57 protein-coding genes (1 of these 57 only partly in view) are annotated in these 57,009 nt (G+C 54.8%); 44 read left to right on the top strand and 13 right to left on the bottom strand.

Annotation, left to right across the window (positions count from 1 at the left end):
• Positions 1–180: 180 nt before the first annotated feature.
• Positions 181–591 carry a MarR family transcriptional regulator gene (locus tag BMZ14_RS03595; protein ID WP_074794763.1) on the bottom strand — a complete coding sequence of 137 codons (411 nt, stop codon included), beginning with the start codon at positions 589–591 and terminating at the stop codon, positions 181–183.
• 191 nt (positions 592–782) lie between these two features.
• Between BMZ14_RS03595 and BMZ14_RS03590 the strand changes: the two genes are divergently transcribed.
• Complete coding sequence (locus BMZ14_RS03590) at positions 783–1,811, top strand: fatty acid desaturase (protein ID WP_074794760.1); 1,029 nt, start codon at positions 783–785, stop codon at positions 1,809–1,811.
• An 84-nt stretch (positions 1,812–1,895) separates the two neighbouring features.
• Here the strand turns inward: BMZ14_RS03590 and BMZ14_RS03585 are convergent, their stop codons facing one another.
• Together BMZ14_RS03585 and BMZ14_RS03580 are read right to left on the bottom strand one after the other, a co-directional pair.
• Complete coding sequence (locus tag BMZ14_RS03585; protein WP_256208353.1) at positions 1,896–2,963, bottom strand: alpha/beta hydrolase; 1,068 nt, start codon at positions 2,961–2,963, stop codon at positions 1,896–1,898.
• 127 nt (positions 2,964–3,090) lie between these two features.
• Positions 3,091–5,184 carry a PAS domain-containing hybrid sensor histidine kinase/response regulator gene (locus BMZ14_RS03580; protein ID WP_074794757.1) on the bottom strand — a complete coding sequence of 698 codons (2,094 nt, stop codon included), beginning with the start codon at positions 5,182–5,184 and terminating at the stop codon, positions 3,091–3,093.
• A gap of 354 nt (positions 5,185–5,538) precedes the next feature.
• Between BMZ14_RS03580 and BMZ14_RS03575 the strand changes: the two genes are divergently transcribed.
• From BMZ14_RS03575 to BMZ14_RS03535, 8 genes are all read left to right on the top strand, one after another.
• Entirely contained in the window at positions 5,539–8,358 is a 2,820-nt protein-coding gene (locus tag BMZ14_RS03575; RefSeq protein WP_074794754.1) for a hybrid sensor histidine kinase/response regulator, read from the top strand.
• A 232-nt stretch (positions 8,359–8,590) separates the two neighbouring features.
• The gene (locus tag BMZ14_RS03570) at positions 8,591–9,481 is read left to right on the top strand and encodes an SDR family oxidoreductase (protein WP_074794751.1); all 891 of its coding nucleotides are present in this window, start codon (positions 8,591–8,593) and stop codon (positions 9,479–9,481) included.
• A 233-nt stretch (positions 9,482–9,714) separates the two neighbouring features.
• Positions 9,715–9,987 carry a KGG domain-containing protein gene (locus BMZ14_RS03565; RefSeq protein WP_074795533.1) on the top strand — a complete coding sequence of 91 codons (273 nt, stop codon included), beginning with the start codon at positions 9,715–9,717 and terminating at the stop codon, positions 9,985–9,987.
• 312 nt (positions 9,988–10,299) lie between these two features.
• Positions 10,300–11,508, top strand: coding sequence for a hypothetical protein (locus BMZ14_RS03560; RefSeq protein ID WP_074794748.1), 1,209 nt, complete (start codon positions 10,300–10,302; stop codon positions 11,506–11,508).
• Between the two features lie 32 nt (positions 11,509–11,540).
• Entirely contained in the window at positions 11,541–12,272 is a 732-nt protein-coding gene (locus BMZ14_RS03555; protein ID WP_074794746.1) for a ferritin-like domain-containing protein, read from the top strand.
• Positions 12,273–12,677: 405 nt separating this feature from the next.
• A complete protein-coding gene (locus BMZ14_RS03545; RefSeq protein WP_074794740.1) occupies positions 12,678–14,945 on the top strand; it encodes a sugar nucleotide-binding protein in 2,268 nt (755 codons plus the stop codon).
• Between the two features lie 220 nt (positions 14,946–15,165).
• Positions 15,166–15,693: a hypothetical protein gene (locus BMZ14_RS03540; protein WP_074794737.1), complete on the top strand. Its 528-nt coding sequence runs from the start codon at positions 15,166–15,168 to the stop codon at positions 15,691–15,693.
• 709 nt (positions 15,694–16,402) lie between these two features.
• Complete coding sequence (locus tag BMZ14_RS03535) at positions 16,403–18,379, top strand: ABC transporter ATP-binding protein (protein WP_083396603.1); 1,977 nt, start codon at positions 16,403–16,405, stop codon at positions 18,377–18,379.
• A gap of 177 nt (positions 18,380–18,556) precedes the next feature.
• On the opposite strand, the gene BMZ14_RS03530 is transcribed toward BMZ14_RS03535, so the two are convergent.
• Together BMZ14_RS03530 and BMZ14_RS03525 are read right to left on the bottom strand one after the other, a co-directional pair.
• Complete coding sequence (locus BMZ14_RS03530) at positions 18,557–19,060, bottom strand: hemerythrin domain-containing protein (protein WP_074794734.1); 504 nt, start codon at positions 19,058–19,060, stop codon at positions 18,557–18,559.
• 301 nt (positions 19,061–19,361) lie between these two features.
• Positions 19,362–20,318, bottom strand: coding sequence for an NAD(P)/FAD-dependent oxidoreductase (locus BMZ14_RS03525; protein WP_074794730.1), 957 nt, complete (start codon positions 20,316–20,318; stop codon positions 19,362–19,364).
• Positions 20,319–20,654: 336 nt separating this feature from the next.
• Between BMZ14_RS03525 and BMZ14_RS03520 the strand changes: the two genes are divergently transcribed.
• Together BMZ14_RS03520 and BMZ14_RS03515 are read left to right on the top strand one after the other, a co-directional pair.
• Complete coding sequence (locus BMZ14_RS03520) at positions 20,655–23,024, top strand: catalase (RefSeq protein WP_177186900.1); 2,370 nt, start codon at positions 20,655–20,657, stop codon at positions 23,022–23,024.
• Between the two features lie 272 nt (positions 23,025–23,296).
• On the top strand, positions 23,297–23,686 hold the full coding sequence (locus BMZ14_RS03515) for a hypothetical protein (protein ID WP_074794724.1): 390 nt from the start codon (positions 23,297–23,299) through the stop codon (positions 23,684–23,686).
• A gap of 174 nt (positions 23,687–23,860) precedes the next feature.
• Here BMZ14_RS03515 and BMZ14_RS03510 read toward each other — a convergent pair whose 3' ends face one another.
• On the bottom strand, positions 23,861–24,121 hold the full coding sequence (locus tag BMZ14_RS03510) for an NAD(P)-binding protein (RefSeq protein WP_074794721.1): 261 nt from the start codon (positions 24,119–24,121) through the stop codon (positions 23,861–23,863).
• A gap of 80 nt (positions 24,122–24,201) precedes the next feature.
• On the bottom strand, positions 24,202–24,741 hold the full coding sequence (locus BMZ14_RS03505; protein WP_074794720.1) for a DUF4142 domain-containing protein: 540 nt from the start codon (positions 24,739–24,741) through the stop codon (positions 24,202–24,204).
• Between the two features lie 346 nt (positions 24,742–25,087).
• Here BMZ14_RS03505 and BMZ14_RS03500 point away from each other — a divergent pair, with 346 nt between their 5' ends.
• Entirely contained in the window at positions 25,088–25,345 is a 258-nt protein-coding gene (locus tag BMZ14_RS03500; protein WP_143071873.1) for a hypothetical protein, read from the top strand.
• Positions 25,346–25,363: 18 nt separating this feature from the next.
• Here the strand turns inward: BMZ14_RS03500 and BMZ14_RS03495 are convergent, their stop codons facing one another.
• Positions 25,364–25,543: a hypothetical protein gene (locus BMZ14_RS03495; RefSeq protein ID WP_074794715.1), complete on the bottom strand. Its 180-nt coding sequence runs from the start codon at positions 25,541–25,543 to the stop codon at positions 25,364–25,366.
• Positions 25,544–25,635: 92 nt separating this feature from the next.
• Here BMZ14_RS03495 and BMZ14_RS03490 point away from each other — a divergent pair, with 92 nt between their 5' ends.
• From BMZ14_RS03490 to BMZ14_RS03470, 5 genes are all read left to right on the top strand, one after another.
• Positions 25,636–25,896 carry a hypothetical protein gene (locus BMZ14_RS03490; RefSeq protein ID WP_074794712.1) on the top strand — a complete coding sequence of 87 codons (261 nt, stop codon included), beginning with the start codon at positions 25,636–25,638 and terminating at the stop codon, positions 25,894–25,896.
• A 517-nt stretch (positions 25,897–26,413) separates the two neighbouring features.
• Positions 26,414–27,004, top strand: a complete 591-nt coding sequence (locus BMZ14_RS03485) for a DVUA0089 family protein (RefSeq protein WP_074794710.1) — start codon at positions 26,414–26,416, stop codon at positions 27,002–27,004.
• 431 nt (positions 27,005–27,435) lie between these two features.
• Positions 27,436–30,750, top strand: coding sequence for an autotransporter outer membrane beta-barrel domain-containing protein (locus BMZ14_RS03480; protein ID WP_074794708.1), 3,315 nt, complete (start codon positions 27,436–27,438; stop codon positions 30,748–30,750).
• Positions 30,751–31,164: 414 nt separating this feature from the next.
• Positions 31,165–31,647: an SRPBCC family protein gene (locus BMZ14_RS03475; protein WP_074794705.1), complete on the top strand. Its 483-nt coding sequence runs from the start codon at positions 31,165–31,167 to the stop codon at positions 31,645–31,647.
• A 95-nt stretch (positions 31,648–31,742) separates the two neighbouring features.
• On the top strand, positions 31,743–32,069 hold the full coding sequence (locus BMZ14_RS03470) for a BON domain-containing protein (protein ID WP_074794702.1): 327 nt from the start codon (positions 31,743–31,745) through the stop codon (positions 32,067–32,069).
• 81 nt (positions 32,070–32,150) lie between these two features.
• On the opposite strand, the gene BMZ14_RS15010 is transcribed toward BMZ14_RS03470, so the two are convergent.
• Positions 32,151–32,306: a hypothetical protein gene (locus tag BMZ14_RS15010; protein WP_177186897.1), complete on the bottom strand. Its 156-nt coding sequence runs from the start codon at positions 32,304–32,306 to the stop codon at positions 32,151–32,153.
• A gap of 165 nt (positions 32,307–32,471) precedes the next feature.
• Between BMZ14_RS15010 and BMZ14_RS03465 the strand changes: the two genes are divergently transcribed.
• From BMZ14_RS03465 to BMZ14_RS03450, 4 genes are all read left to right on the top strand, one after another.
• A complete protein-coding gene (locus tag BMZ14_RS03465; RefSeq protein WP_074794699.1) occupies positions 32,472–33,038 on the top strand; it encodes an NADPH-dependent FMN reductase in 567 nt (188 codons plus the stop codon).
• Between the two features lie 47 nt (positions 33,039–33,085).
• A complete protein-coding gene (locus BMZ14_RS03460) occupies positions 33,086–33,508 on the top strand; it encodes a hypothetical protein (RefSeq protein WP_074794696.1) in 423 nt (140 codons plus the stop codon).
• A 45-nt stretch (positions 33,509–33,553) separates the two neighbouring features.
• Positions 33,554–34,168 carry a hypothetical protein gene (locus BMZ14_RS03455; RefSeq protein ID WP_074794692.1) on the top strand — a complete coding sequence of 205 codons (615 nt, stop codon included), beginning with the start codon at positions 33,554–33,556 and terminating at the stop codon, positions 34,166–34,168.
• Between the two features lie 242 nt (positions 34,169–34,410).
• Positions 34,411–36,177, top strand: a complete 1,767-nt coding sequence (locus tag BMZ14_RS03450; protein WP_074794690.1) for a thiamine pyrophosphate-requiring protein — start codon at positions 34,411–34,413, stop codon at positions 36,175–36,177.
• A gap of 72 nt (positions 36,178–36,249) precedes the next feature.
• Here BMZ14_RS03450 and BMZ14_RS03445 read toward each other — a convergent pair whose 3' ends face one another.
• The 4 genes from BMZ14_RS03445 to BMZ14_RS03430 form a co-directional block, all read right to left on the bottom strand.
• Entirely contained in the window at positions 36,250–37,824 is a 1,575-nt protein-coding gene (locus BMZ14_RS03445; protein WP_074794688.1) for an FAD-binding protein, read from the bottom strand.
• A 43-nt stretch (positions 37,825–37,867) separates the two neighbouring features.
• Positions 37,868–38,278 carry a Bor/Iss family lipoprotein gene (locus BMZ14_RS15005; protein ID WP_074794685.1) on the bottom strand — a complete coding sequence of 137 codons (411 nt, stop codon included), beginning with the start codon at positions 38,276–38,278 and terminating at the stop codon, positions 37,868–37,870.
• Positions 38,279–38,296: 18 nt separating this feature from the next.
• Positions 38,297–38,839, bottom strand: a complete 543-nt coding sequence (locus BMZ14_RS03435; RefSeq protein WP_143071871.1) for a hypothetical protein — start codon at positions 38,837–38,839, stop codon at positions 38,297–38,299.
• A 101-nt stretch (positions 38,840–38,940) separates the two neighbouring features.
• Positions 38,941–39,141, bottom strand: a complete 201-nt coding sequence (locus BMZ14_RS03430; protein WP_074794679.1) for a hypothetical protein — start codon at positions 39,139–39,141, stop codon at positions 38,941–38,943.
• Positions 39,142–39,398: 257 nt separating this feature from the next.
• Between BMZ14_RS03430 and BMZ14_RS03425 the strand changes: the two genes are divergently transcribed.
• The 23 genes from BMZ14_RS03425 to BMZ14_RS03320 all read left to right on the top strand — a co-directional run.
• Complete coding sequence (locus BMZ14_RS03425) at positions 39,399–39,785, top strand: hypothetical protein (protein ID WP_074794678.1); 387 nt, start codon at positions 39,399–39,401, stop codon at positions 39,783–39,785.
• A gap of 78 nt (positions 39,786–39,863) precedes the next feature.
• Complete coding sequence (locus BMZ14_RS03420) at positions 39,864–40,316, top strand: hypothetical protein (RefSeq protein ID WP_218144964.1); 453 nt, start codon at positions 39,864–39,866, stop codon at positions 40,314–40,316.
• A gap of 29 nt (positions 40,317–40,345) precedes the next feature.
• Entirely contained in the window at positions 40,346–40,867 is a 522-nt protein-coding gene (locus BMZ14_RS03415) for a terminase small subunit-like protein (protein ID WP_074795531.1), read from the top strand.
• A 24-nt stretch (positions 40,868–40,891) separates the two neighbouring features.
• Entirely contained in the window at positions 40,892–42,145 is a 1,254-nt protein-coding gene (locus BMZ14_RS03410; RefSeq protein WP_074794675.1) for a PBSX family phage terminase large subunit, read from the top strand.
• Positions 42,142–44,112, top strand: coding sequence for a portal protein (locus tag BMZ14_RS03405; protein ID WP_074794672.1), 1,971 nt, complete (start codon positions 42,142–42,144; stop codon positions 44,110–44,112). Before BMZ14_RS03410 ends, BMZ14_RS03405 begins: the two co-directional genes overlap by 4 nt.
• 76 nt (positions 44,113–44,188) lie before the next feature.
• Positions 44,189–44,764, top strand: a complete 576-nt coding sequence (locus tag BMZ14_RS03400) for a hypothetical protein (protein ID WP_074794670.1) — start codon at positions 44,189–44,191, stop codon at positions 44,762–44,764.
• A 5-nt stretch (positions 44,765–44,769) separates the two neighbouring features.
• On the top strand, positions 44,770–46,386 hold the full coding sequence (locus tag BMZ14_RS03395) for a right-handed parallel beta-helix repeat-containing protein (RefSeq protein WP_074794667.1): 1,617 nt from the start codon (positions 44,770–44,772) through the stop codon (positions 46,384–46,386).
• 182 nt (positions 46,387–46,568) lie between these two features.
• Positions 46,569–47,528 carry a hypothetical protein gene (locus BMZ14_RS03390; protein ID WP_074794664.1) on the top strand — a complete coding sequence of 320 codons (960 nt, stop codon included), beginning with the start codon at positions 46,569–46,571 and terminating at the stop codon, positions 47,526–47,528.
• A gap of 11 nt (positions 47,529–47,539) precedes the next feature.
• On the top strand, positions 47,540–48,811 hold the full coding sequence (locus BMZ14_RS03385; RefSeq protein ID WP_074794661.1) for a phage capsid family protein: 1,272 nt from the start codon (positions 47,540–47,542) through the stop codon (positions 48,809–48,811).
• A 92-nt stretch (positions 48,812–48,903) separates the two neighbouring features.
• The gene (locus tag BMZ14_RS03380; protein WP_074794658.1) at positions 48,904–49,350 is read left to right on the top strand and encodes a hypothetical protein; all 447 of its coding nucleotides are present in this window, start codon (positions 48,904–48,906) and stop codon (positions 49,348–49,350) included.
• A 63-nt stretch (positions 49,351–49,413) separates the two neighbouring features.
• The gene (locus BMZ14_RS03375; RefSeq protein WP_074794655.1) at positions 49,414–49,779 is read left to right on the top strand and encodes a hypothetical protein; all 366 of its coding nucleotides are present in this window, start codon (positions 49,414–49,416) and stop codon (positions 49,777–49,779) included.
• Positions 49,780–49,790: 11 nt separating this feature from the next.
• Positions 49,791–50,123, top strand: coding sequence for a DUF6682 family protein (locus tag BMZ14_RS03370; protein ID WP_074794652.1), 333 nt, complete (start codon positions 49,791–49,793; stop codon positions 50,121–50,123).
• Positions 50,120–50,743, top strand: coding sequence for a phage adaptor protein (locus BMZ14_RS03365; protein WP_074794649.1), 624 nt, complete (start codon positions 50,120–50,122; stop codon positions 50,741–50,743). The genes BMZ14_RS03370 and BMZ14_RS03365 overlap by 4 nt, the downstream gene beginning before the upstream one ends.
• Positions 50,744–50,757: 14 nt before the next feature.
• Entirely contained in the window at positions 50,758–51,666 is a 909-nt protein-coding gene (locus tag BMZ14_RS03360) for a hypothetical protein (RefSeq protein ID WP_074794647.1), read from the top strand.
• Positions 51,666–51,995 carry a hypothetical protein gene (locus tag BMZ14_RS03355; RefSeq protein WP_074794644.1) on the top strand — a complete coding sequence of 110 codons (330 nt, stop codon included), beginning with the start codon at positions 51,666–51,668 and terminating at the stop codon, positions 51,993–51,995. The genes BMZ14_RS03360 and BMZ14_RS03355 overlap by 1 nt, the downstream gene beginning before the upstream one ends.
• Positions 51,986–52,585: a hypothetical protein gene (locus tag BMZ14_RS14725; RefSeq protein WP_143071870.1), complete on the top strand. Its 600-nt coding sequence runs from the start codon at positions 51,986–51,988 to the stop codon at positions 52,583–52,585. The genes BMZ14_RS03355 and BMZ14_RS14725 overlap by 10 nt, the downstream gene beginning before the upstream one ends.
• Positions 52,586–52,800: 215 nt before the next feature.
• On the top strand, positions 52,801–52,971 hold the full coding sequence (locus BMZ14_RS15000) for a hypothetical protein (RefSeq protein ID WP_177186896.1): 171 nt from the start codon (positions 52,801–52,803) through the stop codon (positions 52,969–52,971).
• Positions 52,972–52,973: 2 nt separating this feature from the next.
• Entirely contained in the window at positions 52,974–53,273 is a 300-nt protein-coding gene (locus tag BMZ14_RS03345) for a hypothetical protein (RefSeq protein ID WP_083396600.1), read from the top strand.
• A complete protein-coding gene (locus BMZ14_RS03340; RefSeq protein ID WP_074794629.1) occupies positions 53,270–53,530 on the top strand; it encodes a hypothetical protein in 261 nt (86 codons plus the stop codon). The genes BMZ14_RS03345 and BMZ14_RS03340 overlap by 4 nt, the downstream gene beginning before the upstream one ends.
• 52 nt (positions 53,531–53,582) lie before the next feature.
• Entirely contained in the window at positions 53,583–54,122 is a 540-nt protein-coding gene (locus BMZ14_RS03335; RefSeq protein ID WP_074794626.1) for a glycoside hydrolase family protein, read from the top strand.
• 12 nt (positions 54,123–54,134) lie between these two features.
• Positions 54,135–56,171, top strand: coding sequence for a hypothetical protein (locus BMZ14_RS03330; protein WP_074794623.1), 2,037 nt, complete (start codon positions 54,135–54,137; stop codon positions 56,169–56,171).
• Positions 56,172–56,244: 73 nt separating this feature from the next.
• Positions 56,245–56,628: a hypothetical protein gene (locus BMZ14_RS03325; protein WP_074794621.1), complete on the top strand. Its 384-nt coding sequence runs from the start codon at positions 56,245–56,247 to the stop codon at positions 56,626–56,628.
• A 45-nt stretch (positions 56,629–56,673) separates the two neighbouring features.
• Positions 56,674–57,009, top strand: partial view of a hypothetical protein gene (locus tag BMZ14_RS03320; RefSeq protein ID WP_074794619.1) — the 5' portion only. It continues 102 nt past the right edge of the window; 336 of the gene's 438 nt are visible here — the first part of the coding sequence; it begins with the start codon at positions 56,674–56,676; its stop codon lies off the right edge, out of view.

Below are 57,009 nucleotides of genomic sequence, written 5' to 3'. Positions count from 1 at the left end.
TGATTAGCTCGGCCTGATTCCAACCGCCGGTGAGGACCTTGCGCCCGGCGCGGGGGAGAAGAATGTGGCGAAACCATTATCGTCAAACACGGATCAAGGGCTCTGTACGCTATGGCACATAGCCTTTTCATCGCGGCCTTCGATAGCTGTCAAACGGACGCGGCCCCTGGCTGGTCCGCGCTATGGAACAGCCGGGCCCGCTTGCAGGGGCAGGGCCTCGAACACTGAAATGGAGTAATCCAGGAAAAGCTCGATTTTCTGCTTGAGATCCGCGGACATGGTAATTCGCCTGAAACGAAGGTCTTGCGGGTCGATATGCTCGATGAGCAAGCCATGATCGATCGCGATCTGGACGTATTTGACCGCCGTCCGCTGGCTGATGTTCGGCATGAGCTGGTACAACTCGGACTTTTGAACAGCATCGCAACTGGCGCCGTTCAGTCTTAGCCACATGTGCGTAAAGAGGTCGTAGTAATTCAAGTCATGAAAAAGCTGGTTTCCCAGGATATCCACCCAATATTGATCGGTGTTGTTGAGTAGCTGGATGAACTGGCGTCGCCTTGCATCCGCCTGCTTCTGTGGTTTATTCATTGTTTCCGATACCTTCGTCTTTGCATTTTCCGGCTATTCCGGGCAGGGAGAAATTATAGTTCTTTTTGCATGTAAATTTACATGTATAATTACAAGTTCACGAGGAAGCATGAAATATGATTTTTTCACCGCCTGGAATAGCCCGGATACGCCAGTAGAGGTGCGTCATCAGCCATAGAGGTTGCAAAGCCATGTTAGACAGAATCGAGAAAACCTGTTTTCGCCATAAAGGCGGCTTGCGTCCAAACGTCATGGCCCTGCTTTACTGCCAGCTGGCCTATTTTGGCGGAGCCGCGCTCATCCTGTCGATGAATCCGGTTCTCATGGCGGCGGGTACACTGGCAATGGCTCACGGTATGGTGATTGCTTCCTATATGATTCATGAGTGCGGCCACAATACGGTATTTAAATCCCCCCGTCACAATGCCATGCTGGGAGGCGCCTTGAACTGGCTTGCCGGCGGATGCTATGGCAGTTATGAAGATTTGCGGTCTGTGCATATGAAACATCACGTGGATAATGCCGACGTGGGCGGGCTCGACTACAGAGGGTATCTGACGCGTCACCCGGTTCAGCTCAAGATCGTGGAGGCGCTGGAGTGGCTGTATGTCCCGGTCGTCGAGTTCTTCATGCATGGCGCCCTCATTCTTGCTCCATTTCTCGTCAGGGAGAAAAAAGACCAGCGGTCTCGAATCGTTGGAACAATCGCGGTTCGATTCGGCCTGCTTCTGGCCTTATTGCTCTATTCGCCCCTTGCCTTTGCGTGCTATCTGGCGGCATATGCGATCCTTGTGACGGTTTTGCGTTTTATGGATGCGCTTCAGCACAACTACGACAACATCATTACGTCCGCTGGCCGCGCCGGCTTGGCGGAGCGCAGGGAAGACCAGGATTATGAGCAATCTCATACGTTCAGCAATCTGATTTCAACCCGCTATCCATGGTTGAATCTCCTTACTCTCAATTTCGGTTATCACAACGCACACCACAGCAGGCCGACAGCCCCTTGGCACGAGCTGCCAAAGTTGCATGAAGCGTTATATGGAAATGCGGCGAATGTTGTCATCCCGTTCGGCAAGCAACTGGCCAGCTTCCACAAGGGCAGGGTTGCCCGCGTGCTTGGCGATCCGAGCGAGACACAAGGCAACCGGTTCGGGCAGCGCCTGCGCGATGGCTCGGCAGTAGGCGCGACCGGCGTGTCTTTTCTTACTCCGTTGTAATAAAACTCCATCTTGCCGGCAGCGGCAGCATTTATTTGACAAGGGATGGCCATACCGAGTACGGCGATACCGGCACAGCTCTCCCTAGTTCCGCCTGCGCAAATACCGCTCAAGAAAACCGGATATGCGGTTCTCGTATTCCTTGCCAGCATAAGCGTGCATGTTGAAGTGGCCGCCGCCGGGAACGACCCATATTTCTTTCGGCTGCCGGGCCGCCTCGAACAACCGTTCGGTTTCCGCCACTTTCGTATGCTGGTCATCTGTGCCTGAAATCAGGAGCAATGGCGCATTGAGATCGCCTATCCGGTTGATGGGGCTCAATTCATCAGGAGATGTACCGAAGCGAAATGATAATTGCCACAGCAGGAGTGGTGAGAAGACCGGTCCAAACTCGCCAAGATGAAGCCTCAAGCGGTTTTCTACCGCTTCCTCAAAGGTCGCGTGGAGCGACTCGAGCACCACGGCATCAAGCCTTGGCGCATGTTTCGAGAGCACGATTGCAGCCGCACCCAGCGAAACCCCGATGGTTGCGATGCGTTCGCCGGGAAAAGCGTTCCGTAAATAAGCTATCGACGCTTCAACATCTTCCGCTTCGCCCAAGCCAAAGGTAATGCGATCCCCCGGCGTTTCCCCATGGGCCCTCAGATCGATGAGGAGTACGCCGTATCCCTGCTCGTTCAAGAATTTTGCCCGGCTCAGCATCTCGATGCGATTGCTTCGGAGCGAATGGACAAGCAATATGATTCCATCGCCACGCCTGCCGCGTACCAACCAGCCGTGCACGCTGGAATCGGTATTCCTGGAATTGGCACTGACGGGTATTTGCACCCCTTCAACCGGAAAATCGGCAGAGACAGCGCCGGATAGCGAGTCTACCGCGGTGGGCACCGCGCCCGATAACAGCTCGCCAACGCCAACTGCAATAATCAGCAGGGCGGCAATGCCGCAAAGCAATGAAAACACGCCGAACCTGATCCACTGACGCATATCCATGAGTAACTGGCGAGATTGAAACGGGTATTTTGCCATGCAGCTCGCCATATCGCGGCAATAAGTGGCTGTTCGCGAAAACTTGATCATTTCCGGATGAGCGGCTATCAGTATCAGGGGGAAAACCGGAGTGCCATTGCTGGGGGCGAGATATGTGGGCAAGATATGTGGGCAAGTACTTCCCACCTGCTGGTTCAGCAGTGTTCGCCGGGGCAGGACGTCAGGGCCGGCACCGGTGCGTCCCCCGTGCCAACAAGGGTACACCAGCCAGCCCGGCAGTGTTCATTATCTAACCTGTTTTCCTCTTCCATCCCGCCAGATTTCCGATGGAAGCAACCAGTTCATGCGATTCGACGGGCTTCGAAAGATATATCTGGTAGCCGGCAATCATCGCTTTCGTCCGGTCTTCCGAGTGCGCAAACGCGCTCAGCGCAATAGCGGGTGTTTTTCCGCCGTGGGTCGCGGGAAGGCTTCTCACTTCGCGGATAAGCTGGTACCCATCCATTTCCGGCATGCCGATATCGCTTATGATCAGATCCGGCCTGTGGCTCTTCAGGATGCCCAGTCCTTCCACGGCATTGGATGCGGTGATGACTTTAGCCTCGCATTGCGTGAGCACTTCATTGATAAGCTCGCGAGCATCCAGTTCGTCATCGACGACCAGTATCGTCAACCCGGCAAGGGCGATGTTCCCGTCACCGAATATGGGCGGCGCCGGGGCGGGGCTTTGCCGGCCTCGGGTATCGTCTACGGGCGCAAGCGGGAGACATACGATAAACGAAGCGCCTTTGCCTTCGCCGGCGCTTTCTGCTCGTACGGTTCCCCCATGGAGCCCTACAAGCTGCTTCACGATGGCGAGACCCAGGCCGAGACCGCCGTAGTTCCGGGTGAGCGAGGAGTCGGCCTGCCGGAAGCGGTCGAAAACGTAAACCAGGAACTCCGGTTTGATGCCCAATCCGGTGTCTCTTACCGTCACTTCGAGATGCGAAGCTATGCGCCCGACGCTGACTTCCACAGTGCCGCCCCTGGGCGTGAATTTGACCGCATTCGAAAGAAGGTTCCAGATGATCTGCTGAAGCCGGTTGCTGTCCCCGGAAACGAGCCCGGCTCCAGTATCAATGGTTTTTTGAAGGTGGATTCCCTTGGCTTCCGCCGCCGGTGTCACCGATTCAATCGCGACTTCAGCGATGGCCGCAACATCCAGCCGTTGCACGTCGAGCCTTACTTTCCCGGAAATGATACTGCTCATTTCGAGAAGATCCTCGATCAGCTTGTTCTGGGCGCGAGCATTTCTCTCGATGGTTTCCAGGCCTCGATGGATGTCCTCTCTGCTCATTGTTCCGTGCAGGATGAGCTGAGACCATCCAAGGATGGCATTGAGCGGCGTCCTGAGTTCGTGAGATAGCGTTGCAAGGAATTCATCCTTGATATGACTTGCCCGTTCGGCCTCGCTTCTTGCGATGCGTTCATTCTCCAGAAGTTGCTTTTTCTCCTCGTCCGCACGCTTTATGGTATCGATATCCGTGTTTGAACCGACCCACATTAATATAGCGCCTTTGGCGTCGCGTCTGGCCTGGGCTCGTATCAAGTGCCATCGGTAGCCGCCGTCTGCCTGCCGGAACCGGCATTCCACCTGGAAAGGCTCCCCGGTGGCAAGAGAATCGCGCCAATGTCCGACGCTCTCCTCCGCGTCGTCAGGATGGATGAGCTTTATCCATTCCCAACCTGCCATTTGTTCGAGGGCGAGCCCGGTGTAATCTTTCCATTGCTGATTGAAATAATCCAGCTCACCGTCGGCGCGTGCGATAAATATCTTCTGAGGCATGGCATCCGCCATGAAGAACAAGCGCTCGTTGCTTTCCCGTAAAGCCTCTTCAGCATGTTTGCGTGCCGTGATGTCTCTGAAGCTCCAGACACGGCCTACACTTCGCCCGTCGACGTACTGGATTTTGGAAAACCGCTCGAATACCCTTCCATCTGCAAGTTCCAGCGAGTCGAAGCTCTCGCGCGGCCATGTCTCATATATCTCCTTGATCCTGCACATGAATGCCTGTGGATCAGCCAAATATTTGCAGTAGAATTTCAGCAATTGCCGGTGTTGCCGCATATCGATAATCTCGGGGAGATGAATCTGCCACATTTGCAGATAGCGTTCATTGAAGCGAAACACATGGCCTTCCTCGTCGGTAACCAGAATACCGTCGGCAGTGGATTCTATGGTTGCCCGCAGGATCGATAGCGAGTGATCAAGCTGCCTCGTCTTTTCCTCTAATGCTTTCTTGATTTGCTTGAGCTCTCGCTCGACAAGTTCGCCCGCCCGGAGAACAGCGTTGGAGGTTTGCAGGGAAATAGAGTGAGACGGCTTTTCCTCGTTATCTTCCATTTATTACTATCCTTTTATAAGTTGACGGGACAGGCGTGAAGCAGCAGTAAAAACGTAAAAAAAGTACTCCTCGGCGGCCGCGGATATATCCATACCTTGGACAATCGTTTGGGGAGGAGGTTTTTATCGGTAGATCTCCATCGATATCTGTGATTCTCGCTTATTCGCGGGAAATTTGAACATAATGCCGAGCTTCAGATACGGGAGCAAGGAAAGGCGAGATTATGCTAGTCTAGAAATGAGAAACGCTTCAAACGCTGTAGCGAGTACTTCTTTCAGGTAAATTTTGAAGGCTTGCGTGAAAACGAGCGGCGGCGCAATGGAATTGATTAGAAAACGTGGGAGAAAATATCCATGAATCTGGTTGAAATGCCGGGTTGGTTGCGCGGCAGCGAAATGGGCGAACTAATTTTTGACCACGACTGGACGGAGTCAGGTCTTGGCCCCATCTCAACCTGGCCGCCAAACCTGAAATTTGCCGTCAACACGATATTGTTGATGCCCTCGGCTGCCTTGTTGCTTTGGGGGCCCAGGCACATACAGATCTATAACGACAACTACCGCGATCTGATTGGCCTCAAGCACCCCGGCGGCCTGGGACAGCCGGTTTCAGCTTGCTGGCCAGAGGTGTGGAATTTTCTTGCGCCTATTTGCGAAGGAGTGATGCAGCGGCGTGAATCCTTTATTTTCAATGACGAGCCGCTGCTTGTCAACCGGACAGGAACGCCCGAAGAGGCGTTCTTCAGGCTTACCTATAGCCCTATCCCCGACGAGATTGACAGCTTTTCCTGCGGCGCTTCGAATACAGCGGGAGCCGAGGCCAGTGCGCCAGGCATATTCGTGACAGTAAGCGAGACGACGGAAATAGTCAACGAACGGGCCGGGGAGGCGGACCGGGCCCGGCTCAGGGAGGCACTGCAAGCAAAACGAATACAGTTGCTGGAAGAAGTCTTCCGCAATTCGCCATCGTTCCTGTACGTGCTTCGCGGTCCTGGACTCGTCTTTGAGCTTGCAAACGAAGCGTACTACCAGTTGGTCGGCCACCGGAAACTGCTGGGCCGGCCACTATTTGAAGCGCTTCCCGAAGCGGTGGAGGATTATTGCCGGCGTCAGTTGGCGAAGGTGATGGCCACAGGCAAGCCATTTATAGGATGGGAATTGCCGATAACAGTTATTTCCGATCCTGGTCAGCCACCGGAAAAGCGTTTTATCGACGCTGTTTATCTCCCTCTGCTGGAGGAGGATGGAAGTTACGAGTATGTACTGGGGCATGGCGTCGATGTTACCGATCATGTAAGAAAGCGTGAAAAGACCGAGCAAGCGCTGTTTGAAACAGAGAGGCGTTTCCGCGATGCCCTCGAAATCGACACCGTCGGCGTCATTTTCCTCGATAAGGACGGGCAAATTACTGAAGCCAATGACGCCTTTCTCGAGATGAGCGGCTTCAGTCGGGAGGATGAGCGGGCGGGCTTGTTGCGATGCGATGAACTTACACCTCCGGAGTGGATGGCGACAACCTTGCGGGCAGGCGAGGAGCTCAAGGCAACAGGACGCGCTACCCCCTATGAGAAGGAATTATTTCGCAAGGATGGCTCGCGCTGGTGGGCGTTGATCGCCGCAATGCAGCTCAACAAGAAGGAAGGCGTTGTATATATTATCGACATAACCGAACGTAAGCGCGTCGAGCAGAATCTGCGGGAAAGCGAGGCCAGGTTCCGTGCCATGGCCGAAGCTTCTCCCGCCCTGACCTGGCAGGTAAATGCGCGGGGCGACCTGGTTTATGTTAACCAGAGAGTCATGGATATGGTCGGGATGACTCTGGAAGAACTGTTGCCTTCAAGATGGCGGTCCGTTCTTCATCCGGATGACGAACCAGGATGCCTTGCGGCGATCGAGCAGGCGCTACTGAATCGCACCCGCTTCCAATATCGGGTTCGTGCCCGGGGCAGGGGAGGAGAATGGCACTGGCTGGAGTCGTACGCGTTGCCGTGGTTCACCGGCCCTGACGAGTATGCGGGGCATGTCGGCGTTTCAATAGATATTACCGAAGCGGTCAAAGCGGAAACAGCCCTGCGGGACGCCGACCTCCGCAAGGATGAGTTTCTGGCTACGCTGGCGCACGAATTGCGCAACCCGCTTGCGCCGATTGCGAACGCACTGGCGGTTATCGCACGTCCGGAGGGTGCCGCAGCTGTTCCGCACCTGCTGCCGGTCATCAACCGGCAAGTCAACTATATGATTCGTCTGGTTGATGATCTGCTGGAGATATCGCGTATCACCAGCGGCAAGGTTGAGTTGCGGCAGGCTCCTGTCGATCTGGCCGTTGTGCTGCACAACGCGGTCGAGGCGGGCAGGCCGCAGATCGATGGGAAGGAACACAAATTGAGCGTCTCCATTTACGATGCGCCTTTGATTGTTTACGCCGATGCCGTACGCCTGGAGCAGGTGTTTACGAATCTGCTCAACAATGCCGCACGATACACCGGACAACGGGGCCAGATCGGGCTTACGGCGCATCGGGAAGCTGATAATGCCGTAGTGTCGATACGGGACAATGGAATAGGAATCCTGGCGGGGATGCTGCCCCGTCTGTTCGATATGTTCGCGCAGGAACGGCGCAATGGCGTCGGGACACAGGAGGGGCTGGGCATTGGACTCAGCCTGGTCTACCGTCTCGTCAAGATGCACGGCGGTACAGTCGAAGCCAGAAGCGAAGGTAAAGATCGAGGCAGCGAATTTATTGTGCGCCTGCCCTTGGCGGCAAGCGTTATACAGGGAGAAATGATGGAACCAGAAAAAACAGCGGCGGCGCCAACCGGGCTACGCATATTGGTAGTTGATGATAACCATGATGCTGCTGAAGTTCTTTCCATGTTGCTCGAGTCCATGGGACTTGACGTCCACTCTGTCGACAGTGGTCCCGCGGCACTCGCGGCGATTCCCGAATACCGGCCCAATATAATTCTCATGGATATCGGCATGCCGGGGATGGATGGGAACGAAGTGGCGCGGCGCATTCGCGAGCAACCGCAATTCAACGATGTCAAGCTGATCGCGCTGACGGGTTGGGGTCAGGAGAAAGACCGCCGGCTCTCGCACGAGAGCGGGTTCGATTATCACCTTACAAAGCCGGTGAATTTCAAGGTCCTGAAGGGTTTGATTGACGCTTTTTAATCTGCTTCCGCGCTATTGGAAGCAACAGAAAAGTCTCGATAACCTGTCTTGATGTGATATCGGCTTTCGGAGTCGACCAGGGACTGGTCAGGCCGCGTCCCGGTCCTCTCCCGTAATCTTGCACACTCCTGGTATGTGCGTTTCTGCACAGTCGCAACGGACAATTGCTCCTAGTCTTTGATGAGGGCCTTCCGGCCGTCGTTTTCCGTCGTTTTCTCATCAAGGAGAGATTATGCCCGTTTCTCTTAAACCCCTGAATCAACAGGTCATTGTCATTACAGGCGCTTCAAGCGGCATTGGTCTTGCTACGGCAAAGCTGGCTGCCGAACGTGGCGCCAAACTGGTCCTTATCGCCCGTAGCGCGGAAACGCTCAGGAAGCTGGTGGCGCAAATAGCCGATGGGGGCGGCGAGGCTATTTTTGTTGTCGCGGATGTCGCTGATCGTAAAAAAATGCTCGGTGCGGCGCAAGAGGCCATCAACCGGTTTGGCCGTATCGATACATGGATCAATAACGCAGGCGTGTCCATCTACGGCCGGCTGGATGAAGTCAGCGACGCAGACAGCCGGCGCCTTTTCGAAACCAACTTCTGGGGCGTGGTCAATGGTTCGCTTGCGGCCCTGCCGCATTTGAGCGCGCGCGGGGGCGCACTCATCAATGTGGGCAGCGAAGTATCCGAAGCCATCTCGCCCTTGCTGGGCATATATTCTGCGTCCAAACACGCAGTCAAGGGATTTACCGATGCGCTGCGCGTGGAAATCGAAGAGTTCGACAAGGCTCCCGTATCAATTACGCTGATTCAGCCCACCGCGGTCAATACTCCATTTCCGCAACACGCAAGGAACTATATGAACAGGGAGCCGAAGTTGCCGCCGCCAGTGATCGAGCCTGAACAGGTTGCCGAAGCGATACTGAAAGCAGCTACGGAGGGTGGCCGCGATGTGAAAGTCGGCGCGATGGCGGTGATCAACACTACGATATCCAAGCTGATGCCCAGCCTCGGCGACAAGATGTCGGCAAAACGCGGGAGCAGCCAGCAGGAAGACATACCGCCGCTTCACCCCCAAGGTACGTTGTATGAACCGGGAGAGTCCGGGTCAAGCCATGGTCTGGTATCGCCATGAAACCACTTCTGAAATTAATATTCCCGGCACCGTTTTCATTCAAACGTAATAATACAAATGAGTGAGATTTTTTTAAGTCTATGTGGGGCGCCGTACATAAAAAAGTCAATATGCTTATTAATATGCAATCACATCTCGGCTTTGATAGCGGAGATAAGGTTCCGGAGATGACGCTCCCAGCCCAAGCGGAATGTCAGCGGAATTTCTTAATATTTTTATATCAGGAGATCAACATGCCTTCATCAAAAAATAGTGGCGGCGAGAGCAAACGGGGCTTTGCCTCGATGGACCAGGATAAACAGCGGGAGATCGCGAGCAAAGGCGGAAAAGCGGCACATGAAAAAGGAACGGCACACGAATTCGATTCCGAAGAGGCTCGTGAAGCCGGTCGAAAAGGCGGTGAAGCATCCCACGGCGGGGGAAAGGGACGCTCATCTTCAAGTCGCGGCGGTTCATCGCCCGGGCAGCATGGCAAGGCCAGCGGCCAAAGCCATAAAAACGATTAAGTAGAGCAGGAGGAAAAAAGGTGGGTCCATCTCACCTTTTTTTGAATTTTCAGGCCCCTGTTCTCATGCGCGGGCAAGATCATCCGCTCGAAAGCGAGAAGATGGAATCAAGGGATCTTTGTCGGGGTCGAGCTGGCCATATCGCCGCGGGGGAGACGCTTCCATTCCTTGCCGTGTAATTGCTGCGCCCGCTATCGGGCGACTTTGTATTGCACAAGACCAACGTCCTCTTTCTTTTGATTTACTCATCGTATATCAGCCCGACGGCTCGCATCGCTGCTCATGGGCGAATTTAAGCAGAGGAGAACAGAAATGGCACTCAATCTATACGAAGATAAAGGTTGTCCGCTGGACAGGCAGCGGTTTACCTGGAAGGAACTGGTTCAACCCCCGATCAGCAAGCTTGACGATGACGCTTTCACGCGCGTGCGGGTTATCCTCATGAATGGGATAGAGATGGAGGCGAACCGCTTCTCGCACGCATGCGCGCGCATGAATCGTGATTTGCAACTGCCACTTGCACAGGTGCGCATCGTGGAACAGCACCAGGCAACAATGGTGAACGGGTTGCTGGGCGCGGACCATTCGACGCTCGAAACAACCGTCGCCTATGAGCAGGTTGCCATCGAAATTACTGCTGTCGTCGCTCAGAATGAACCTGATCCGTATCTGGCTCAAGTGTACCGGTTCGGAATGCTGGAGGATTTTCACCATCTCTACCGTTACAGCGCGATGCTGGACCGGCTGGAAGGCAAGGATGCCAATAATATTCTGCAATGCTATACCGATATTGTTCCAGGCCGTCCTACAGTAGTGGAGCACCGGGCACCCCAGGACAACCTGCGGGAACACTATCACCGCGCAGGCGCGGCGCCACTTACCAAGCTCAACGCTCTGACTATCATGTCGAGCGAACAGCAAACGCAGAATTTCTATCTGAATGTGGGGCCTCTCTATGCCGACCCGGTAGCACGCCAGTTATATGCCGAGATCGCCTCCATCGAAGAGCAGCACGTGACGCAATACGAGTCCATTATCGACCCCAACGAAAGCTGGCTCGAGAAATGGATGCTGCATGAAGCAAACGAGGTTTATAACTATTATGGCTGCATGCAGCAGGAGCCCAATCCTCGGATCAAAGCGATCTGGGAGCGCTGCCTCGACTATGAACTGGGGCATTTGCAGGTTGCGATGGATTTGTTCAAGCAATACGAGCGCCGCGATCCAGCCGAGATTTTGCCGGCGGAATTGCCTGAACCGATCAAATATGAAAGTCAGCGCGAGTTCGTGCGCCGCATCCTCAACCAGGAAGTAGATCTGCGCGCGCTCGGCACCCAGTTCGTGGATAAATCCCGGGAAGGGGACGCTTCCAGGCGATATCGGGCCGACGTCAACTCATCAGGTTCGCCAACCGATACCGTTGCGGCGGGCTATCAATGGTTGCCTGGCACTGAACTCGTCCGAGGCAAGGAGCTTCCCTTTAATGAGGAGCTTGCGCGCGATACAGAGCTCATTCGCTAGTGTTCCAGGATACAGACATCAGGAGGTCACTCATGGGAAAAAGCACAATTTCAGGAAAAAATCGTACCGGCATCGATATGTCGCCGATCGATGCCAAGGAAATGATGGCGCTTGTCAGAGTATCGCCTCCTTCCTCTGCAGGGAATGAGCAGGCTATCGCGGAACGGCGGAGCCAGTATTTTGCAGAGGCCGGCGTGATAGGATCGGTTCCGCCGCCCGGGACCTTGAAAGGCATTGCAAGTACCGCGATGGAAAAATTGACAGGCAAGAATCCGGAGGCGTTTATAGACAAGCTGGGGTGCCGGCTTGCCTTCGAGCGCGCCGGCGTGCGGCTGTACGATGCCCTGATCGCGAAGTGTTCGGCAGCTCCTGCAAACTCCATTGTCCCGCTCGACAGGTTGCAGGACTTTCGAAACGAAGAGCTGGAGCACTTCAAGCTCGTGGAGAACGCGATGCGCTCCATCGGCGCGGACCCCACGGCGCAGACCCCCTCGGCTGATGTGGATGGCATGGCTTCGATAGGTCTGGTCCAAGTACTGACCGACCCGCGGACGTCGGTGGCCCACTGCCTTGAAGCCATTCTTATTGCCGAACTCGCCGACAACGATGCGTGGCAACTCCTTATTGCGCTCACGGAAAAGATGGGCATGAGCGATATGGCACGGGATTTCCAGAATGCGCTGCGGGAGGAAGACGAGCACCTTGCTTACATCCGCCAGTGGTTCAGGCAAATGGTGATGGAAGACGCTGCTGTCGCATCCTGACCTGGCGGCACACGAGCGGCTTGAACGGCACGTAGCGTTCAAGCCGCTGATTATATATCGCGTACTAGTCTGTATTGCCTTCGCCTTCCGACTTCCTCATTTGAGCGAAGAAAGGTAGCGGTTCAATAATCGGCAGCCTCCATTTCGCGCCTGCTTTCCCGTTATCGTTATTTATCCAATGTCTCCGTGCCCACGGCCTTGAATGTCGCATGATCTGGTTCGCTCCCGCATATCCGTTCACCCTGTCATTGTAATTGAAGCCATCTATGTTAAGAACCGAACAGAACTGAACCTCAGGCAAGAGGATTCTTGCAACGCGGAGTTGCATTGGAAATAGGCGAACGCTAATTAGATCTCATGATCCGTCAGATTTATAGGTAAAAAGGGATATTGCGGGGACAACATATGAGCGGGGAAGAGGACCAGGGAGCCACGGAGGCGCTGGAGCTATGGGGTGGCCTCGAATGCACGGTGAACCGCGTGCTCGATACGTATTTCAGTCAGATGGACCGCAACGGCCATATCCACCGCTTATGCGACCTCGAGAGGTTCGCCTCTCTGGGGATCCGCTCGATACGTTATCCGGTTCTGTGGGAACACATGGCGCCGGATGGGCTTGACCGGATAGACTGGTCCTGGCCGGACGATCGCCTACCCGCGCTGCGCGAGCGCGGTATTACTCCGATTGTTGGGCTGGTGCACCACGGCAGCGGGCCACAATACACCAGCCTGGTGGATCCCGGGTTCGCCGAAAAGCTGGCCGTTTTTGCCGGGGCCGTAGCCCAGCGCTACCCTTGGGTGGAACACTACACCCCGGTCAACGAACCGCTGACTACAGCCCGCTTTAGCGGACTGTACGGTCTATGGTACCCGCACGGAAGTGATGAGCGGACATTCGTTCAGGCATTGCTGAACCAGTGCCGCGCTGTTGTTTTATCCATGCGCGCTATCCGCCAGGTCAATCCTGATGCGAAGCTGGTCCAGACGGATGACCTGGGCAAGGCCTATAGCACTCCCCAACTATCCGGGCTGGCGGAGTTTTATAACGCCCGCCGGTGGCTGGCCTGGGATTTACTATGTGGAAAGGTCGGGCAGGAGCATCCCCTCTGGAACTACCTGGTCGGCACGGGGATCGAACCTTCCCAAGTTCTATGGTTCAAGGATAACGTTTGCCACCCTGAAATCATCGGTATCAATTATTACATTACAAGCGAGCGATGGCTGGATGAGCGCGTGGAAAGATATCCAGGACAGCATATTACCGATTATCACGGCTATCGCTTTGTCGATATGGAGCCTGTCCGGGTGCTGGCTACGCCGAGCACCGGGGTTGAGCACCTGCTTACCGAAGCATGGGAACGGTATCGGTTGCCGTTGGCGATTACAGAAGTGCATATAGGTGCAAGCCGGGAAGACCAGATGCGTTGGCTGCTTGAGATGTGGCAAGCCGCACGGAACGCGCGGCAGAGAGGCATTGACATTCGCGCTGTCACGGTCTGGGCGCTGCTGGGCTCGTACGACTGGAACTGCCTGGTTACCGCATGCAAAGGGTATTATGAGCCGGGACCTTTCGATGTGCGCTCGGCCCTGCCGCGCCCAACGGCCGTGGCAGGTCTCATGCGGGAACTGGCGGCAGGCCGGCAGCCCTCCCACCCCGTCTTGAAAGGGCAGGGCTGGTGGCGCCGGGCTGACCGCCTCACCTGCAAGCCGGTTGCGACACCAACCGCTATCACCTCTCTTCATTCAAAGTACAAATCCTCGGTAAATGGAACCATGCGGCCGATTCTCGTTACGGGAGCAACCGGGACGCTGGGCAGGGCGTTCGCGATTATTTGCGGGAAACGGAATGTGGCGGGCATATTGCTGAGCCGGCAGGAGATGGATATAGCGGTACGCGCTTCCGTCGAGTGTGCCGTCGCCCGGTACCAGCCTTGGGCCATTATCAATGCAAGCGGCTATGTCAACGTGGACAACGCAGAAAGTGATATCGACCGCTGTTTCCGGGAAAACGCCGTCGGACCATCTGTTCTCGCGGCCCTATGCCGGGAGCGGGATATTCAGCTGCTTACGTTTTCCAGTGATCTCGTGTTCGATGGCCGGCAGGCGTCTCCCTATCGGGAGAGCGATACGGTGTGCCCGCTGAATCACTATGGCAGGAGCAAGGTGGAGGCGGAGCGCAGGGTGCTCGACCATCATCCGGACGCACTGGTAGTGCGCACCAGTGCTTTCTTCGGCCCTTGGGACATCTACAATTTTGTTACGCTCGCGTTGAAAACACTGGCGCAGGAAGAAAGGTTTTCCGCCTCCACAGACATCACGGTATCGCCTACCTACGTCCCGGACCTTGTGAACACTTGCCTTGATCTGCTTATCGACAAGGAGGCGGGGATCTGGCACCTGACGAACGGCGAGCCTGTAACCTGGGTGGAGCTTGCCCTCAAGGCGGCGAAGAAGGCCGGTATCGATACCAGCAGACTCGATGGCCGTTGCGGGAACGAGCTCGGCTACGTTGCTGTCCGTCCGCTATACAGCGCGCTCTCCAGCGAGCGAGGCATACTCCTGCCTTCCCTGGATGATGCGCTCGATCGTTATATCGAATCAAGGCGGCAAGAAGCGTCAGCGGAGGCTGAGCAGAATAAATCCGGCAGACGGGGAAGCGGGATGGTCGCTTGAGCCAGGATCCGGTGCCTGACGACGGTTCTTCTTCGGACAATCTCCATAACGGGATACATATCTCATAAAAAAAGAAGGCTGCGTTCCAGTAACGATTTGCGCATCACCTTAAATACCTGTTTTATTAAAGCAAGGCCAATGCCAATTTTCAGGTCCGATAGTTCACCGGCCGCGAAGCGGCCTCTTCCAACTTAAAGGCTAAAAGCCGAGGAGATTCAGGATGGACAAGGAACGAAGCGTTCTGAGCCGGGCTGTAAAGTCCGGAACAATAAGCGGCCTGGCAACAGCGGCTGTTGCTTCGCTGGCGGGCAAGCGCGAGAGCGGCTCCTATGCAGCGCCGTTGAATGCGACGAGTCACATTATCTGGGGCGATGAAGCGGCAAAACAGGACCTGGCTTCAGTGAAATACACACTTACCGGTTTTTTGCTAAACCACGGGTCCGCGATCTTCTGGGCGTCGTTCTATGAAAAACTGGCTGCCGGACGTGGCGATGGGCGACGCGAAGGGAGAGTTTCGAGCCTGGGCGCGGCCAATCCGCCCCAAGTGATGAGCCCCTTATGCCGAGGCGCCGCTGTAGCGGCAGCCGCTTATGTCATCGACTACCACGCTATTCCCAAACGCTTCACGCCCGGGTTCGAAAAGCGCCTTTCAGGAAAATCCATGGCGGTGATTTTTTTTACGCTCGCAGCGGGGCTTGCCGCAAGAGACCTGGCTGATATCGCAAAAGCTCGTCGCAGTCGCACATAATTTCGCTCTCTTCCGCCGCTTGTGCTGCTTGCGAGTGAAAAGTTAAAGGCATGTGCGGGGATCGATTCCGGTAGGGGGCGTAATGGCATCCTGAGGCGCCATGGCAACGTTCACACGACGGGGATATCGCCGGTTTCCGCCTGTAGCGGTGGTTGGACGGGGCACCACCTGGTGGACGATATGCTGCGGCTCCAGTGCGTCGTCAACAGGAGGCCGGGCTAGCTTTCTCCCACAGCCATACCCCTCCTGATCTCATGGATTGTCGTGCGGGTCTTGTTGCCCGAACCTCATATAGAACTTATTCCCAAGACTCCCAAGCCCGCGACAAGTATCACTATGTAGGCAACCCAGGAGAGAATGCTATTCATGGCGTCCTCCTCACACAAAAGTAAGATAACGTTCCCCTCATTCTTCCTCTTTGTGCTTGTTCCATCTGTGCGATAGGCCGCATACGGGCGGTGGCGCGCGACAATGCGCAACCCTTGGCGAGGCGGGGGGCCGGTTATGGGATCAGCCGGACAAGAGTTGGATCCGGGAAAAAAATTGCAATGCAGGAACAGGAATGGAAACGTGCTTGAATTCCATTAATTGCCTGATCATGCCTTGCGTTATCTTGTTCGCCGTTCACAACCCATGAAAAACGAAATCCCCTGCGCTCTTGTATCGATGCAGACACACTCCATCCGCTTTTTCCACTCGAGGTTTTACCATGTTTGCTTTCTTTGAGCAGTGCGTTCGGCCCACTGTCGTTCCCAAAAAATCGCCTCCCCCAGGTTTAACCGCGTTTTACTGGCACTTCATCAGCCAGACCAAGGGCCTGTACGGGGCGTTATTTGCCACCGGCCTGGCGGTAGCGCTTATTGATACCCTGATTCCCGTTTTCATCGGCCGTCTTGTCGAGGTTATGGAGGCGACGGCGCGTGTTGCCGCATTGCAGGATGCAGCGCCGATGCTGACCGGCATGGCCCTGCTGGTGCTTGTTGCCAGGCCTCTGGCTGTCCTGATTGACAGCCTTGTACGCCATAACGCTGTCGTGCCGGGGGTGACAAGCATGATTCGCTGGCAAAGCCATTGGCATGTCGTGCGTCAGAGCTGGTCACTCTTCCAGAACGATTTTGCCGGACGCATCGCAAATCGCGTGATGCATATGGGCGACGCCGTGCGCGAGTGCGTCGTTTCAAGCATTCATGCCATCTGGTACATTGCCGTATTCGGCGTTTCATCACTATGGCTGATGAGCGAGGCGGACTGGCGGCTGGCGGTACCAACAGGCTTATGGTTTATCGGATATATATTTTTCCTGCGGTACTTCGTTCCGCGCATGCGTGATCTTGCCAAAAGCAGCAGCGAGCAGCGCTCGGCGGTAATGGGCCGGGTGGTAGACAGCTACACCAACATCCTCACCGTCAAACTGTTCTCGCGCGCCAGCGATGAGGACGCATACGTGCGCGAAGCGATTGATACCCATACGACCGCTATCGCCGCCCATATGCGCATGATTACGAAATTCACGACCACGTTGTCGCTGCTGAATGCGCTTCTGCTGGCGGGCACAACCGCTATAGGCATCATGCTGTGGTCGCAGGGAACACTTGACGCAGGGGCCGTGGCGATGGCGGTGCCGCTTGCCTGGACAATCGCAAATGCAGCCGGATGGGTAAGCTGGGAACTGATCAGGGCTTTTGAAAACATGGGCGTGGTGCAGGAAGGCATGCAAACGGTGGCCGTGACAAATACGTCCGCCGATAAACCCGCCGCGCAAACTCTGGACCCCGGTGAAGTACGAGGCGAAATACGTTTTGAGAGATTGACTTTTACGTTTGGCCGGAATGATGGCCGCAAGATACTGGATAACCTCAATTGCGTCATCCGGCCAGGCGAACGCGTCGGGTTGATCGGGAGTTCGGGGGCCGGCAAGTCCACGTTGATCAACTTGTTGCTGCGCTTTCACGAGATCGAGGCAGGCAGTATCCGGATCGATGGGCAGGATATTCGTGAAGTGACTCAGGAAAGCCTGCGCCGTTCCATCGGCGTCGTTGCGCAGGATACATCCCTGCTGCATCGTTCCATTGCCGAGAATATTGCTTATGGCAGCCCAGGGGCGACCCGGGCACAGATTGAAGCGGCTGCACGCCGGGCACAGGCGCATGAGTTCATTCTGGGCCAGACGGACTGGCAAGGACGCACCGGATATGACGCGCAGGTGGGAGAACGGGGCGTGAAGCTCAGCGGCGGCCAGAGGCAGCGTATTGCAATCGCCCGCGTAGTGCTCAAGAATGCGCCGATCCTCATATTGGATGAGGCAACCTCCGCACTTGATAGCGAAGTGGAGCTTGCGATTCAGGACCAGTTGATCGGGTTGATGGAAGGCAAGACGGTGATCGCAATCGCGCACCGGCTATCCACCATCGCTTGCCTGGACCGGTTGCTCGTGCTGAAGGACGGACAGATCGTCGAGCAAGGCACACATGACGAGTTGCTGGAACTTGGCGGGCAGTATGCGTCGCTTTGGCGGCACCAGTCGGGCGGTTTTCTCTATAGCGCCGGAGAACGAGACAACCAGGTCGAATTGCCGCAGCAGGCGGACCCGTATCCATCAAGGCAAGCTGTCACTGCGAGGGCTATTCATACTCCTTTCGGCAAGAGCGGCCTTTCGATCTGGCCGCAACCAGAAGCTGAACTCTGAGAATACGATGATGGGGCCCAGGAGTGATCGAATCCCCGGCGTCCAGGCTGGATGCCGGTTCCTGGTCTCCAATCTCAGGACAAGCGGCGAATAACAGATAAAAAAGCAGTTAGCAGGAAGGCTCCTGCTAACTGCTTTTCATAACGAAACGCTGGCTCTTTGCCGTTTCTGTTTCGCTTATTCCTCTGTCAACGCCTCTTTGCGCTCGGCTATTTCGGAGCCGATTTCCTCCAGGTCCATTTTGGCTTTCTGCACTTTTGGAAATATTTCTTTCTCCTCTTCTTCTACATGATGATTAACATATTCGCCCAGGACATTTACGGTCGCATCGTACATCGGGTCTGACACATCCATCGACTGAATTTGCGAAATCAGATCCTTTGCGGCAGTATGCTCGACAAGGGCTTCATTCATCAGGTCGTCATCATCTATTTCCTCGCGCGCAGCGGGGTAGAATATTTCTTCTTCCAGCTGCGCGTGAATGGTCAATTCCTTGCAAATCTGTCCTGCCAGCTCTTCCTTTCCTGCCTCATCATTCTTTTTACTTAGTTTCTGGAATTCCTTGAACATTTTTTTTACCTTGGCATGGTCCGCCATCAATAATTTGATAGCGTCGTTTTTTGACCTGCGTACCGTGGTACCCGTGGTTTTTCGTGTTGTGCCGCTTTGCGTGGTTGGCATGATTATCTCCAATAGTGAGTTTATATATTTACGTCAGCAGTAAATCGCTTTCTTGAAACATATGACGGTCTGCATTGAATCTTGACCGGAGCGTGTATCGTACCTTGAAGGCAACCGACTTCCGTTCGTTAACGCACATTCATCTCCTTCATGATCCGGCCCTTCCTTAATACCCTATCCTTCCGCCATGCCTTTGCCGAGCTGCAATTCATGGTTTCAAGTCAGATGCAAGGCTCCTAACAGAGCTTCTCTTGCTCGTATCCACTACGCGTGACTCAGAGGTAAAGAACGGATGCCGCCGTCAAAAAGGGGTCCTGTTCAGCCAATTGTGAATATCGGTTGCGGCGATGGCGGCTTGCCCGGTTGCAACGCTTATCTGGCTAAGTTCATTAACCACATCTCCTGCGGCATATAGGCCCGGGACCGTGGTGCGCTGATGGCGGTTCACAAGCAGATTCCCGGTTTTATTGCATCTGGCTCCCATTCGAGTCGCCAGTTCCGACCTTGGGCTTTCCCCCAGCATCGGATAAATCACGTCAAAATAAAGTTCTTCTCCGCTTGAAAGGCGAACTGCCGGTTGCGATTGCTCAGCAATCCTGACCTCGGCATGCACATCCTCGATCAAGGTGATTTTCGCCCGGCGCAATGTCTTTTGCTCCGTTTTCGCGAGCGTTGCGTCGGCCATATGGATAAGCGTTACCGTATCCGTATAGGTCTTTAAAAATAGCGCGTGATTCACTCCTCGCTTTGCTGAAGAGGACATTACGGCAATGGCTTGTTCCCTGGCCTCATAGGCATCACAGATGGGGCATAAGCGGATGATGCCGCGCCTGACACCTGTCATCCAATCGGGGATATTACGAATCGTATCCGCGGTGCCCGTCGCCAGCAATATCGAGGCAGCACGGAAGGAGGGGAGGGTGTTGCCATCGGCTGCGCCAGCATCGTTTTGCGTGGTAGCCTCGAATAAATTTCCCGCTCGGGTCAGACCCGTAACCTCTCCGAATTCAAGCCTTACTTCATAATGGGCGGCCTGGTCGCGAAGGCGTTGAAGCAGTTCCGTGCCCACAATCCCTTCGGGGAAACCCGGGTAATTGTGACTGGCGTTAATGAGCGATGCGCGGCTACATCCGCTATCCACCACGACCACTCCTCGTCGAAAGCGGGCCAGGTAAATGGCGGCAGTCAGCCCGGCGGGACCGCCGCCGATAATCAGGCACTCGGCAGGCCGGGATGGGTCGTGTTGGGGTGATTTCATAGCTTGTTGTAGTTTGACGACTTGTATCAACAGGTGCAGTGACCAGAATTCGTCGCTCGATTGCAGCGCAAATGCACCGCGGTGATACCGGTGGCAAAAGCATATGAGCTATTTCCCTGAAACTCGGTACGGCAAGGCACATAGTTTGCAGAGTAATGTATGACGGCAACCGGTCCGCCAAAGAGTGTCAACAAAGGCGCCTGATCATCAGCAAAACCTATGTGCGATTCCGCACCGTCCAAGGTAAATAAAGGCGCTACGCTGATGTTGCGACCCGGCTGGTTAAATCAAATCTTAGCCGGATAAATCATGGCTCATTTTCGAAAAAGGAACCAAATGAAAGCAGCAGATGACGTTGATAACCGTTCGACAGTCGGAGGCCCTTCTCGTCAGGAGGGCACACCAGCAAACGAGTTTACTGCAAAGCTCGCCGGGACACAGGAGCTTGCCGCAGCCATGCCTTACAACCTTAACAAGGCGCTTGAGCACGGGGAGATTGCTAGCTGCCCCGAGAAAGGGCAGACGATAGAGCCATCTGATCCCGCCATAGCAGGTAGCACGTTAACTGAAACCATCGCTTCCGAAAAGGCTGGAGCGGGTGACCCTCGGCCGGGATTTAATCCCGGCAATGAATCGCTGGATCGTGTCCGCGTTGATTCAAGCGAACGGATATTGACGACGAACCAGGGCGTGCCCGTCAGCGACAATCAGAATTCCCTGAAAGCCGGATATCGCGGTCCGGCTCTGCTGGAAGATTTCATCCTGCGCGAAAAGCTAACTCATTTCGATCATGAACGCATCCCGGAGCGTGTCGTGCATGCGCGCGGATCGGCTGCGCACGGATACTTCGAGTGTTATGAGCCGTTATCGAAATATACCCGTGCTTCGTTGTTCGCAGAGGGAGGGAAACGTACTCCGGTTTTCGTACGCTTCTCCACTGTTTTTGGAGAACGTGGCTCTGCGGATACGGTACGCGACGCGCGCGGCTTCGCAGTCAAATTTTATACGGACGAGGGAAATTGGGATTTGGTAGGAAATAATATCCCCGTATTTTTTATTCAGGATGCGATGAAATTTCCCGATCTGGTGCATGCCGCCAAACCGGAGCCCCACTTCGCGATGCCGCAGGCTTCGACTGCGCACGACACGTTCTGGGATTTTATCTCGCTTATGCCGGAATCGATGCACATGCTGATGTGGGCGATGTCGGATCGCGGAATCCCCCGCAGCTATCGCATGATGCAAGGTTTTGGCGTTCATACTTTCCGGCTGGTTGCGGAAGATGGCAAATCGCAATTCGTCAAATTCCACTGGCGACCACTTGCCGGAACTCACTCACTGGACTGGGACGAGGCGGTCAAGCTTGCCGGCGCGGATCCCGACTTCCATCGCCGGGACCTGTGGGAAGCCATTGAGTGCGGCGTATACCCGGAATACGAGCTAGGCATGCAGATATTCAGTGAGGCACAGGCGGAAGCGTTCAGCTTCGATGTGCTGGACGCGACGAAGATCGTTCCGGAAGAACTCGTGGCTGTTCAGCCCGTGGGAAAAATGGTGCTGAACCGGAATCCGGACAATTTCTTCGCTGAAACGGAGCAGGTCGCCTTTTGCGCGGCCCATATCGTTCCCGGACTTGACTTCAGCAGCGATCCGCTGTTGGCTGGCCGCATCCATTCGTATGTGGATACGCAACTGTCACGATTGGGTGGACCTAATTTCCACGAGATTCCCATCAATTCGCCTGTTGCGCAGACTCACAATAACCAGCGTGACGGAATGCATCGCCAAGCGATAAATAGAGGCCGTGTCGCGTATGAGCCCAACTCGCTGGGAGGAGGCTGCCCATTCCAGGCCGGAGCCGCGGGTTTCACTTCGTTTCGGGAGCCGGTGGGAGGGGATAAGGTGCGCGGGAAAGCCGAGCGGTTCGCCGATCATTACACCCAGGCCACCTTGTTCTGGAACAGCCAGACCCCGGTGGAAAAGGCCCACATCGTTCGTGCTTTCCGGTTTGAGCTGACACGGGTGCAAACGCCCGCGATAAGAGAGCGCATGCTTGCCTTGCTTGTAAACGTCGCAAATGATCTTGCTGAAGGTGTTGCAGCGGGACTCGGCATGCCACTGCCGCCTGCTCAACCGCGAGCAACGCAAAATCCGGCCGTGCCGGAGATAGACGTTTCTCCTGCCCTCTCACTTTTTGCCCGGCCGGGCAATGGCGGCATTCGGGCCCGGCGCATTGCAATTCTTGTAGCCGACGGGGTAGAGGGGGTGGCCGCGAGGGCCGTGTCTGCCGGACTTGCGAGAGAGGAGGCTGTCTCGCGTTTCGTAGGGGTCCGTTTGGGACGCGTACAGGGTGCGGACGGCGGTAATATCGAAGTTGACGTAACGTTTGAAGCGATGCCGAGCGTTCTTTTTGACGCTGTCGTAATACCAGGAGGCGAGCAGGCCATGACGACCCTGGGCAACGTGGGGCCGGTAGTGGAGTTTATCAGGGAGCAATACCGCCATTGCAAGCCTATTCTGGTTCTGGGTGCCGGAAAGAGTCTGGCGGAAAGCGCGGGAGTAAAGCTAACGCTTTCGTCAGGCGAGCCTGATCCGGGGGTGCTTCATTTTCAGGGTGAAAATGTGGACGTTGTCCTGCCGCAGTTTGTCGAAGCAATTGCCGCCCATCGGCATTTCGAACGGGAATTGGATCCACCCCGAGTGTAGCAGTGTGAATGCAGCAGGCAGGTCTTCAGACAAAATCATTTATCTCGAGCATGGGGATACAAGTTTCGCTGGATATTGTTGAAGGCCGCCTGGTAAATCTCATCGATATTTTTGACGTCCCCCGAGATTCCGCTTCCTGATGGCTTTAAGCTTTTGTTCACTGTAATGACTGTTTCCATTTCGCTGTTTTGTGCGTCAACGTACGGAACGATTCAGTAGCCAGAGTAGCATTTCAGTTCAGCAATTTTGCTGGATAGATATGGGGAATTATCATGGAAAATATGTTCATACTGAAGAAAGCAGCTCGAACGATAGCACTCGCCAGCGTCATCGTTTTCAGTGCCGCTGGTGTGGCTCAAGCTGCCGGCGCTGGAGATCAGACTGGCCAATACGGCGATATGTCCGGGCATGGTGGCCCAATTGATAAAAAAGCAGGTTCCGGAGGGGGGCAATCTACAAGCGGACAGGGTGCGCCTGCGCCCGAACCACGTGGCTATGAGCAATCCGGCGGCTCTACTTCCGGCCAGGGCACATCCGGGCAAGGGCAAGGCGGCTCTTCGTACGGAGGAACTTCAAGTGGGCAGGGAACCGGCTCGTCGGGCCAGGGATCGGGGTCCCAAAGCGGGGGGTCATCCGGGCAATCTGGCGGCGGCGGCTACTAATCTTGTAAACGGGCCACGAGCCGCGACTGGTCATAAAATACTGGAGGTTCGCTTAAACCACCGGTCCCGGTGTTTTCCACGCAATGCTGGGAAGCACCGGTCTGCAACCATCGGTCATGGATCCAGCATAGACTGCATGCGGGAGACCGGTTTCCCATACAGATTCGTGGCTCTTCACCAGCTTGGGAAAAGCTGTGTAAATCCGAGCACCCTGTGCAACCCGGACTCTACATCCATTCCTTCCATATTCCATGACGCGGTTCTCCCGCCGAGGTAGGGGCTGGCTTTCTGCAACACTACCTCGAACCCTCGCCGGGCAAGCTCCAGTCCGGCCACCAAGCCGGCCAAGCTGCTCCCGATTATGATTGTTTTGGGTTGCGCATAATGAAAGCATGTACTGCGGCGGGGAATGTTGCGTGACGACTGGCGCAACATTCCGGCATGGCCAGGTTTAGCCGGGCGGAATAGCCCGGGGTGGAACGGAAAACTGTAGTTGTCTTTCCTACTATGCTCAACTACTTATATTGACCCACTGTTTCCTTGAGTTTCTGGGCATGCTCGAGATGTGAGACAAGCGATGGGCGAACTTTGACCAGCAGGGCTTTCAGTTCCTCATTCTTGACGTTGGGCACAAGCTTGGTGTCGGCCACGTTGATTACTTTTTCGTGGAGGGCTATTTCACCTTCAATATAGGCTTTGTCGAATTCCTTGCCGCTCAGATCCTTCAATTTGTCGAGGTTCTTCTTGCCATCCGCTTTCAGGCTCTGGCTGATCGGGTTATCCTTGGGTGTCACGTTCAGTTTTGTTACCAGATCCTTCGCCTGCTGATTGACATCCGTGTGATCCGCTATCATCCGGTGAGCGTAGCCATGCACATCCTCCTGTTTTGCTTTTTTCTTCGCGAGGTTGCCGGCCTCGATATCAACGTCGTTCGCGGTAACGACAATGTGGGCAATTTCAGCATCGCCGAGATCACCTTTCATATCCCCTGTCTGGGCGTTAACGGCAAACGCGGGGAGCATCAGAGCAATTGTCAACGTGATCAAATTTTTCATAGTTCTTCTCCTTGGTTGTCTTGATTGTGTGATTTGTACCGAACGGCATCTCGCCAATATTTTCGGCTCTGCAATAATGAAGTCCGTACGGGAAACGTTCCGTTCGCTACCCGACATAAGGATTCGTTTTTCGAAAATTGTCGCATTTGGGGAATAGGGAGATTCAACCAGTAAGCGTGCGCAAATCGGTAACCGTTGAAACCTTGGGTGCGAAGAATGTAGTTGTCTTCCTGCCTGTCTTTATAATGCGGCGAGTGCCGGGCAAGTGCGCTATCGCACGGAATCTGTCAGGAGATTTTATGAGAATGAATGTGCACTGTTGCCGAAACAAATCGAAGGAGCCAAAATGGAAAATCCCCCGAAGCCCGAAGATGAGGAAATAGGAAAAGATGAACTATCTGATCAGTTGCCGGACGAATCGGACGAAAGCATCCTTGTCAGCGAGGAAACCCATGGGAACCGCGTTGAGGAGAAAATAGAAAACCGCTCCAGCAAGAAACAGGAAACGCGTGAAGAAGCGAAGTCTGTTACCGGAACTGAACCGCACCACGATACCAGGAATGAGAACCCGGATTCCGGGCCCGCTCCACTTAAACGGTATTAGCCTGCAATCCGTTTAAGTTTAAGTTAAACACGGCTGACCACCTGAAACCAGCCAGCGGTTGAAATCAAAGAAGATATGGCCGCCAAACTTCTCCCGTCGGGAGTTGGCGGCCGTTTTCCCAGACGCATGAATATCCCTTTCATCTGCATTCGATTTAATCAGAATCCCGGTAGAGTTGTAAATAATATTGACAATCATTCTCATTATCATTAATGTTTGTTCTTTAGAATCCCGGAAGAGATTTGGTTTCAAGCCATGGGTGAAGCCGACATTCTCTTAATGAATTATTTATGCAAAATCTTAAATCACAATACGAGAAACCGTCGGTCAAGTTGCTGTTGGCGGTTTTATCATGGCTCACTACCAGGCGCCACCGGCTTCCCGATGCGGCTACCCAGTCAGCAATCGCGCATCACTTTCATCTGCTTGTTCTGCATCCGGCATCCGATAGCATTGACATCCAGGCGGGTATATATATGGCGCGCAGGACAGGTATGGATGCCGCCGGACTCCTTGCACGTTATGCCGGAGCCAAAGCAAGCCTTCACTGATGCAAGCCAAGAGGTATTCCGCCTCGATTTCGGCAGGCTATTAATAGCGAATCAAGAACGATGGGTTCCGGAAGGTGATGACGGAAGTTGTTGTTAGGTCATCACAACAGGTGATCGACGCACTGACCAGTTCCTCGAAATCCGCGTGATCCAAGGCATGCGGTATTGATAGTATTGCATCGCCGCCGAGTTCCAGCGTATCTCCCCGTCCCCCCAAATTTATCTATCGCTGCAGTTCTCACAGGCCACGTGGTGAGTGTGCCGACATTGAACTGGTAAACGGTGCGCTTAGTCTTTTCCCCGGTGTCAAGGGTATCAAGCGGCATCAAAGGTGTACTTCAGTACAATTGGCACGAATCTTCAAATCGGTATTATGCGCCTCTCGCAAGCTGTTTTTTTATGGAAAGACCCGCGCGCTGGTGGCGGCGCGAGGTTTTGGATGTGAAACAGGAGCGAAAAGGATAAATGCAAACGCTGACTATTCGAACGACATATCAGGATTTTGAAGAGGGATACGATGAAGGTCATTTCAGTATTTAAAAAGCTTTTTGCAGCACTCGTACCGGCTGTTATTTTGGCGGGATCCTATCCTGCTTGCGCAAGCATGTATTTTGAAACAGGGGACGCGGGGACTACAGCCGAAACGGCCAACTACATTCCGTGGGATACGGCTACGATATTCGGTGCGATTCACGAAAACGATGGTGCCGATGTTTACGGCTTTGAATGGGCAGGTGGCTTCTTCCTAGCGAATACCGACGGTTCCGATTTCGATACTATGTTATCCCTTTTTAATGAATCAGGCGGCTTACTTTCATTTAACGACGACATTGGCGGCGGTCCTCGTTACTCCCAGCTGGCGCTGGAGCTCGATCCCGGCAATTACTTTCTCGGGATATCGTATTACGCCAATAATTATGAAGGCGATATGAGATCTTACTGGGAAGAAGGCATCGAAGGAACTTATCAAATTCAAAAAACAGTAGCAGCGCCCATACCCCCGCAACCCGCGATTACCGCTGAAGTTCCTGAGCCCGCATCAATTGCGCTGGTGATGATCGGTTGTGCCGGAATCATGCTTGGTCGCCGCCGGAAAGCGGTCTCATAGTAGTCCCGCTTCCTGACCACAAGCATGCAGTTATGTCGGTGTGCCGAAGCGAATTGGCGCCAGGCAGAAGAAGCCCGAATCCTGCTTCCGTAATCACGGACCTGTAATATTTAACAGGTATCCGCGGCGCTTTCTTACAGTTAAAGTCCTTCTTCCAAGCCACTCTGTCTCTTGTGGAAGTTGTTCTTCTACCGCTTCAAGCACTAGAACGTCCCAGGCCTTGCGTACTTCAGCTTTAAGACGGGAATGGGTGGTTGGTATGATTCAACCGTCACGCAAACACGAACCTGACGGTAAGCCATAAGGAATTGTCTGTTTCGGCGGGTGCGCCTTGCTCCACTCATTTTCCTAAAAACGAATCTCCCGGGGAAACCGGACTTCCTATTGGTCCTGGATAAATGACGAAAAGAAAAAATTGCGTTTCTCTTCAAATGAGATTCGTCATTACATCATTATTGGCGGCTCCGGCCTTAATGCCGCCGCTTTACGCCCAGCAGAATCTCACGTGGGATGCCAATAACGCCGGATCGGGCACCGGCGGCAGCGGAACCTGGGACACAAGTTCTCCAAACTGGCTCAACGGCGCGAGCTTTCAGGCCTGGCAAAACCCTACGTTCGATAATGCGATCCTTGGCGGAACGGCCGGCAACATAACGCTGAGCATGCCAATCGCCGCCCACAATATTACCTTTAGAACAGATGGATATACTATAAGTGGCAGCACGCTGACGCTTGGCGGCGGAACCCGTCCCACCATTTTTGTTCATGCGCCAGTGGCGATAATCAACTCAACTCTTGCCGGCACCGGCGGATTTATCAAAAACGCCTCGGGTACGCTGATTTTGACCGCCGACAACACGGGCTTTAGCGGCGTAGCAACGGTTATTCTGGGCACACTTCGTGTGGATAATGCGAACGCTCTGGGTGTTTCGACGGCAGCTTCCGACCTGGTGCTAAGCAAAGGTACAACTTTTCATTTCAATTCCGATTTTGTGCATGATTACACGCTGATAGGTGACACAGTGAACGTGCAAGGGGGAGAGGGAAAAACGTGGGATGGCTCCCCAATCTTGACTGCCTCGGCCACTCTTAACTTGAATGGAATCGGAGGAACGCTGGCGGGAGACTTGGCCGATACAGGGGGTAATCTGCTTTCCCTGACAAGGAACGGTGCTGGCCGCATGGCATTATCGGGAAACAATACTTACACCGGTGTGACTACAGTAACCCAGGGCGTTCTTCAGCTTGGCAGCGCGGGTGCGCTTTCGGCTGGCAGCAATCTGGTATTCAATGGAGCGGTTGGAGCGGGCGGGTCGATTGAGTTGACTGGCGCTTCCGGCGATTTTACGCGCAGCCTGGGTATGGGAGCCGGGCAAGTACGCTGGACGGGTGATGGCGGCTTCCAATCCTCGGGTAGCGATCGTGTTGTGGATATCGGCGGTGGGGGCGGAACGCTGACCTGGGGGAGCGGACGTTTTGTTCCTACCGGCAATCGCCTGATCCTGGGTACATCCAATAACGGTATGCTCGATTTCCAGAACGGGATTGATCTTGGTGGCATGCATCGCACCATTCAGGTCGAAGGCGGGACCAGCAACGGCCATGCCAGGATGAATGGTGTCCTGTCCGGAACGGGCGGGCTCAATGTCGTCGGTATGGGTCCCGCGTTGCTGGAGTTGACAGCTGTCAATACCTACTCCGGAGGCACGGTTCTGACCTCAGGAACGCTGTCGGTAAGTTCAGACGCCAACCTCGGCGCTGCCTCGGGGGCGGTCACGTTCAACGGCGGCACGCTGGCAAACACGGCCGCATTTTCGACGGGACGCAGCGTCACGCTCAATACAGCGGGCGACACATTCCAGACAGATTCGGATCTGATTGTGAACGAAACGATTAGCGGGGGCGGCACCTTGAATAAGACCGGGGCAGCCGCGCTCATTCTGACGGGCACCAACACCTATACGGGGGGCACGACGATCAATGCCGGGACGCTACAGATTGGCGACGGCCGAATGCTCGGCAGTATTTCCGGTAACGTGACCAACAATGGAGTGCTGACCTTCAATCGTTCCGGCAACATCAGCTATGGTGGCGTTATTTCCGGTACAGGCGATTTGAATAAGCAGGGCGCCGGTCTGCTGACACTGACGGGCGACTCTGGTGGCTTCGGGGGGCACACCTTCGTTAATGACGGCACGCTCGCGATAAAAGGGGCGCTGGGTGGAACACTCGATGTGCTGGCAGGCGGCCGCCTTCAGGGCGATGGGGACATTGGCGCCGCGGGTGGAATGGAAACGACAGTTGTAGCCGGTACGATAGCGCCGGGAAATTCAATCGGTACGCTGACGGTCAACGGCAACTACGTTCAACTCGCCGGTTCCACTTATGAGGTGGAAATCGCGCCTGCTGGCGTAAGCGACAGGATTGTCGTCTCTGGCCTCGCCGATATCCAGGGCGGGAGGGTTTCTGTTATTGCTGCAGGGGGCGCTTATGCTCCAGGTAGCCGTTACACCATTCTGACCGCCAATGATGGCTTGACCGGCAGGTTCGATACGCTTGCGCAAGGCTTGCCTCGCATTAATCTCGGGCTTGCCTATGATCTGAACAATGTTTATCTCGATATCCTGCGCTTTTGCGATATCGCCGGTACTCGTAACCAGTGTGCCGGGGGTAGCGGGGCGGAGAGCCTGGGGCCCGGCAATCCCATCTATAGCGCTATCGTTGACCTACCCGACCAAGAGAGCGCGCGGCGCGCTTTCAATACGCTTTCGGGAGAAGGTCATGCGAGTGTGAAGGGAGTAATGATCGAGGACAGCCGCTTTATGCGCGAAGCGGTATCTGACCGGATGAGGCAGGCTTTCAGTGCAACTGGCGCGCAGGCCTCGGGACTGGCTGGACAGGCGACTCAGCATAGCCCTGCCACGGGACGCACTTTCTGGAGCCGTTCCTTCGGTTCTTTCGGGCATCGCGACGGCGACGGCAACGCCACCCGGATCGGCCGCAATATCGGCGGAGTCTTTCTCGGCGGCGACGTGCTCATTGCCGATAAATTCCTGCTTGGCGTCGCGACCGGTTACAGCCACAGCTTCTACAATGTGAATCAGCTCTCGACGAGTTCAAGCGATAACTACCATATTTCGCTTTATGGAGCTACACAGTGGGGACCGCTCGGTCTGCGCCTCGGCTCGGCATACGTCTGGCACGACCTCGAAACCAACCGGAATATTGCCTTTGCCGGTTTCTCGGACCATGCCAAGGGAAACTATACTGCCCACACCGCTCAGGTATTTGGCGAGGTGGGGTATGGGCTTCCATTTGATATGGTATTGCTCGAGCCGTTTGCCCGGATTGCTTACGTCAACCTGGATGCAAACAGTTTTCAGGAACGTGGAGGACCGGCCGCCCTGCGCAGTCCAAAGGACAATCAGGGCACGGCTTACACGACGGTTGGCCTCAACGCGGCAAAGACGTTTTCAAGCGCAGACAGGATGACTACGACATTGCGCGGCACACTCGGCTGGCGCCATGCCTTCGGCGACAGGACCCCGCTTTCGACTTTCGCCTTTGCAGGCGGCTCGTCTTTTGCCACTGCCGGGGTGCCGATAGCGGGCGATGCAATCGTGATATCCGGAGGCCTCGATGTCAACATCATTAAAGCCGCCACCCTTGGCATTTATTACAATGGGCAGGTTCTGCATAACATTGTGGATAATGGAGTCCGCGCCAATTTGAGCTGGAAATTCTAACAGCACCTGAATTACCCATCGCGTAACCTTAACCGACCCGGCGAAAGGGATTTACATATCGAAAGAGTCGGTAACAAGTAGAGTAGAACTCAATGGCATTGCTGTCCACCATGTTTCGCCTTTGCTGCTTTACCTCTACCGTCACCCACTCACCCCTTACCGGCTTTCCCCCTATTTCTTCCACCGCTGAGTAGTGGCCTTTTTGGGCGCTTGTCCGGCAACACCAGTTTCAGGTATAACTCACATTAAAAGCCTGCCTGACTTCCGAACCGAAGAAAGCGGATCGTATGGAAAGAAGGTAAATCCCTTCAATTCCATAGGGGGCTAAAAAATCAGCGTGGGCGTACTCCCTCTCTTTTAAACAGAATTCGTTTGCCTGTGCCATTATCCACTTGAATCAGCAAGGAGAAGAGGATGACTGAACAAAACAGTTCTTTAACACAATCGCTGGAACTGGGACTTTCCATCAATCGCATCTTCGATGCGCCGCCCATCCTTGTATTCAAGATGTGGACCCAACCTGAGCACTTGAAGCAATGGGGATGTCCGGCAGGCTTCAAGATTATTTTTTCCGCGGGAGAGGTGTGCCCTGGTGGCCTTTGGCGCATGTGCATGCGCTCCCCGGAAGGCAAGGATCATTGTGTTCAGGGCGTCTACAGGGCGGTCGTAGCACCGGAGCGCATTATCTTTACCCATGCCTGGGAGGATTCCGAAGGCAAACCCGGCCACGAAACGCTGGTGACAGTGAGCTTCGCTGCATTGGGCGTTAAAACGGAACAATCGTTCCATCAGGCGGTATTTCAGTCGATCGAGGATCGCGACTCGCATGAGGAGGGTTGGAATGAATGTTTTGACAAGCTCGCCACCTATTTGCCGGGGTTGGCTATGCATGAATGAAACGGGACCTGCGGATATCTTCGATATGTGAGCGAGCGAACAGACGAGGAAGAGCTGACACGCGACTATGGAGATCCCAACCATTAGGAGAAATCATGAAAACAACCAAACATTTGGCAGCTATTCTTGCAATTGGCCTGTTTTTTACGCCACTCGCAGGCTATTCCGCGGATAAAGAGCCGTTCAGTGTCGGGGAATTCGTCAGCGATTCAGTCATTACCACCAAAATAAAGGCCTTGTACGCCAAGGACAAACAGGTCAGCGCGATGGATATCAAGGTCGATACAGACAAGGATGGCGTGGTCGTGCTGAGCGGTACCGCTGATACCCGCGCCGAGGAGGACAAGGCGATTTCAATCGCTAAATCCGTTGACGGCGTTACCAAAGTTCATAGCCGTATCAAGATCAAAAAAGACGATTAGAGACGGCCTCGAATTCGCGGTCACTACCGTCGTCACCATCTGATAGCTTGGGAATGGCCGCCGTAGAGGCTCTCCCAGCTATTAGAGGGTGCTGAAAATATTGCCCTCTATTCTGTCGAATCGATCCGGCTGTACCCCGCTACCTATATTGCACTTCTGTTGCTTCCCGCTGCCATCCGCTGCGATCCTGAAGCCGGACGGCACCATTTTCTTCGCGTTGCGCGACAGGCCGATCATTCAGGCCGCATCCTGAGTTTCGTTTGGGAGCGGTAATCTTCATTCAGCTTGAATTCCAGGTTTCCCTCCCGTACCATCATGTAATCACAGCTTTGTACCGAGCCAGACGGTTTGTTGCCCTGGGTAACAGGGCATTCTAACGTGGCGTGTCAAACAAGGAAAAATATGGCTCTAAAACTTCACATCATCATCTGCAGTACTCGACCGGGTCGTGTCGGTCCCCCTATCGCCAAATGGTTCCATGAGCTTGCGGTGCAACATGAGAAGTTTGACGCCGTACTGCTCGACCTCGCGGATTTCCATCTTCCGGTTTATGATGAACCGGAGCATCCTGTGCGCCAGAACTACCAGCATGCCCATACGAAGAAATGGGCTGCGAGCGTGAATGCGGCGGATGCTTATGTATTCGTGACCCCGGAATATAACTTCGGGCCCCCGCCGTCTCTCTTGAATGCGCTTAACTATGTTTACAAGGAATGGAACTACAAGCCTGCGGGGATAGTGAGCTATGGCGGCGTTTCAGGCGGCATGCGCTCAGCCCTGGTTGAAAAACTTACCTTGACCACGCTGAAAATGATGCCGATGATGGAGGCTGTCGCGATACAGAATGTTTCCAGCCTGTTTGATGATAGTCAGAATTTCATGCCGAGCGAACAACATCGCAACTCGGGCATATCGCTGCTGAACGAGCTATACAAGTGGGCTGAGGCATTAAAGACGATGAGACCATGACCCGTTTTCCATTTATGGTTGCCGTGATCAAACCCTTCTCAAGCTGAATGTCCAGAATCGGTCTGTTGCTCGAATTGTCGCGCGAGCACCATACGTCGCTGGTAATGGCGCGCGATGCGCGGCGTACATCCAAAAGTGATGACCCCGCCATCCTGGCTGCCGCATTGAGGAGTATCGAAGCTCACTGGCATGAACTGCTGGCCGAGCATTTCGAACGGGAGGAAAGACTGATACAAACCGTCGTGGATGAGCTTGATCCGGAGGCAGTGGCGCGAATTATCTCGGAACATGCAGAACTGCGGCTTCTTGCCCGGGGTCCGTGCATCCTTGAACCATCGGCGAGACTGCAAAGGTTCGGCGACCTTCTCGGCACGCATGTACGTTATGAAGAACGTACGTTTTTTCCACAGCTGCAATCGCACTCGCGCTTTGCCGGTGTCAACGCCGCCGCCGACAGCGATGCCCGTTAATCGCGCCGTACCGTCCATTCCCTTCCAGAATCAAAAGGAGCGCCAATGAATTTTCCCGATTTTTATGGACAGGCTCCGGTGATACGGACTCATGATCCGTTCGCTGCGATGCTCGGAGCCGCTAGCGGCGGCGTCCTTGAGTACCATTACCTTGATGCCGTGCGTCTGGCTGGCCATTCTTGCCCCACGGTTGCGGGCGCGTTTCTTATCGGCCGTGCCGGACTGGCGGCGCTTTACCCGGATGAGCCAGCGGAGCGCGGCGCCATTGCCGTACACATGCCAGCGCCTGAAAAGGAAGGCGTGACCGGTGTGATGGCGCAAGTGCTGACCCTGCTGACCGGTGCCGCTTCCGATAATGGTTTTCATGGCATTGCCGGCCGCTTCAAACGCCAGGGATTGCTCAGCTTTTCCGAGCGTCGCGAAGGAGAAGCGATTTTGTTCAAACGGCTCGATACCCGCGCGACCGTGGCAGTAAGGCTTGATATTTCCCAAGTGCCGGGTGATCCCGCTCAGGGGGAGCGTTTGGCGGCTATCCTGCAAGACCGCGCTGATGATGCGCTGCGTACGGCTTTTGCAAATGCCTGGCAGGACCGCGTGCGGCGGTTGCTGCTGGAGTTTGCCGATGACCCCGGTGTAATTCAGGTCACTCCGGTTCAATAGCCGAGTATCTCCCCTCGTCCAACTACCGAATTCAGGTTAGAGCGCCTTCGGACCGCTATGGATGTTGCGGTGAAAAACAGCGCCTGACCAATCTGGATCATGCAAGAGATCGCAGACTGCCGGGTTGAAGTTGAGGCCTTGCGATGTAGTTTGCGTACCCTACCGCACAGTCGTCGAAGTTGATGCTTGCGATACTTCCTGTATCTTGCGAGGTGCTCGCCCCATAAACCGGGAGCTTGATCATGAAAGAAAACGTCAGCGATTTTCTGGTTCGCCGCTTATCCGAATGGGGAGTCAAACGAGTCTTCGGTTTTCCGGGTGACGGCATCAACGGCATTATGGGAGCGATAAGCCGGGCTTCGGACAAGCTCGACTTTGTCCAGGTAAGACACGAAGAGATGTCGGCGTTCATGGCATGTGCGCATGCCAAATTCACCGGGGAAGTCGGCGTTTGTCTTGCGACTTCGGGGCCGGGCGCGATTCATCTGCTCAATGGCTTGTATGACGCCAAGCTTGATCACCAGCCGGTGGTCGCTATTGTCGGCCAGCAAAAACGTACTGCGCTGGGAGGCAGCTACCAGCAGGAAGTCGACCTCGTTTCACTATTCAAGGATGTAGCGCACGAATACGTGCATGCCGTAACCACGCCAGCGCAAATGCGTCATGTCCTTGATCGCGCAATGCGTATTGCGCAGGTTGAGCGAACCGTGTGCTGCGTTATCGTGCCCAACGATATTCAGGATATGGATTTCGAGAAGCCGCCTCACGAACACGGTACCATTCATTCAGGGGTTGGATACAAGGCGCCCCGGGTCATTCCCCAAGCGGAAGATTTGCAACATGCTGCGGACGTGCTTAACGCCGGCTCGAAAGTGGCTATTCTGGTTGGCGCCGGAACGCTCAATGCCACGAATGAGGTTATTGAAATAGCTGATCTGCTTGGCGCCGGTATTGCGAAAGCGCTGCTGGGCAAAGCTGCTGTGCCTGATGATCTGCCGTACGTCACCGGCGCCATCGGCATGCTGGGCACCAAGCCGAGCTACGATATGATGAAGACATGTGACACGCTTCTGATGATTGGGTCCGGGTTCCCTTATTCAGAATTTTTGCCGGAAGAGGGCGAGGCACGCGGCGTCCAGATTGACATTAACGGTCGCATGATCAGCATCCGCTATCCCATGGAGGTGAATCTTGTCGGAGACAGCGCCGAAACGTTGAAGCTATTGATTCCGCTGTTGAAAAAGAAGGAAGACCGCACCTGGCGCAATCGGGTGGAAAGCAACGTGGCCGAGTGGTGGAAAACGATGGAAGCACGGGCGATGGAGCCCGCGAATCCAATCAACCCTCAGAGAGTATTCTGGGAATTATCGTCGCGGCTTCCGCATAACTGCATCCTGACCGGAGACTCGGGTTCTTCGGCTTTCTGGTATGCCCGCGATTTGAAGATCCGCCGGGGTATGATGGCGTCGCTTTCAGGTGGACTCGCCACCATGGGATCAGCAGTTCCCTACGCGATCGCAGCCAAGTTTGCCTACCAGGACCGGATGATAATAGCCATGGCAGGGGATGGCGCGATGCAAATGAACGGCATCAATGAGTTGATTACTATCGGCAAATACTGGCGCCGCTGGAGCGACCCGCGGCTTGTCGTGATGGTTCTGAACAATCGCGACCTGAATATGGTGACATGGGAACAGCGGGCAACCGAAGGCGATCCGAAATTCGACGAAGCGCAGGACGTGCCCGACTTTCCTTACGCAAGTTACGCCAAGCTGATTGGGCTGCACGGTATTCGGGTAGATCGCCCGGAAGATATTGGCAGTGCGTGGGATTACGCATTGAGCGCGGACCGGCCTGTTGTGCTGGAGGCATGTACCGATCCTGATGTTCCCCCTCTGCCCCCGCACGTTACGTGGGAACAGGCTCGAGCCTATGCTTCCGCCATTATGGGCGGCGACTCCGATTCAGCCGGTATTATAAGAGCGACGGTCAAGCAGATTTTTGCGTGACAGGTGAGCGATTGAAGCCAGCTTGCCATCCGTTTTTTCTTTCCGCTGTCCAGCAGCCGAGGCTTCAATTCCTCAATTTGCCAATCCCACGCGGGCAGTAAATTCGTTGTTGAATATTTGCCGTACCGCCACGTTTTCAAGCAGTCTCTCACGACTGGCCAGCCATTGATCGACAGTGGAATCGCCGTAGCGATCGCGCACCCGGTCCGGTGTGAGAAAAGCGCTGTATTTGCCCCAATGCAGGGTAAAAGGAATGCCGGCCGCATCAAGTGCCTCCCAAACCTTGTTGAAGAACGCGCGGGTTTCCGGCGTATTCACCGCATCCATCTCCAGGACAGCGGTCGTCTCGAAGCGGGTGAACCCCAGCAGTGCCTTTGTGCCCTTGACGAATCGGTGCGAAAGTATAAGCGGCAGGACAACACTGGCATCCTCATATATTTTGAAGGCAATTTCCATCGCTTCGATGGCTCGCGCGAGGGGCATGCCTACACCGCACGCCAGCGTCCTGCCCAAGGTCTTCTCGCCGCGGAAGAGGTCGCGGATGATTGCCTTCTTGAAGTAGGGCGAGAATTCCTGATTCACCTGAGTATTCAGCAATGGCACGGCGAGCTTGTTCAGGGGACTGGGAATGCGGCCCACGAGGGCACCCATGATATCGAGCCCGGATGCGCCCAGGCCAGGCTCTCCCGCATTCCATGCCGGGGCGACATAGGTGGCGGGATCATAGTCCGCCTCGTACATGACCAGAACAATGGCATCGCTCGGCGGTGTGCCCTCATTAGGATTGAAGAAAATTTCGAAGTGGTAGGGATTGTTTCTGGGTATGGCTTCCGCTTCCGCCGGCAGGGGGATCATGGTGGGATCGCATGCCGCGATCGCCGCCTTGAGTCTGTCATTATAAGGGTGCCTGAACCGGACGGCGTTAAGCGCGAACAGATTCCGCGTTTCGATCATGATGCCATGAATAATCCCGAAGGACCCCAGGCTTACCAGCGCCGCGTTGAACAAGGTATCGTCCTGGATGAACTCCGCCCCTATGCTTTGCGCGAAGGCAGGCAGCATGACTGGAGCGGATTTCCGCTCCAGGTAAACATGCCTGTCCGGCCCGGTAACGAGATGGAGCCCCACCACCATCTCCTGCATCGCGCCGAACCGGTAAGCGCCGCCATGTGTCCCTGTCGAGAGGGCGCCCGCAATAGTCTGGCCGTTGTTTGAGCCGCAACCCTTGATGGACAAGCCGTTGGCAAAGAGATAGTCGTTGAGTGCGGCAACCGAATTGCCGCATTCAACGAAGCGCAATTTCGCGGTATCGCCGGCGTAGGCGGGATCGGCGATTGCCGAAGGCACTTCAAATGCCAGCCGCAGCGCTGTATTGTCAATGAGACGGCCGTTGGTCACGGCGACCGTGCTCAGCGACCACAAGCTGCCGTGTGCACGGGAGGATTTGTTATCTTCAAGGCAAGCGCGAATGATGCCCTGCAGTTCCTTCGTTGCTTCGTTGTAGGTGTCAAAGGGCGACTGCCCGCCCCGATCGATGCGGAAGACATATTCTCCTTCGACAGCCTGCTCATAAGACTCATGCCGTCCCGTTTCCATGGTTTTAGGCCTGAAAAAGCTTCGTTCGCTTGGGCTGGTTCCGTTGGGCATGATAGTGGTTTCCTTATATGGTATCGAGGCAAGGCAGTTTTTTTCAGGAAACGCTGCGACGCGAGCGTTTGCGCGGCACGGGAAGCACGCCCGGCCTCGTCGGAGGCGCCTTGCAGCGGAAGCGCACGTCGGTGGGCATCCACAGACCCAGGGTAAAGACACCTGCAAGATCATGCGCCAGAGTCCGGTAGATGACCACATCGTTGATCCCCTGGCCGTGGCATTCAGCGGCAAACACCTGGGGATCCAGCACTAATCCCCAAAAGAATGCGTGCATGGTCCTCTTTTCATATTTCTCCGCCTGCCCCTCGGGCTGGATAGGATCCGAATCCGGCACGCTTACCTGAAGACTGGCACAGCCTGACAGAACAAGAAGACCAGCCATACAAGCAGCAACATACCGGGAGCGGAAGTTTTTCGTTATACCATCACCAATCATACCTGCGGTTATCATGCTGCTCTCCTTACGGTGTTATTTGAGGGGCGGGGGCTTTCGCGAAGGCATGGTCGCCGTAGTGTTGTAACTTTTCTGTTTCGGGATCTCGCCGTTTATCGTGTATACAGGGCATGGTTGCGATTGGACTGGCGCGGCAAGGGATCGTGTTGATGTAATCTTTACCAGGCGTTGCGCCGCAACTCCAGCAGTTGTTCCTGCGGCAGCCTCCTTGTACAAATCTGGGGGATCGCACCTTACGTAGCCGTTGAATCTGTGGAGAGGCGTGTCCCGCGGCATATAGCTCCCGGGATATTGGAATCCGTACATGCTGTTAAACCCCGAGATGCCATCCATCGGTAGCGGTATGGGCAGCACAACGGCAGGCCGGTAGTGCGAGCGATTGCCGTGGTCGCGGCCTCTGGCGGGAGGCATAAACTGATCATGCATTGCCCGGGGATAAACGAATGGACTGTCCTGCGCCATCTCTACTGCACCCCCGGATAAGGCGCCCATGTTCGCGCCATCAAATTCCTGCGCTGCCGCGCAGGCTGAATATGCGAGACTAAATATAAAGAGCATTGACGAGCGTTTGAATACAACATATCTTTCGAGGAAGGTAGGCATATTTCCAAAACTGTCGGTTGAAAGGAAGATTATAACCGAACCCTCTTTTCTCTTATTTATAGTATCAAGGGGCCAAAAATCAATTTGTTGTAGCTGAAAGTCTTGACCGCACTTGCTTTCATGGATAAGGACGGAAGGTCAGCCCAAGGCCTGACAGAAGCCGGATAAGCAGTTCCTGCCAGCGGCCCTAATTTATCCCAAAAGATAGCAACAAAGAACTTGACAATGGCCAGTAACGCGGTATAATTCGTTTCCATATTGTGGATTTTCGTGCTCGATCACAAAAACTAAAACCCCGCTGTAGCGGGTTACATCCACCCGACCTGAGCGGGTTTTTTCTTACCCGCTTTCAGCGGGTTTTTTATTGCCTGCATTAGTTATCGTATGATTAAACGAGCGCACTTGTACACGTATTTTTCTTCCTAAAACCCGTTCGGAGGGTTTTTTTGTTTCTGCCCGCCCTGTGCGGGTTTTTTTTCGCCCGCGTCCAGCGATTTTCAACAGGCAAACATACATGATCAGCAGTCCAGCAATCACAGCAATAGTCATTGTCATTTTTGCGGCCCTTGGCTTTAGTGGGGGATTCGTGGTTAGCAACTGGCGTGCCGCATCGGAAATACAACGCTTGAGCTCCAGTAATGCAGTGCTGTCTGCAGCGAACGACAAATGCGCTGTGGATATTCGATCCGTACGCGATGCCGTGAATGCAGTGAGAGAAACGTCGATCCAGAGAGAAAAAGATGCGGCAACAGCAATGCGGAGCGCTGCGAAGGTTGCAGCGAAGCATACACGCCGGGCAAGGAAAACGAGTGTTCTTCCGCCGGTAGCGCCTCAATATCAATGTGAGGTGGTGGCCCAGGAGCAGATAGAGTACGTAAAAACGCGCCATCAAAATGACTAGATTGACGTCAGGCGGCGTTGCTCGTCGTTGCCATAGTACTTCTATGCGTCTTGCCTGACGCCAATCAGGATTGTCGTTATGCGGCGCGTCGTTGCATGGAACTGGACTATGAATGCCCCCGCGCCTTGCCTGATCTCCATGGAAATTGTGTATGTGGCGTTACTTATGGTTGCCATGAAAACCACTTTTATCAAATTTTTATTCATCAAATCCATGACGCGCTTTATCAATCCGGCATCAGCCGTGGTGTTGGCAATTTTTCTGCCTGGTTGCGCCGGGAAGCCGGTTATCCAGACGCAGGTAATCGAAAAAGCAATAGCTGTTCCCTGTGTGGTGAAAACACCGCCCGAGTGCAAGTCAGCCTACGCGGTCGATCGCGTATCGACTAAGGACGACGCCGTGACCATCAACAGGGCGCTACGCGCCGAGATAGAGGAGCGATGGGCGTGTGAAATCAAATTACGTGCGGCATTGAAAGGATGTAACAAGACAATGGAAGATGCAACAGATACTGAAACAGCTGGATCATGAGCGGAAATGAGCATGAAGTACTCCCATGCATGACTGAGAATCAAGGCAGTTCAGCGGCATCGGGCAATAAACCAGGCAGGAAAAAGGGGGCTCCGACAATAAGAACGCCCGAGTTGCTGGACGCGATCTTTGCGGGCATATCGTTGGGCAAATCCGCTCGGGCAATGTGTGTCGAAGTTGGCATCAGCCAGAGGGTGTTATGGAACTGGCTGGCGAGGGACGAGGAACTCATGCGGCAATATCTGCGCGCCAAAGAGCTTTGCGTGGATGCCTATGCCGAGGAAATTATCGAAATTTCCGATGATGGCTCGAAAGATACCTATATCGATGAAAAGGGACGGCAGGTAGTGGATCGAGAGGTTATCGCACGGGCGCAATTGCGGATCGATGCGCGCAAATGGTACGCCGCAAGGCTGGCGCCTAGAAAATATGGCGACAAACCACCGGTCACGCATGAGGGCGCCGAGGCCAGGAAGCCATCGGTTTACAGTGTCGAGGTGGCCTTCGTCTCCACACCGGAGGCGACCGACTCAACCGGAAGCACATCATGAATCTCCGATACCCGGTGGCGCTTCATGACGGCACATAGAGCCGAATTTCCTGCAAAACTCCGATTCCTGTTCGAACCGGCGCGCTACAAAGTGTTATATGGCGGCCGGGGAGGGGCAAAATCCTGGGGCGTCGCCAGGGCATTACTGATACAGGCGGCCGGTAGGCCGCTACGCATCCTGTGTGCGAGAGAGTTTCAGAATTCTATCGTTGAATCCGTACATCACCTGCTGCAGGCGCAGATTGATTCCATCGGCCTGAGTTCCTTTTACGAAATACAGAACAGCATGGTCCGCGGAGCCAACGGCTCGGAATTCATATTCGCAGGCCTGCGCAATAACGTCACAAAGATCAAGTCCTTCGAGGGAGTGGACCGGGTCTGGGTGGAAGAAGCCCAGACAGTCAGCAAATCCAGCTGGGATACGCTTATTCCGACTATCCGTAAAGATGGATCGGAAATATGGGTTACCTACAATCCGGAGCTGGAAACCGATGAGACGCATCAGCGATTCGTTATCAATCCTCCCGCTGGCGCCGTAGTGGTAAAGATCAACTGGAACGACAACCCGTGGTTTCCCGATACCTTGCTGCGGGAAAAGGATGGGCTGAAAGCGCGTGATCCGGATGCTTACCAGAACGTCTGGGAAGGAAATTGCAGAATAACGCTCGACGGCGCCATCTACGCCAAGGAACTCAGGCTCGCCCAGGAAGAAGGACGGATCGGCAGCGTGCCTTACGATGGAACAAAGCAGGTGCATACCTTTTTTGATCTGGGATGGGCCGATAACACCAGTATATGGTTTGCCCAGACCGTGGGAAACGAACTCAGATTGATCGATTATTACAGCAATAACCAAATGCCGATACAGCACTATATCAGCATGCTGCAAAACAAGGGGTATATATATGGTACAGACTGGTTGCCACACGACGCGAAAGCCAAAACGCTGGCGACAGGACGGAGCGTCGAGGAAATCATGCTCGCAGCCGGACGCAAGGTGAGGGTCGTGCCAAATCTTTCCATTGCTGACGGAATCAATGCCGCGAGAACGATATTCAATCGTTGCTATTTCGATGAACAGAAGTGCGCAGAGGGCTTGCAGAGCTTGAGGCATTATCGATTTGATGTTGATCCCGAATCGAGGCAGTTCAGCGGCCGGCCACTACACGATTACCATAGTCACGCCGCGGATGCGTTCAGGTATTTTGCCGTGTCGGTGGAGGATGACAAGCCGGCTGTCAGTGCTCGCGGCGTAAGCATGAAGGGGTGGCGGGGATGATTGGGACGGCTATCACGATGGATATATCGGTTGAGGCTTACGACAGAATTTGCCGGGATATCCGGGAGCAACCGAAGTGGCGTCTTGACTCGGATACCGATTGCGATTACTACGACGGTGCGCAGACAAGCGCAGAGGTGGTTCAGCGGCTGAAGGACGCGGGCATTCCCCCTCAGGAATCGAATCTGATCAAGCCTACGATCAATGCTGTGCTGGGGCTTGAAGCGCGCACCCGCACGGATTACAGGGTTACCTCGGACGATGAGAGCCAGGCCGAGATAGCGGAAGGCCTTTCGGCACGTATTAAAGAGGCGGAAACCGAATCCAGGGCGGATCGGGCCATGTCTGACGCGTACTCCAGCATGATTCGAGGAGGAATCGGATGGGTTGAAGTCTCGCGCGAATTCGATCCGCTGAAATATCCTTACCGTGTGCGGGAAGTACACCGTAACGAGATTTACTGGGACTGGACAGCCAGGGAACCGGATTTATCCGATGCGCGCTATTTAAGGCGCGACAAATGGGTTGATCGTGTACAGGCATCACTCATGCTGCCCGATCAGGCCGAGCTCATCCAGAACAGCTGGAGCGGCTGGAACAACCTGGACGTGTACGATGGAGCCGACACCGGCATGGCCAGAGCGTTCGAAACCGAGCAAACGTGGGGCCGTAGTCACGAGGATTATCTGAACCGCAATTCGGGAATGGTTCGGCTTTCGGAGTTATGGTACCGGCATTTCGAGGAGGGGCATGTGCTGGTACTGCCGGATGGCAAAGCGATCGAATACCGCGAAGATAATTTTTATCACCAGGCAGCGGTAGCGCAAGGATTGGTGGAGGTGCAAAAATCGCTGCTCACGCGCATGCGCGTTTCAATCTGGCTGGGACCCCATAAACTGATGGATGTGCCAAGCCCGCTGCCACATACGGATTTTCCATATATTCCTTTCTGGTGCTTCCGCAAAGACCGGAGCAGGGCGCCTTATGGACTGATTCGGGATATGCGCGGACCCCAGGATCAGATCATCGATCTGGATATCCTGCTGTATGAGGTTCTAAACTCGGTAAAAGTCGAGGTGGATAATGATGCGCTCGACCTCAGCCAGAACTCGTACCAGGAAGTCGCGCAAAATATCAGCAGCTTGCGATCCATGACGGTTCTGAACGCACAGCGCAGGAATGCGGGCGGGTTCAAGATAACGCGCGAGTACCAGCTTGCCGCGCAAGTATTCCAACTCGTGCAGGAGCGAAAGAAAAGAATCGAGGAAGTGGGTGGAATATATCGTGCGATGCTTGGGGCCGATACGACGGCAAGCAGCGGCGTTGCCATCAATAGCCTGGTAGAGCAGGGCTCGACAGTCCTGGCAGAGCCCAACGATAATTTCCGCTACGCCCGCCGCATGGTGGGACAACAGCTTCTATCATTGATCAGGCAGGACATGCTGGGCAATGCGGCATCCGTGGCCGTCAAACACGGCGCCGGGCAAAAGATCGTTTACTTCAACCGTCAGGTTATGACTGATTCCGGGCCGGCGATAGAGAACGACATAGCGACGGCGCAGGTCAAGGTCGTGCTGGAAGATATCCCTGCCACGGCGAGCTTCCGCGCCCAGCAGTTGCACGCATTCACCCAGATCGTGCAAGCCGCTCCACCCGCTTACCAGGCGGTTTTGTATCCAGCCATGCTGGAGCTCTCCGACGTGCCGAACCGGCATGCGCTGGCAGATCAGCTGCGTAACGTGGGAAATGTGAATCCTGGCAGTGGTCAGCAAGCCCAAGCGTTGCAACAGCGATTTGACGCCGCGATGCAGCAACAAGCGCAGATTGTCTCCGGGTTGCAGGCGCAGTTGATTGAAACGCAACAGGCATTAGTGGACAAGTCCCGCGAACTGGATTCGAAAGAACGCGGGCTGGATATCGGGCAAGACAAAAACCGGACCGATGCAGGCATCAAAGCTGATAACTGATTTTGCGGCAAATCGATAGGGCGAAATACTCGGAAGACTTGAAGGGCATTTAAAGGGACATTTAAAGGACATTGATATGATTCGACTAAAAAACGATAAAACGGTAGGTGGGATGCGGTACGGAAAGGGCACAATGATAGATTTCACTCCCCCGATTGAATCGGAATTAATAAGCACGGGAGATGCCGAAGTATATCCCCTGGTGTCCAGGCCAGTCGAAACACTGACCGGTACGGCTGTCGCCACCTCATGCGCATTAACCGGGGTTGATGAAGTGCTGGCGTCATTCAATATTCCCGCCGGACTACTCGGAGTCAACAGTGTTTTGCAAATCGAGCCGGTATGGACATTTACCAGTAGCGCGAACAACAAGACCCTCAGGATCAAGATTGGTACCACAACGGTTTATAGCGCTGTGCGCACCACCTCAGTCAAGGAAGCTCCGTTGTTTGTACTGGCTAACCGCAACTCGCTGGCAAGGCAGATCAAGCCGTACGATGGCGTATATGTCACTGCGGGATCTGTTGCACCGGAAACATACGCGATTAACTTCTCGGTTCCAGTCACTGTAGAAATTACCGGACAGCGCGCGAACAGCGGGGATAGCCTGACACTCGAGTATTATCGGGTGGTGCACTTCGTTGGAGATTAACGCAGATGACTACCTGGTATGTAAGGCCCGATACGAGCCACAGTGAAATACGCGATGGAACTTCTCACGCCACCGCCTGGGGCGGGTGGCCGTCCATCGTTTGGGGAGGCGCTGGCGTAGCCGCTGGAGATACCTTATATGTATGCGGTGCGCACAACATTGCGTCCACCATATCGATCGGCAATCATGGCGCAAGCGCGTCCAGCAGGGTAACGATCAGCGGTGACTATGCACCTGACCCGGGGTCGATGAAAGTATCGGCTGCAGGGGCGGTGTTTTTGCTGGTTACCCGCAGCCATACGACTCTGGACGGCTTGACGATCACCGCAAACACAAGCAACGGCTTGTATCTGTACCCAACGACATCACTGGTTGGGATAACTATCCGGCGGTGCAAGTTCCACGGCGGGATTGGCGGAGCAATCGTTGGCCTCAGCGCTGTGAACGGACAGAATTATGCCGACCTGTCAATAACCAATAACGACTTCATCGGCGGATCAGGAGGACCATTGGGCGGGGCAATAAGTTGGACCGTGGCGGCATCAGGTTCACCGGTAAGCACTTTGAGCCGCGTAACAATCCACGGCAATAGTTTCACCGGGTGTGCGGCCGGGAGGGCGGTGGTTCAGTTGCGGCTTGAGGATGGGGCAAACCTGTCATCGAAAATGGCCGATATTGTTATTACAGATAATATCTTCAGGAATTGTGCAACGCTGGGGATGGAAATAGTAGGACCGTCGCTGACAGGCAATCCGTCTTATTACGGAATAAACACTGGAATTCGGATTACGGGCAACAAGTTTTACGATATGACCAACACCAACGCCGCCTTCAATCTTGGCGGCGCCATGGGGATTGGCGGGTTCGGGCCTTCCCTCTCGGAAGATTTCGGCAGCAATGTGATTGCGAGGAACGAAGCCTACCGGCTGATCGGTCCGTCCGGATTTCTTAACCTGTTCTACGGTACCTACCGGATATTCGATAACTATGCCGAGGATATAGTCGCTTCGCAAGCCGATGGGAACGGCCTCCTGTTCGACCATGGTTGCGATAACACTGTTGCGTACGGGAATTACTTCCGAAGGGTTATCGGTAACGAGGCGACGGAAAACAGCGGTTGCGGAATCATGATACTGGATGCCGCCAATATCACTGCGTACGGCAATATCTTTGATGGTTGCAAGGTAGGCGTGTTCATTGGCAACAAGAAGGATACTCCCCAGTCCTCGAACCTTTATAACAACACGTTCCTGAATTGCTCATTTGCCGGGGTCTATGCGCTGTCAACGGCAAACAAGCTCGGCCACCTGGTCCGTAACAACATATTCACTGCGGCACGCCCCGTACCTTCTGCGCAGGTCGCTGGAGGGGGTTGGACAGGTGAATCGAACAATGCCTTTCACCGCTTTGGCAGTGGGGTAGGACATACCGTCCAGGCGCCTCACCTGGGTGTCGATCCAGAACTGGATTCGGACTACCGGCCCCATTCGGCGGTTCATAAGCGAACCGGCACGTACCTGGGCGGCAAGGATCATTATGGGAAGCATTTTTATGATCCGCCAAATATAGGAGGTGTGGATGACGTGTCGGCAACGCCACGATATTTATTGATGAAGCCGTAATTCATTATGGAGAACAAGGAAAAGCGCTCTACGGAGCGTTTTTTGTTGGTAAAGCCGCTTTAAATCGGTTTTTTTCATTGGCTTTCGCTCATGCCACGCGCTAACGGCGATACCGCAGTTTTTTATCAACCCCTGCTCCGGCAGGCCCGCTCACTGGGTTAAGCAGTCTGGAGGAAACGGTAATGGAAGTAGATCAGCTGACGGATGAACAAATTGCAAACCTTACGCCGGAACAAATCGAGTTGCTGGAAAACGACCCGGATCGTCTCGATGAAGTTCTCGGCAAGCAAGCGGTAGCAGATGAACCCGAGCAAGAGGAGGCAGCTGAAAGCAGTGATACCAGCAGCACGGGTGAAGATGAGCCGGTCGTTCTGAACAAGAGCGGCAAGGGGATTATTCCTTACGAGAAACACAAGGAACTTCGTGTGGAAAACTCGGCGTTGCGCGAGCAATTAAAAGCCGCACAACTTGAAAACAGCAAGGCCGCCGGAAAGCTGGACGCGCTTCTGAAGAAGGATAGCGCGACAGGCGCAGACATTGCCGTGGCCGATGATGCGATCGCAAAGCACCTGGAGCTTATCCGGGAGAATATGCCCGAGCTGCATCAGGCGATCAGTGCGGTTCTTGAAGGAAGCCGGAAGCAAGGCGAAAAGCTTGAAAAGACGCTTGAAGAACTGAAACGCGAAAAGGAAGAATCCGAGCACGCAAATCAGTTGAACGTCCAGGAGCAGGTCGCCGAAGCCAAGGAAAATAACCCCGACCTGGTCCATTGGGAAAGCAGCGATCCGCAAGCATGGGATGAAGCCCTGAAGCAGGATGAAATTCTGAGAACCAGTGCCAGATGGGCTGGAAAGCCATATTCGGAGCGGTTTGATGAAGTTGTCCGCCGTGTCAGGGCGATTATGCCGGACGCTTCCTTGCCAAAAATAAATGCCGACCCAGAGCAAACGAAAGCCGATGCGAAAGCAAAGCTGTCGAGCGCTCCGGTAAGGAAACCCATAACCCTATCGGATATTCAAGGTGGCGCAAATCCAGCCTCCGAGCTAGAGCAGATCGACAATCTGAGTCCTCATGAACTGGCTCGCAAGTTGATGCAAATGCCGTCGCACAAAGCCGCCGCCCTGAGAGCCGAACTTGACTAAGGATTTACGAAATGGCTGAAACAAACGTAGCAAGCGGTAGCTCGATCGCCGTTAAACACTATAGCGCGGCGCTCCTGGCCAACACGCTGAAGGGCGCGTCCGCAATCGAAAACCTGTCCGGATCGGTGGAACCTTCTGCAGCGATGGAAAAGATCGCCGGCCAGACAACGGCGGGAATGCCGATTGTTCGTATCGACAACCTGATGAAGTCCGCGGGTGACATCGTTTCCCTGGACCTGGTCGACACCGTAAGCGGCGAACCGCTGATGGGAGATGTCAACCGCGAAGGCAAGGGCGATGCGCTCTCGTTCTCTTCAATGGAGATCAAGATCAATCTGTCGAGCAAGGTGATCGACGCCGGCGGCAGCATGTCGCAGCAACGCACCAAGCATCAGTTGCGCGAAATCGCGCTGGCGCAACTATCCGGCTACTTCCCTCGGCTCGACACGCAGGAATCGCTGGTTCACCTGGCCGGTGCACGTGGATCTCAAACCGGAACGGACTGGACGATACCGGTGCAATCCAGCAGCAAATTCGCCGAGATCATGGTCAACCCGGTGAAGGCGCCTACCTTCAACCGGCATTTTGTTGTTAACGGTGCGAACCTGGCTGCCGGAGGTCAACAACTGGGTTCGATCGTATCCACTGACGCGCTGAAACTCTCGCACCTGGATATTTTGCGCAAGCGCCTGGACGATATGGATCAGCCTCTGCAATCGGTAAAGCTGCCGGGCGACCGCGCAGCGCAGACCTCCAAAATGTGGATTTTCCTCGCCACGCCAAACCAGTATTCCGTGCTGTTGACCGAAGGTTCGTTGCGCGCCTTCCAGCAGAACGCAATAAACCGCTCAGCCTATCTTGATACCCGCCACCCGCTTTTTGCCGGTGAAGTCGGCATGTGGAACGGCATTCTGGTGATCAAGAACGAGCGGGCTATTCGTTTCACGCCCGGTGAAAGCACCAGGATCGTCACGGCGGGCAACGCTGCCACCGCCACTGAAACCGACCAGGCGGTGAACGCTGCGTTAACCGCAGGCTACGCCGTGGAACGCGGCTTGTTGCTGGGCGCTCAGGCACTTGGCGTCGCTTATGGCAAGACCAGAGTCAGCGGCTTGCAATTCGGCTGGAAAGAGCACTGGTACAACTTCGAGAGCAACCTCGAAGTCATGGGCGAGAAGGTATGCGGAAAGAGCAAGGTGCGCTTCTCGGTCGATGATGGCACAGGTACCAAGGTGCCCACAGACTTCGGCGTTATCGCGGTAGATTCCGCGGTACCGCTCTGATTCAGGCAGGAATAGCTGTGAAACGGGGCGCTTGATGATAAGCCCCGTTTCAACAGTATCGGTAGCTGGATGTTATTTTTCAGGAGCTATGAATGGCTACTTTTAGCGCAGCAGATTTAAGCAGCAAGCCCCGCCACATGGGTGGTCATGGCAATGCCGTAGTGGTTTACGGTTCGGTGACGCCGGCAGCGGGCACCTCGGGCGATGTTTACCGGCCCGTCATCATTCCGGCGGGTGTAGATGTGACTGACGTCGACATCGTGAGTGATGACCTGGATTCGAGCGGCACGCCGGCCATCGCATGCAAAGTGGGTTATTCGCCCTTGAACCCGGAAGATGGGCCTATGGCGGATGATGATTATTTTGCCCCTGCAGGCACAACATTACTCAGGAATGCCGGGCGCACTTCGCTGGTGTTTCAACCTGTCCGGTTCGAAAAACCGGTGTACCTGATCATTACGCTTACCGCGTCGTCGGCAACATTTGCCTCGGGCAAGGTGACGGCAATAGTGAAGGGCGATGGGGTAGGGATCAGGTAAAAACCGTGGTGAATGGAAGCGGCCAGTTGAAAAGCTGGCCGCTTTTTTTATGGAGCTTTAGTAATGCCCCAAGTTAAATACATAGGCGGTTGTATCAAGACTGACAGCATCAGCGGTGTGGGACTTCGATGGGAGCCGGGCGATGTCAGGAATGTGACCGTTGAGGTCGCCGAACGCCTGCTTGTCTTTACGGATACCTGGCAAGCCGCAGGTGAATCTGACGGAAGCGATGAGGCTGTCGGCCTCGCCGAGCAAGCTGAAGCAGTGGAGGAACCCCTTCCGGTAGTCGATTTTCACGCCATGGATAAAAAAACATTGGTTGAGTACGCCGAGCGTCACTATAACGAACGGCTTGACAAGCGCCAGAACAAAGAAGCGCTCCGGCATAAAGTGATCGCCCTGTTTTCCAAACGCGAGATGGCCGAGTAGGGGGGCAATCGATGGCTTTCAGTTATCAATCGGTAGTCGACCTGGCGCGTGTCCCGCTGAACGATTCGGAAAAAGCAAGGTATTCAGACGCCACATTGCTGTCATTCGCCAACCAGGGAATGTTGCAGGTGCTCAAGCGGCGGCCGGATCTATTCACCGGACAGTTCGACAATTTGCCGGATGGCGAAAAGGGACATGCCGATACTTTTCCACTCCCCGCCGAGTACGTACAGACCGTTGCGGATTATGTCACGGCCAGGGCGGAAATGACCGACGATGAGCATGTCAACTCCGGACGCGCCTCGTTGTTCGCTCAGTTGTTCGCTGCAGAGGCCCCCTTATGAAGCTGTGGAAAGATTTCTATGATTTCGTAATACCAGACGTTCCCGGCTGCACTTTTGCGGCGATCGATAGCGCGCTGCGCCAATCCGCCGTTGTATTTTGTGAACAGTCGCTAGCGTGGCTGATCGAGCATCCCCCTATCTCAGTAGTGGCAGGCACCTCGGAATATGCCTTAACGCCCCCGGAGGACGCAGTGGTGCATGCCATAACCTTTGCGGCACTGAATGGAGAAGAAATCGAAGCTTATAAGGGTAAAACGCCCATCAGCGCCAGAAACTGGCGCAACCGGACTGGTGCCCCGCAATATATTCCGAGTGGGGCAGGTTCGGTCATATTGGCGCCAAAGCCCGGCGCTTCGGCAGCGCTAACCATGATCGTGGCACTAAAGCCGTCGCCCGCGAGCGTGGGAATAGACGATGTGCAGTTCAATGAGTATCGCGAGGCCGTTGTTCACGGCGCACTGCTGCGGCTAATGCTGTCACCGAAGAAGCCCTACACCAATGCCCAGCTTGCTGCATATCACCAGCAGCAATTCGCAATCAAGACAGCGGCGGCAGGTATCCGTGTAGCGAAAAACCATACCAGGACTCCACTAAGAACATCCATCATGGCCCGAAGATAAACAAGAGGTAAAGCATGGGACTCAAGTTCTCTAATTTCGGCAAAGCCATAGTCAGTTCCGCGCCGGGCGGAACCACCGGGTTAAGCTTCACGGTTGAAGCAGGGAAAGGGATTCTCTTCCCGGTGCTCGGCGCTGGCGATTATTTTTACGGCATCTTCAAGGATGTTTCGGGTAACAGGGAAATCGTGAAGGTCGAGGCGCGCAGCGTGGATAGCCTCACCATCGCGGCAGGCGGACGCGGACTGGACGGAACTGCTCCGCGCACCTGGGCCGCCGGGGATTATTTTGTGGCCGGGGTGACCAACGCTGCCTTGCAGGAATCGCTTTCAAACGTAAATCTCATCACACTCGGTGCATTAGCCACATCCGCTGACAAGGTGCCGTATTTTACGGGGACGGGGACTGCATCATTGTCTGGGTTGAGTTCTTTTGCCCGCACACTGCTGGACGATAGCGACGCGGCGGCGGCGAGAACAACACTGGGTATTCCCGCTGCGATCGCCGCTCTAATTCCACAGGGTACCGTCATGTCATTTTTTCAGGCAGCGGCGCCAACAGGCTGGACCCAGGTAACCGCGCACAACAACAAGGCAGTGCGGATTGTCAACGGCGCGGGTGGAGGTTCCGGGGGATCGGTCGAGTTCACGACCGCCTTCGGGCCGCAAGCCGTTACTGGGTGGAACAGTGCAACCACGTTAACGATAGCCCAGATACCGTCGCATAACCATCAAATCTATATTGGGAATGGGACACCTGGTACGCCCGCACGACCAGACTACACTAATTTGGACGGTAATAATCCGGTAGCGTTGGCATATACAGAATACCAAGGCGGTGGCGGTTCGCATAACCACATCTTCACCGGCACGGCTATTAACCTGACGGTGCAGTACATAGACATGATCATAGCGAGCAAAGACTGATGAAAGTACACATTGCAGACTGTCCGCTTGGAGCAAAATGCGAAGAGCTTAAGGTTGTAGAAGGGAAACCTGCTCTCTACCGCTGCCCGTGGTATATACAAGTTCACGGCATTGACCCAAATACCGGCCAGGAAAACCGCACCTGGGGCTGCGCCATTGCCTGGATGCCCACCCTGATGATCAACACGGCCAACGAATCGCGCAAAGGTGCGGCAGCTACCGAGTCGTTCCGTAATGAAATGGTGAAGCAGGGGGCGGAGACGCAGCAAGCACTGCTTGTAACGGCGGAGCGGGCCCTATTGCAAGGTGGAGGCAAGGTATGGAAGTGACGGTTATCAGAGACGATGGCGTTGTCGGGATTGACGGAATATTCAGGCGCGTCGACCTGACAGCGCTGCCCGGGGGCATACGGGCAATACAATGGAACGGGTCTAACGGCCATATCGAGTATGACGAAGCCCCAAACACGGCGTTGGATAACGTAACAGCCTTTCAGCCATTCATCGATCTGTGGATTGCCGCTGCATGGCAATCACCAGCCCCGTCCACCCCAGCCATTCAACCCACAGCCGGCCAGAGGAAAGCAGCCGCATTGGCGCGCATTAATGCCGCTTACAAGGCAGCTGTCGAGGCACGGACGGGAGGTTACCCGGAGGACGAAGTGAGGAGTTGGCCGAAACAGGAAGCGGAAGCGCGGGCCTGGTTACAGGATTCGATTACGCCTACTCCCTGGATCGACGGGGCGGCAGCCGGGCGAGGCATCAGCAAGGTTGAACTGATTGACAGGATTATCGCCAATGCAGCCCAGTTCGCACCTGTGCATGGCCAGCTTACCGGCAAGCGTCAAAAGCTGTGCGACCAGATTGCCGCACTTGGTGATCAGCCCACTCAACAGCAACTGGATGCGATTCAATGGTGAACGCATAAGAGTATGAAACAGAATTTGTCAAGCTTCAGTCAGGACGCGGCTTTTGCCGCTTTTTTTTGCTCCGTATCCGTCCGACAGCTGCCTGGCCAGGTATTAAATTGGCCCGGGAATTAGCACGGCCGTACTTCAGCACAGCACATCAGCTCCTGCTAAACGTACTACCCAACGTACTACTAAACCGTACAAACTTTTTTGGAGGATTGACCATGACCATGTTCCAGCGCAAACGCATCAAGGAAGAGATCGAAAGACGACATGAATTAGCCGAGGCAGGTGCCGACGGATTAGTCGACAAGCTGAAAGCATCGAAATGGACTGCGGCGATTTTGTCAGGCGCGGTCGCATTGGCCGTCGTGTTTTTGTGGGTCGTTGCCTGATCATGACCGATGATGATAGCAATCAAAGGGTCGAGAGGCGCCGGGGACCGTCCACCTACACATTATCCTTTGGCGGCATTATCGCGGTAGCCGGCCTCCTCGCATCCGGCGTTGCCACGTACAACGCCGTGCAAAACGATATTGCAAGCCTGAAACGAGGCGAGCTGTATCAGGAAAGAACCAATGAGCGCCTGAGCGAGGAACTTAAATCGGTAAGAGTCGAGCAGCGGGAAACGATGAGAGAGTTCAACGAAAAGCTCGACCGGATCATCGACCAATGGGCTCACGGGAGGAAGCGATGAGATACCTTTTCGGAGCCCTGTTTCTGGCGTCTTGCACCATGCTTGCACCCTCCCCGACGCAAGATCAGTCGGTCGGGCAACCACCCCTCGTCATCCATTCCCTGCCCCAGGAAAGCGAAGCGGAGGTGCGCAAGCCGAAACCCAAGCCAGCGCCCGGGACGGTATCCGAAATCTCCTCCTGCGCCGCTCTTGATGCAGGAGATCTGAAAGAGACGATAAAGGCGAAGCTTGATTGCATTACGGAAAATGCCAAATGACGTTCATTCACAACGGGCGGGAGTGCGGCGGCAAAACTGAAGGAATCGAAATATGATCAAACCATCCACTACGCAAGTACGGTCTGCGGTCGCGGTACTGGTGCTGGCGGCTTCCACCCTCGTCGGGCTCGCGGTGCACGAAGGCTACAGGGATGAGGCTTATATCCCTGTGCCCGGCGATGTGCCGACCATTGGATTCGGTGCGACCGGCGGTGTCAGGATGGGCGATCGGACCACTCCGGTACGTTCACTGGTGCGCCTGCTTGACGAGGTTGAGGGCGTTTATGCAGCGGGAGTTAAGCGCTGCGTCACCGTACCGCTGTATCAGCATGAGTATGAAGCTTTTGTCAGGCTGGCTTACAGCGTTGGCGTCCCGACATTCTGCCGAAAGGCCCGGCCGGGAAAATCGCCCAATCTGATCGACCTGATCAATGCTGAAAGATATGCGGAAGCATGCGCGCGCATAGAAGCGTTCAAATACGGACCGGGCAGAAAGGTATTACCGGGCCTGGTGAAGAGGCGCGCGGAAGAGCGTGCGATATGTGAAGGCAAAAAGTCGGGCCAACAGCATGCAACACAGCCCGGAAATTGAGGTTTTGACAGAGTGAGCGCTTTTAGAATCGCCGGGTTTTCCGGCCTTGTGCCAAGATTGGCAAAGCAGTTGCTCGGCCCCGGCCAGGCTCAGGTTGCGACTAATTGCAATCTTACCTCGGGCGACTTGCGCCCGAGGAATGGGCCGCTGCCGGTCTTCTCCCCCGTTATCGATAAGGATATCGTGTCGATGTTTCGCATGGAGACGGACGGTAATGAGAAGTGGCTGGCCTGGAACGTAGATGTGGATGTGGCGCAGTCGCCTGTTGCTGGCAATACATCGCGGCGCTTCTATTACACGGGAGATGGCGAACCGCGCACATCGGATTTCGATCTCGCGACTGCTGGCCCCGGGCCCTATCCTTCGGGATGTTTTGTGCTGGGCGTGGCTACACCCGTCAGTAAACCGACAGTCACACCTGGCGGCGGAACCGGATCATCCACGGCACGAGCCTATGTTTATACATTTGTAACGCAATGGGGGGAAGAATCCAGGCCATCACCAGCCTCCGCGGTAACGACCGGGAAGATGGATGATGCCTGGGCGCTTTCAAATCTGGACACTGCACCGCCCAATTCCGGAATAGTGATGGGCGCCGTAAAGGACACCCCACTTTCGGGACAGGTGGAAGTCACCCTCGATACGGTATTCGGCCTAAGGGCATCGGAAGAAATCGCGTTTGCCTCAGTTACAGGCCTGGCCGATCTCAACGGCACATTCACACTGGCGAGTGTGGATTCAGAAACGAAAAAAATTGTCATATTGCTCAGGACAACCCAGACCTATACAGGTGGCGGAACATGGAAGCGGGTTGCTCCACACAATACCAGCGGAATGACGAAGCGGATTTACCGCACGCTGACCACATCGTCCGGAACCGAGTATCACTACCTGGTTACCATCCCGGGGGGAATGACAAGCTACAACGATACGGCGGCTGATTCCGCGGTGGCGCTTGGCGAAGTGTTGCCTTCGGCCACCTGGGATATGCCGCCAGCGGATATGAAAGGCATTGCCATCCTGGCGAACGGAATTGCAGCGGGTTTTGTTGGCAATGAAATACTGTTCTCCGAGCCTTTCAAGCCCTATGCCTGGCCGTCCGCTTACCGGCAGACGTACGATCAGGATATCGTGGCGCTCGGCGTCAGCGGCACGACATTGGTAGGGATGACGAAAGGTAACCCATTCACCATTACCGGAGTTGAGCCGGTTACGATGGGTGGGGGCATGGAGAAGCTGAGTGTGGCCTGGCCCTGCATGACAAAACGCGGCGTGGCGAGTTTCGCGTTCGGGATCGGGTATCCTGCGCCGCAAGGCATGGTTATCGTCGGGGCAAACAGCGACATCGTTACAAAGGATCTGTTTACCCAAAAGGAATGGGCAGAGCTGAACCCCGGCACGTTCATTGCGGCCTCCGCCGATAACCGCTATTACTGCGGCTATACAGTTGAGGGCAGCTCCCTGATGTTCGTAATCGACAAAGCCGAGAGCGCATCCTTTATCAAGGTAAACCAGCGCATTACCTGCATATGGGCAGACCCGGCAACAGGCAGGCTCTACGTGGCGCTGGATAGAAAAATCTACGAATGGGAAGGAGATTCGGGAACCAAACTCACGTACGAGTGGAAGAGCAAAAAATTCGTTAGCGCGCCACCGGTCAATTACAGCGCGGCAAAGATCGATGCCGATTTTGAAATGTCCGAAGCAGAGTCGGCTGCGGCAAAGAGTTCTTACGATGCGGCTCTTGAGGCGAACAAGGCACTTATTGATTCCGGCGAAGTGGATGACGGCCTGGCCGACCCATCGCTGGGGGAAGACGAGATCGGGGGCGATGCCATGCAAGCCATTCCACCGCTTGTTATCGACTCGCTGCAATTTCAGTTATGGGCTGATGGTGATCTGAAATTTACCCGGCAGGTCAGGAATACCCGTGCTTTCCGGCTTCCTGGCGGTTACAAAGCCGATAACGTGGAGGTTGTGCTATCGGGTAATGTGAAAGTGTCTGGTGTAGTGCTTGCAGAGACAATGGATGGATTGAAGCAGGCATAACAAATATTTGATCCGCACCCAAGCCGCTTTGGATAAGCGGCTTTTTTTACGACTATAGAAAAGGAGTACTGAATTGGCGAAATATGTGTCAGCCGATGTTTTAGACGGCGGTCTTAATGCGATCAGGAACGGCGCGATCCGCATGCTGCTGCTCAAAGCCTACACGGCGGGAGACAGCTACGCGACAGTTAACGGAAATGCAATCTGCGAGGTTACGATGGTTCCCGGGGACTATGCACTATCCGGTGCGGATGGCGCCGCCCGTGTTTTAACTGTCTCTGCCAAAAACGGAACTGCCTTCGCCAGTTCAGGCGCCGCTCCGGATCTGCATATCGCCTTTACCGATAGCACAAGCAAGGTTCTGCTCGTAACGGATGAGACCACCGACCAGGTGGTTACCGGCGGGAATACGGTCAACTTTCCGATTTTAACTTATACCAGCGCACAGCCTGTTTAAACGGGACCGTACTAAACAAAGCAAAAAAACTCTTTAGGATAAGCTATGGCGAATTTTACACAAACACAAAGCGCTCGCAGCGCATCCGTACTCAATCTGGGGACGCTGGCAAGCGCTAGCTATATAAGCTCGTCAGCAATGGATCTGGGGTCGGCCATCCCTTTGGACGTTACTTTCGAAGTGGAATGCGACCCGAACGGAATCCCGAGCGGCAATCGGCAGCTTATCCTTTTCGCAAAGCTGTCACTGGACAATATCAATTTCGGCACCGGACCGGAAAGCGGCACAACTGCAACCGAAGAAGCGGACCTGCACTGGATCGGTACATTGTCTTGCAATGATACCGGCACGCATCGGAAATTCTTCAGCCTGCAAGGTCTG

Origin of the sequence: Nitrosospira briensis (genome assembly GCF_900115125.1) — a bacterium.
Lineage (GTDB): Bacteria > Pseudomonadota > Gammaproteobacteria > Burkholderiales > Nitrosomonadaceae > Nitrosospira > Nitrosospira briensis_A.
Note: the sequence above shows the minus strand (reverse complement) of the source record. Positions and strands in the feature narration are given on the sequence as shown.

Excerpts from the sequence above, each read along its gene's own strand:
- BMZ14_RS03570 (WP_074794751.1), top strand. The coding sequence starts at position 8,591 with ATGCCCGTTTCTCTTAAACCCCTGAATCAACAGGTCATTGTCATTACA.
- BMZ14_RS15010 (WP_177186897.1), bottom strand. The coding sequence starts at position 32,306 with ATGATCGGCCTGTCGCGCAACGCGAAGAAAATGGTGCCGTCCGGCTTC.
- BMZ14_RS03380 (WP_074794658.1), top strand. The coding sequence starts at position 48,904 with ATGGCTACTTTTAGCGCAGCAGATTTAAGCAGCAAGCCCCGCCACATG.
- BMZ14_RS03360 (WP_074794647.1), top strand. The coding sequence starts at position 50,758 with ATGGGACTCAAGTTCTCTAATTTCGGCAAAGCCATAGTCAGTTCCGCG.
- BMZ14_RS03555 (WP_074794746.1), top strand. The coding sequence starts at position 11,541 with ATGGGAAAAAGCACAATTTCAGGAAAAAATCGTACCGGCATCGATATG.
- BMZ14_RS03450 (WP_074794690.1), top strand. The coding sequence starts at position 34,411 with ATGAAAGAAAACGTCAGCGATTTTCTGGTTCGCCGCTTATCCGAATGG.
- BMZ14_RS03535 (WP_083396603.1), top strand. The coding sequence starts at position 16,403 with ATGTTTGCTTTCTTTGAGCAGTGCGTTCGGCCCACTGTCGTTCCCAAA.
- BMZ14_RS03445 (WP_074794688.1), bottom strand. The coding sequence starts at position 37,824 with ATGCCCAACGGAACCAGCCCAAGCGAACGAAGCTTTTTCAGGCCTAAA.
- BMZ14_RS03520 (WP_177186900.1), top strand. The coding sequence starts at position 20,655 with ATGAAAGCAGCAGATGACGTTGATAACCGTTCGACAGTCGGAGGCCCT.
- BMZ14_RS03495 (WP_074794715.1), bottom strand. The coding sequence starts at position 25,543 with ATGATTGTCAATATTATTTACAACTCTACCGGGATTCTGATTAAATCG.
- BMZ14_RS03480 (WP_074794708.1), top strand. The coding sequence starts at position 27,436 with ATGAGATTCGTCATTACATCATTATTGGCGGCTCCGGCCTTAATGCCG.
- BMZ14_RS03545 (WP_074794740.1), top strand. The coding sequence starts at position 12,678 with ATGAGCGGGGAAGAGGACCAGGGAGCCACGGAGGCGCTGGAGCTATGG.
- BMZ14_RS03400 (WP_074794670.1), top strand. The coding sequence starts at position 44,189 with ATGATTCGACTAAAAAACGATAAAACGGTAGGTGGGATGCGGTACGGA.
- BMZ14_RS03595 (WP_074794763.1), bottom strand. The coding sequence starts at position 591 with ATGAATAAACCACAGAAGCAGGCGGATGCAAGGCGACGCCAGTTCATC.
- BMZ14_RS14725 (WP_143071870.1), top strand. The coding sequence starts at position 51,986 with ATGGAAGTGACGGTTATCAGAGACGATGGCGTTGTCGGGATTGACGGA.
- BMZ14_RS03420 (WP_218144964.1), top strand. The coding sequence starts at position 39,864 with ATGCGGCGCGTCGTTGCATGGAACTGGACTATGAATGCCCCCGCGCCT.
- BMZ14_RS03560 (WP_074794748.1), top strand. The coding sequence starts at position 10,300 with ATGGCACTCAATCTATACGAAGATAAAGGTTGTCCGCTGGACAGGCAG.
- BMZ14_RS03405 (WP_074794672.1), top strand. The coding sequence starts at position 42,142 with ATGATTGGGACGGCTATCACGATGGATATATCGGTTGAGGCTTACGAC.
- BMZ14_RS03340 (WP_074794629.1), top strand. The coding sequence starts at position 53,270 with ATGAGATACCTTTTCGGAGCCCTGTTTCTGGCGTCTTGCACCATGCTT.
- BMZ14_RS03345 (WP_083396600.1), top strand. The coding sequence starts at position 52,974 with ATGACCGATGATGATAGCAATCAAAGGGTCGAGAGGCGCCGGGGACCG.
- BMZ14_RS03365 (WP_074794649.1), top strand. The coding sequence starts at position 50,120 with ATGAAGCTGTGGAAAGATTTCTATGATTTCGTAATACCAGACGTTCCC.
- BMZ14_RS15000 (WP_177186896.1), top strand. The coding sequence starts at position 52,801 with ATGACCATGTTCCAGCGCAAACGCATCAAGGAAGAGATCGAAAGACGA.
- BMZ14_RS03435 (WP_143071871.1), bottom strand. The coding sequence starts at position 38,839 with ATGCTCTTTATATTTAGTCTCGCATATTCAGCCTGCGCGGCAGCGCAG.
- BMZ14_RS03355 (WP_074794644.1), top strand. The coding sequence starts at position 51,666 with ATGAAAGTACACATTGCAGACTGTCCGCTTGGAGCAAAATGCGAAGAG.
- BMZ14_RS03475 (WP_074794705.1), top strand. The coding sequence starts at position 31,165 with ATGACTGAACAAAACAGTTCTTTAACACAATCGCTGGAACTGGGACTT.
- BMZ14_RS03465 (WP_074794699.1), top strand. The coding sequence starts at position 32,472 with ATGGCTCTAAAACTTCACATCATCATCTGCAGTACTCGACCGGGTCGT.
- BMZ14_RS03375 (WP_074794655.1), top strand. The coding sequence starts at position 49,414 with ATGCCCCAAGTTAAATACATAGGCGGTTGTATCAAGACTGACAGCATC.
- BMZ14_RS03430 (WP_074794679.1), bottom strand. The coding sequence starts at position 39,141 with ATGGAAACGAATTATACCGCGTTACTGGCCATTGTCAAGTTCTTTGTT.
- BMZ14_RS03590 (WP_074794760.1), top strand. The coding sequence starts at position 783 with ATGTTAGACAGAATCGAGAAAACCTGTTTTCGCCATAAAGGCGGCTTG.
- BMZ14_RS03490 (WP_074794712.1), top strand. The coding sequence starts at position 25,636 with ATGCAAAATCTTAAATCACAATACGAGAAACCGTCGGTCAAGTTGCTG.
- BMZ14_RS03525 (WP_074794730.1), bottom strand. The coding sequence starts at position 20,318 with ATGAAATCACCCCAACACGACCCATCCCGGCCTGCCGAGTGCCTGATT.
- BMZ14_RS03575 (WP_074794754.1), top strand. The coding sequence starts at position 5,539 with ATGAATCTGGTTGAAATGCCGGGTTGGTTGCGCGGCAGCGAAATGGGC.
- BMZ14_RS03500 (WP_143071873.1), top strand. The coding sequence starts at position 25,088 with ATGGAAAATCCCCCGAAGCCCGAAGATGAGGAAATAGGAAAAGATGAA.
- BMZ14_RS03470 (WP_074794702.1), top strand. The coding sequence starts at position 31,743 with ATGAAAACAACCAAACATTTGGCAGCTATTCTTGCAATTGGCCTGTTT.
- BMZ14_RS03425 (WP_074794678.1), top strand. The coding sequence starts at position 39,399 with ATGATCAGCAGTCCAGCAATCACAGCAATAGTCATTGTCATTTTTGCG.
- BMZ14_RS03485 (WP_074794710.1), top strand. The coding sequence starts at position 26,414 with ATGAAGGTCATTTCAGTATTTAAAAAGCTTTTTGCAGCACTCGTACCG.
- BMZ14_RS03415 (WP_074795531.1), top strand. The coding sequence starts at position 40,346 with ATGACTGAGAATCAAGGCAGTTCAGCGGCATCGGGCAATAAACCAGGC.
- BMZ14_RS03540 (WP_074794737.1), top strand. The coding sequence starts at position 15,166 with ATGGACAAGGAACGAAGCGTTCTGAGCCGGGCTGTAAAGTCCGGAACA.
- BMZ14_RS03455 (WP_074794692.1), top strand. The coding sequence starts at position 33,554 with ATGAATTTTCCCGATTTTTATGGACAGGCTCCGGTGATACGGACTCAT.
- BMZ14_RS03580 (WP_074794757.1), bottom strand. The coding sequence starts at position 5,184 with ATGGAAGATAACGAGGAAAAGCCGTCTCACTCTATTTCCCTGCAAACC.
- BMZ14_RS03335 (WP_074794626.1), top strand. The coding sequence starts at position 53,583 with ATGATCAAACCATCCACTACGCAAGTACGGTCTGCGGTCGCGGTACTG.
- BMZ14_RS03565 (WP_074795533.1), top strand. The coding sequence starts at position 9,715 with ATGCCTTCATCAAAAAATAGTGGCGGCGAGAGCAAACGGGGCTTTGCC.
- BMZ14_RS03410 (WP_074794675.1), top strand. The coding sequence starts at position 40,892 with ATGACGGCACATAGAGCCGAATTTCCTGCAAAACTCCGATTCCTGTTC.
- BMZ14_RS03505 (WP_074794720.1), bottom strand. The coding sequence starts at position 24,741 with ATGAAAAATTTGATCACGTTGACAATTGCTCTGATGCTCCCCGCGTTT.
- BMZ14_RS03390 (WP_074794664.1), top strand. The coding sequence starts at position 46,569 with ATGGAAGTAGATCAGCTGACGGATGAACAAATTGCAAACCTTACGCCG.
- BMZ14_RS03530 (WP_074794734.1), bottom strand. The coding sequence starts at position 19,060 with ATGCCAACCACGCAAAGCGGCACAACACGAAAAACCACGGGTACCACG.
- BMZ14_RS03385 (WP_074794661.1), top strand. The coding sequence starts at position 47,540 with ATGGCTGAAACAAACGTAGCAAGCGGTAGCTCGATCGCCGTTAAACAC.
- BMZ14_RS03460 (WP_074794696.1), top strand. The coding sequence starts at position 33,086 with ATGTCCAGAATCGGTCTGTTGCTCGAATTGTCGCGCGAGCACCATACG.
- BMZ14_RS15005 (WP_074794685.1), bottom strand. The coding sequence starts at position 38,278 with ATGATAACCGCAGGTATGATTGGTGATGGTATAACGAAAAACTTCCGC.
- BMZ14_RS03370 (WP_074794652.1), top strand. The coding sequence starts at position 49,791 with ATGGCTTTCAGTTATCAATCGGTAGTCGACCTGGCGCGTGTCCCGCTG.
- BMZ14_RS03515 (WP_074794724.1), top strand. The coding sequence starts at position 23,297 with ATGGAAAATATGTTCATACTGAAGAAAGCAGCTCGAACGATAGCACTC.
- BMZ14_RS03395 (WP_074794667.1), top strand. The coding sequence starts at position 44,770 with ATGACTACCTGGTATGTAAGGCCCGATACGAGCCACAGTGAAATACGC.
- BMZ14_RS03510 (WP_074794721.1), bottom strand. The coding sequence starts at position 24,121 with ATGTTGCGCCAGTCGTCACGCAACATTCCCCGCCGCAGTACATGCTTT.